Source organism: Paracoccus laeviglucosivorans, assembly GCF_900182695.1.
GTDB classification, from domain to species: Bacteria; Pseudomonadota; Alphaproteobacteria; order Rhodobacterales; family Rhodobacteraceae; genus Paracoccus; species Paracoccus laeviglucosivorans.
Window position 1 is genome coordinate 56,888 of the sequence record NZ_FXTK01000015.1, and the last position, 45,414, is coordinate 102,301.

Below are 45,414 nucleotides of genomic sequence, written 5' to 3' on the forward strand. Positions count from 1 at the left end.
TTGGCAGCTTTACCGCCGCCGAATGACCCCAGCCAGCAAGTCAGGGATTAAGAATATGAGCAACTGGATTGACGCCTGCGCGCCCGACGACATCGAACCCGAAGATCTGATCCGCTTTGATCATGCGGGCCGCAGCTTTGCCATCTATCGCAGCCCCGAGGGGGAGTTTTTCTGCACGGACGGTTTTTGCACCCATGAATCGGTGCATCTGGCGGATGGGCTGGTGATGGATCATGTCATCGAATGCCCCAAGCATAACGGCCAGTTCGACTACCGGACCGGAGAGGCGGTGCGTCCGCCAGCCTGCAAGAACCTGCGCATCTACGCGACGCGCGTCGAAGGCGACCGGGTGCAGATCGAGCTGAGCTGACGCCCGCGCGACCCATCCCTGCCATTCAGCTTTGACAAAAGGAAGCCGGCTTGCCTGCCGACGCACTGCGCGAGTCATTGCCGAAGCTGCCCGATCGTTCAAGACAACGATCGGGCAGCGCGCATCTTGACGGTCTCGACGCAACCTGACGGAGACCACATGGCCGACAGCATCCCCGCCATCGCGCAACGGTTCACAAGCCGCCACGACATCCGCCGGACGCATGCGGATATATCGCTGGCGCGTGGCGTCAGAATGGGACCGCGCGCATTCCCGCCGGGCAGCCCGATGCCAAGCCAGCCCGCAGCACCGGGCAATCCTCCGCCACCGCCGGTCAAGATGCCTGCCGTCTATCGCCACGCTCAACGTTAAGGCGCGTGCCGTCGCGGTGCCTGGTTGTGATCTGCGTTCGGTCTGGTAAGCCTGTCTTGTTCAGATCAAATGGCGCAAATTCCGGCCGCGATGTCTTTGCATTCGATTATAGACACACAGAAAGCCCTTTTGAAAAAGCGGGATTCGCTGGGATGCAGTCTGGGCACTTTAGCGCATAACGACTGCATGACGGCGGGCGGGCTGACGCTGATGCGCAAGGCCGCGCATGGCGCGGTTCAGACCCGCGTACAGACCGATGCGCAGGACCGGGGCATGATCATCGGCCTGTCCTTGCTACGCGGCCATCGCCGCCAGATCCGCGAAGGATCGCGACGGTTGGATCGCGTGTTTGATCGCGACTCGCTCTATATCCGCGATTTCGATGCCGATTATTCCGCGCTGATCGAAGGCGCTTTCGACTTTTTCCTGATCGAGCTGCCGCAGGGCGTGCAACTGCGTCCGACCGACAGCGCCAACGATCCGGTTTTGGGCAATATGGCGCGGGCGGTGCTGGGACAGATGGCCGGACCAAAGCCGACGCTGCTTGAGACGCAGGAAACCGGCCAACGGATCATGGACCATATCCTGCAGGCGCATGGGCTGGCCCGCCGCTTGCGGCGCCCGCAACGCCTTTCGCCGCAGGAGCTTGCCATCGCCAAGGACATGCTGCTTTCCGATCAGATCCAGCATCAGCAACTGGACCGTATCGCTGCCGCGCTGAATATGTCGCGCGGGCGGTTTTTCCGCGGTTATCGCGCGGCAGCGGGTCTTTCGCCCATGCAATGGCTGCTGGAGCAGCGTATTGAACATGCCCGGATCTTGATGCGTGTGACGGCTTGGCCTTTGGCCGACATCGCGCTGGCTTGCGGATTTGCCGATCAAAGCCATTTCACCCGCATGTTCCAGCGCTGCAATGGGATCAGTCCCGGTCGCTGGCGGCGCGATATGATCTGACGACCGGGCGCGTCCGATGCTGCCAATCGCGCGCGGCGTGCGCTAATCCGGCAGGGCTGTCAGCCTGCCCACGATCTCGCGCACCTGACTGCGGGGGATCAGGTTTTCGCTGCTGGTGTTGTGGATCGTCACGCCTTCCAGAAATGCGTCAAGGATACGTGCGGTCTCGGGGGGAAAGTGCTGTTGCATCGCAGCGCGGCTTTGCGCCATCCAATCGACCAGCACCTCGCGCAGGCGCGGGTTGCGCGCGGCATAGGCGTAAAGTTCGAAGCTTAGCATCATGTTGCGCTGCGTGGCCCATAGGCCGCCGCTGATCAGATCGACCACCGCTTCGCGCGCCTCGGGCAGCGTCGTGGCCTGGGCCATCCGTTCGGAATAACGCGCGGCGGCCTGATGCGAAAAACGCCGGAACGCCTCGACCAGCAGATCGTCGATGCCCGCAAAGTGATATGTCGTCGAACCCAGCGGCACATCCGCCCTCTCGGCCACGCGACGATGCGTCATGCCCGCGATGCCATGTTCGGCAATCACGTCCAGCGCCGCATCTATAATGCGGTCACGGCGGTCCGGGTCATATCGGCGCTTGGTTTTGGTCATCTGTCGAAGTTGACTTTTCGCAGGGTTATGGACATATGTCCACATGACGTTATGGACGTTTGTCCATAAGTAGGCTTTGAACGTGCGGGGCGTCAATGGATCGGAATGTGCAGCGCCGGACAAGGGCGCTTTTCGTCTACTTCTTCGTGCCCGGTCTTACGCTGGCATCCTGGGTCACACGCACGCCCGAAATCCGCGATGCCATCGGCGCATCTGTCGCACAGATGGGGCTGGTGCTGTTCGGTCTGTCGCTGGGATCCATGGCGGGCATCCTGATGGCCGGGCGGATCGTCGCGGCGCGGGGCACGCGCTTTACCGCGCTGCTGGGCCTGTCGATGGTCCTTGCCTCGTTGGTCACGGTCGCCGCCGGAGTGTTGCTTGGTTCGCAATTCGTGGCGGGCTGCGGGCTGGCCTTTTTCGGTCTTGGCATGGGCAAGACCGAAATCGCGATCAATCTGGAAGGTGCGCAGGTCGAGGAAATCCTGAAACGTCCCATCCTGCACAAGCTGCACGGCTGTTTCAGCCTTGGCACGCTATCGGGCGCGCTTGTCGGCTTGGCGCTGGTATCCTTGCACGTGCCTGTGGCAGTGCATATGGCTGCGGTGGCCGTGCTGGTCGCCGGGCTGATCATTGCGTTCCGCCACGATATTCCCGCCAAGAACGGCATCCAGACTGCCCACGATCGCGCCGTGCAGACCGCGCCCAAAGCGTCGGTCTGGCAGGATTCGCGCGTGCTGCTGATCGGCGTGATCGTCTTTGCGATGGCTTTGGCCGAAGGCGCCGCGAACGACTGGCTGCCCATCGTCATGGTGGATGAGCATGGTTTTTCTGCGGCATCGGGATCGCTGATCTTTCTGGCATTCACCGCAGCCATGACCCTTGGCCGCTTTGGCGGTGGCGTGTTTCTGGCACGCTATGGTGCGGCGCGGGTGATGCGGGCCTGCGCCATACTGGGCGGAGCAGGGATCGCCTATATCATCTTTGGCAACAATCCCTGGCTTGCAGGGATCGCGGTCATCATGTGGGGCTTGGGCACATCGCTTGGTTTCCCTGTCGCGCTTTCGTCAGCGGGCTCGGGCGGAGGGGATTCGACCGCGCGGGTCAAGGCCGTCGCCACGGTCGGCTATCTCGCGATGCTGGTCGGCCCGCCGGGTCTGGGGTTCGTCGGTGAGCATCACGGGCTGCGCAGTGCCCTGATGATCGTCGTTCTGCTGATCGCGGTCGCAGCGCTGACGGCGCGTGCGGTGTCACCGCGCACGGCCTGACCAACAAGCCAGGACCGGGTATCAGGCACCGCAAACTTCCTGAAGATTCAGCCGGGGACTCTTGCTGCCGGGCAGGTCACTCCCCCCACCCGGCCCGCAAACAGAGCACTCGTGAACTGCGGTGCTTATCGCAGTTGACCCTACGAAAGTAAACTTGACCGTTTGGTTAAGGTTCTACCTTTTTCGATTTTTCTTCTGTTCCGCATAGTTATTCGGCACGACCCAAGGCGGATTTGCGCATATGATATTCGCTATGCGGTTCTATGGGCCCAGATTAACAATCTATGCGATAGTCATGCCTGCGAATCCGTCAGCCGGACACAACAGGCCAAGAATCGAAAGGCTTCGATTGCTGTAAAGTCGGGAATCCTGTAAGTCGAAACTTGACTATCCAATACAACTTTCAAACGAGATTCGTTTAGATGCCAATGTTGTTTCTTGGCTGCGTCGTCGGTGCGCTTTGCGCGATGTTTGCCTATTACATGGATGCCAGTTACGCCCGGATCGCCGCAACATATGTGGTGTGCGGGACCATCGGCACATTTGCCAACGCCGCCATGCTGGTATGCTTTTCGCCGGACATCACCCGTATCTGACAGGCGGTGCAGCGGGCGCGGTTAAACATCCGCATCTTCGCGCAATGTCCGGGCCTTGGCGACGAATGCTGCTAGTGGCGCCTCCAACGCGCCGCGCCTGACGGCCACCGCAATGCTCACGCGATCTTGCTGCCCGGTCAGGGCTTTATACACGACACCCTCCAGCAGCAGCTTTTGCATCGAAGCGGGCACGAGCGAAAATCCCAGATCCGCTGAAATCAGCGACAGGATCGACGCGATCTGCGGCGCAAGCTGGCCCAGCTTGGGTTCAAAGCCCGCACGGCGACAAGCATCCAGCGCCGCGTCATGCAGGCTCATGCCGATAGCGCGCGGAGTAAGGATCAACGGCAAAGCGGCTATATCCGCCAATGAGATCGCGGCATCGGACGGCGCGGGATCGCTGGTGGCAGAGATTGCGGCGACCAACGGCTCACTTGCCAGATGGTGCGTCACGATTTCACTGGGATCGGTCGCATTGGGGCGCAGAATGGCGACATCCAGCCGTCCGGCACTTAACGCTTCGCGCAGGTTGACGGAATTTGCCTCGGACAGGTGCAGCGCAACGCCGGGACGTTCGCGCCGGAACTCTCGGATCAGACGCGGCACGATCGGGTGAAGTGCCGCCGTGCCGGTGATGCCCAGCCGCAGTTCACCCAATTCGCCACGGGCTGCGCGTCTGGCGGCGTCTGCCGCCGCGGCGACAAGCCCCGGCAGTGCCGATACCTTGTCGCGAAAAACCAACCCTGCCCCGGTCAATTCGGCCCCGTGCGGGACGCGATGAAACAGTTGCGCGCCAATTTCACGCTCCAGATCGCGAATTTGCTGGCTCAACGGCGGCTGGCCGATGCCAAGCAGATGCGCGGCGCGGGTGAAATTGCGCTCCTCGGCCACGGCAAGGAAATATCGGATGTGACGCAACTCCATCGGTATCTGTTTTCCATATGACAAACGCCTGCGCCATATATTGGACGAATTTCAGGCGAAGGTCTATGTCGATGGCTGGAAAGGGACCAACCATGAGCCTCTCTGAGCCCACTGTGGCATTCGCATCGCAAGACCTGCGCGCCGACACCTATATCCGTCAGGGCACACCGCTGTTTTCGCGGGTGCGGCTGGCGTTGTTCGTCGCCGGTTTTTCAAGTTTCGCACTGATCTATTGTGTCCAGCCCTTGCTGCCGGAATTCGCCCGCAGCTTTGGCCTGACGCCCGCCAGCAGTTCGATGGCGCTGTCGCTGACGACCGGCTGTCTGGCGGTGTCCATCATGGTCATGGCGGGGTGGTCGCAACGTCTTGGACGCAAGGGGGTCATGGTCGGGTCCATGCTAGTCGCCGCCATGCTGAACCTTGCGGGGGCCATGCTGCCGGGCTGGAACAGCCTGCTGATCGCCCGCGCATTGGAAGGGCTTGCGTTAGGCGGCGTGCCCGCTGTCGCCATGGCCTATCTGGCCGAAGAAATCGCGCCCGAGGATCTGGGCAAGGCGATGGGGCTTTACATCGGCGGCACGGCATTCGGCGCAATGGCCGGACGGGTCGGCATGGGCATTCTGGCCGAATTCGGCAGCTGGCGTCTGGCCATGGGCGGTCTGGGCGTGCTTTGCCTGCTGGCGGCGCTGGCATTTGCCTATCTGCTGCCACCATCGCGGAATTTCCAACCCCAGCAGGGCAATGGCATCGGGTTTCATCTGCGCGCATGGCGCGCGCATATGCGCAATCCGGCGCTGCAGCGGCTTTATTTTCTTGGTTTTTGCCTGACCAGCATCTTTGTCACCGTTTTCAATTATACGACGTTCCGGTTGTCCGACGCGCCTTTCGGGCTGGGTCAGACGGCGGTCAGCATGATCTTTCTGGCCTTTGCTTTCGGCGTCGTGTCGTCATCGGTCGCGGGTGGGCTGGTCAGCCGGATCGGGCGCAGGCCGCTGCTGGTGCTGGCCTTTTCGACCGTGTTGGCTGGCGTGGTCGTCAGTCTTGCGGGATCGGTCGGCATGATCTTCCTTGCGGTGGCCCTGATAGCCACGGGTTTTTTCATCGGCCATTCCGTTGCAAGCAGTGCGGTTGGTGCTGCGGCGCAGGGCGCCAAGGGCCACGCGGCATCGCTGTATCTGCTGTTCTACTACGCCGGCTCCAGCATCACCGGAGTGATCGGCGGCTGGTTCTGGCAGGATGGCGGCTGGTCTGCGGTCGCAGCACTGACAGCGGCCATCGCCGTGCTGGGCATCCTTGTCAGCGCATTCGGCCCGCGCACCGATGCCGTCAGACCTCAGCACGACTAGCAGCGGCTAACGGTTGAATCGGCCAGCGCCGATTCTCGGAATCGACTAAATTCTTGAAAAACGCGATTTGTTTAGTCGTGTAATAATTTGCCGAATTTGCTATGATGGTTTTGTGGCGCGATAGTCGCGCTTCCCGTTTGGGAGGAACCGAGATGACCAGCAGACCAAGCAAAAGCGAAGTAAAGCAGGCCATGTTCGACGAACGCCAAAAGCTCAAGGGCACGGCCGATATCTTTGACGACAGCAGCGCGGTCGAGACCGCCCTGAGCACCGGCACAAGACCGGGCAGCCAAAGTTGGGAACGACTTTACGACGCCCTCGGCAGATAGGCCGGATTTGCCCGCTGCTTGCGGCGGGCAAGTTCCATCCCGGCTTTTTGGGAACATTCGCCATCATTCCCGGTTACGGGCATTGCCGACCGCCCAACGAGAGCCCTGATGACCATCATTCGAACCATCATAGCCCATCTGGCCCGCACCAGACGGTTCGACAAGCCGACAATCGAATGGTTCAGGCATGTCGTTACTGAACGCATGGTGTTTGGCAACGACGATGTGATCATGCCCTCCAGCGGTCGTTCGGATTTCGTGGGTCTGGTCCTGAGGGGCATGGCTGTTAGGCTGCAGGATGTGGGCAAAAAACAGACCATCACGGCACTTTATTCCCCCGGCCAGATATTCAATGCTGACGCGATTCTGCCGCAGGCGCCGCGGACCGGCTTGCGCTCCAAGGGGATAAGCTGGATCGAATTCCTGGAAGGCGAGCTTTTGCGTCGTGTCATGGATCGGCATCCAGACGTCGAGCGCCTGCTATGGAGCAGCACCGCCGGCGAGTTGCGGGTTCTGCGCGGCTGGCTGATCGCGACGAATTCGCTGCGCGCCTCGGAACGTCTAGCGCATTTCCTGTGCGAAATCGCGCTGCGATCCACGCGGGGCGACATCACCGAACGCCTGCAGATCGACATGCCACTGCGGCAACGCGAGATTGCGGACCTACTTGGTTACACCGCGATTCACGTGAACCGGGCTGCCCGCGAACTGCGCGACCGGGGCCTGATCCACTGGGAAAAGGATCGAATGACGATCTTCAGCATGAGCGGTCTGGTCCGCCTTGCCCGGTTCGAGCCGGACTACCTGCAAGGTGCCCTGTCTGACGCGCAGCCGGATGGGCCGCGCGTCATTCCAGTTCTTGCCGCGCAATAGGTCAACGCGGCATCGTCTCAAGCTGCTTCATCACGACGTCCATCGCCGCGAATGTGGTGGGATAGACCTGAAAACGCCGCATCGACACAAAACGGCCCGCCCGAACCGCAGGAATCACATTGCGATAGCCGGGCGCGACCTGATCCATCTGCTCCATCACCGTCTCGGGGGTTTCCCCCCGAGCATCGAAATGGGTGGTAAAGATGTAGTCGGCATCCAGCAGGCCGATCATCTCGGCACTAAATGCGGCTTCCTGGCTGGTTTCGGGAACCTGATCCGTGATCTCGGCGCGGCGGAAGCCAAGATCGTCAAGCACGGTCGTCTGCGCGCCATAAGTGCGGAAAATACGCAGCCTGCCGTTTTCGGGATTGGGCGACATCGCGACATAACTGGGCGCCGGGCCGTCCCCGATCAGACTTTTACGCAATGCGACGATGCGCGCGTCATATTCCGCCTTTTTCGCCTCGAATGCCGCGCTGCGACCGATCCAGCCCGCCAGATCGCGATAGTTCTGCATGGGCGGCTGACCGTTCATCGGATCGAACATCACCGTCGGCGCAATCTGGGCAAGCTGGTCGCGATATGCCAGCGTATCGCCGGAATTGCCGATGATCAGATCCGGCTCCAGCATGGCGATGCGTTCCAGATCGACCTTGCCATGCGCAGAGGCCATCTGCACATCGCCGAACTCCAACCCGTAAAGCTCGCGCCCGCTGCGGATGTAATATTTGCCGTCGCGGTCAAGCCGGCCCGAGGAACCGATCAGATTGCCCCCCAGCTCATGAACCATGACCGTCGCAGTCCAGTCATGCAGCGACACGATCCGCTGCGGATCGACGGGCAGTTCGACCTGCTGCCCGCTGTGATCGGTGATCTGGTGCATCTGCTGCGCCAGCAAGGGCTGCGCCGTCAGGAACGCAGCCGCGATGACCCCAAGTAAGCCTTTCATACCCATCAGAATGCCCAGCCCAGTTGCACACGCAGATTGCGCGGGGCACCCGCGACGATTTCGCGGTCGCTTGCCGTCGAAACGACATAATCTTCGTCCGTCAGATTATTGACAGCCAATGACAATTCGGCGCCACTTTCGAATTCATAGCGGGCCATGGCATCAAGTCGCGTATACCCGTCAACTTCGAAGCTGTTTTCCAGATCGCCTTTGCGCGCGCCGACATGGGTCAGGCCGCCGCCGATCGTCAGATCCTGCGCCGGTCCCTGCTGGAAACGGTATGTGGTCCAAAGCCGCGCATTCACATGGGGCACACCGGCAAGCTCGTTGCCTTCGGGGATTTCGTTATCCGCCGTCACTTCGGCGTCAAGATAGCCAAGACCCGCGTGGATGTTCCAGCCCGGCATGACCTCTCCCGCAATCTCGGCCTCGAAGCCGCGCGAACGCTGCTCACCGGTCAGGCGGCTGTAATCCTCGCCATCGACCGAGGTGGCGACCTGCGATTTGGTGATCTGAAAGACCGACACCGTGCTGCTGAGATGCGGGGTCACATCCCATTTCGCACCGATCTCGAACTGCTCGCCTTCCTCGGGGTCAAGCGGGTCGCCGTTAATATCCTCGCCACTTTGCGGGCGGAAGCTTTGCGCCCAGCTTGCGTAAAGCGACAGATCGTTGCGCCGCTGCCAGACGACGCCAAGGCGGCCGGTCAGGGCCTCATCCTCGCGTTCGGTCTTGATCTGATCGAAATGGTCGTCGTTCTGGGTCTGCGCATGATCCCAACGCAGCCCGGCCAGCATCTTCCACTGTTCCGAAAAGCTGATCTGGTCCTGCAGATAGACCGAGCGGGTGCGGACCACTTCGTCATATGAGGCGTTCGGCTCGGCTGTCGGCATGGGCGCGACGTGGACCGGGTCATGGATGTTGATCGGATCAATCCCTGCCCGCGCGCTGTCGAACTCCATATGCGAACGGTTATACTGCACGCCGGCAAGGACTTCGTGATGGATTGCGCCGCTATCCAGTTTCCACAGCGCCTCAAGCCGCAGGTCGCGGGTCGCGGTATCTTCCGTGCGTTCGGTATAGCGCCGGATCAGCGTGCCATCCGCCTCGACGTTCTGATGATCAATCCCGGTGTCATAGGAATGGCCGAAGTCGAAGCCAAGGCTGCCGCGCAGCAAAAGGTTTTCCGAAATATCATGTTCAGCCCTGAGCAGGCCGCGGGTCTTTTCCGCATCGACCATCGACCAGTCTTCACCCAGCCAGCTGTCATATGGCTCAAGCACGTCGTCGGTGGTGGGGTCCAGCACCAGCCCGCGATCAAAGGGCTGCTTCGTCGCGGTATGTTCCAGCGCAAATGACAGACGCGAGCGATCGCTCGGCGCCCATTCCAGCACGCCCCCCAGATATTGACGGTCCGAGCCGGGCCGATCCTTGACCCAGCCTTCCTCGTCCTGAGCGGCTGCCGTGATCCGCCCGGTCAGCGTGCCACTGGCATTCAGTGCGCCCGTCGCCGTCGCTTCGACCCGCTTGAAACCAAAGCTGCCATAGCCCAGCTTGACCTGCCCGCCCGGCGTGGCATCGGGACGGCGCGACACCATATTGATGACCCCGCCCGGATCGCCCATGCCGTAAAGGACCGATGCCGGACCTTTCAGCACCTCGACCCGTTCGATCCCGGCCATGTCCATCATCAACTCGGGACGATCGGAACTTGCATTCAGCATCATGCCGTCCAGCGCATAGCCCCGCGTCTCGAAGCCGCGCAGAATGAATGTCTCGCTGCGATTTGCCGATGTTCCGTGATTTGCGATGTTCGGCACCGCCTCCAGCGCCGCGGTAAGCGTGGTGACCTGACGTTCGTCCAGCTCCTCACGCCCGACGACGTTCACCGATTGGGGAATGTCGCGCAGGGGCGTGTCGGTCCGTGTCGCCGTCTGGGCGTCTTCGGCGCGGTATCCCTGCACTTCGCCCGCCTGCGTGGCCCGCAGCGTGACCGGATCCAGCACGACGGACGCGGTCTGCTGCGCATGAACGGTGCCGGAAAGGCCAAGGGAAATCGCCGTGCACAGAAGCAGCCGGCGGCGGTGGCGCAAGGTGTTTTGGATCATGGGAGAGGCTTCCTTTGCGTGGATATGTCCGGCGGCGCTAAGATCGCGTCCGGCCGCCCGCTCGGGCGGAAAGAATGAAGACCAGTGCGCCGACGACCGAGACCATGATCCCGGCCGAGACGACGACCGGCGCGAAAAGCACGCGGCCCAGCGTATCGGCCCAAAGCAGAATCCCCGCCCCGGCCAGCATCGCGGTCAGCAGCACCTCGGTCGGGCGCTCGCCGACCAATCCGCGTGCAATCCAGGCCGACATCAGCCCGACAAAGGCGATGGGACCGCAGGCGGCGATGACAGGTGCGGCAAAGGCAGTCGCCAGCAGCACCAGCAAAATGGCGGCGCCACGGGCGGGAACCCCCAGTGCAAGCGCGGCCTCTTCGCCCAGCAGCATGGGCTGCAAGACGCGACTGCACAGCAGCGCGACCGGCAAAAGCAAAGCGAACCATTGCGTGATCAACTGCAGATCCGCGGTATCAACCGATCCAAGCGTGCCGCGCGACCATGCCATCAGCTGCGCGAAATCGGTGGCCGTTCCTGCGGCAAGGATCACCTCGACCACCGAGCCCAGCAGGATGTTGATGGCAAGCCCCACAAGGATGATGCCGCCCCCGGTCAGAAGCCGCCGCCCCAGCCCCAGCACCAGCAGCGCCGTGGCAAGCGCCCCGCCCAGCGAGATCAGCGAAAGCTGCTGCACCGGGATCGGGCCCAGAAGAAAACCCGTCATGATCACGGCGACCGTTGCCCCGTCCGACAGGCCCAACAGCCCCGGATCGGCCAGCCCATTGCGTGACACCACCTGCAGCAGATAGCCCGATGCGGCCATCATCGCCCCACCCATCAGGGCAACACCCACGCGCGGCAGCCGGAACTGCGCGACCAGCCGCGCATCTCTGTCCAGACTGTCCAGCGGCAGAAACAGGGCGCGGAACACATCGCCGGGGGCGGTGCGCAGCGCCCCCATATTCATCGCGGCATGGGCGCTGATCAGCAGCGCTATCAGCAAAAGCGGCGCGGCAATGGCAAAGCGGCGGCTGACGGGAACGCTGATATGCGGGCCAAGGCGCAGGACGAATTCGTGTGCGTTCATATGCGCCCCCTTTTGGCGGCGACCATGATCAGGCCGATAAAGACCAGTCCGCCAGAAAGGCCCATGACCGTGCCCACGTTCAGGACGCGTGGCGCCAGCAGCAGCCGCGCCAGAATATCGGCACCGACCAGCAGCGATGCGCCCCCAGCAACGCAGATCCAAAGCGGCATCGGTCCGGTTTCGCCCACCAGCAACCGCGCGATATGCGGCATCACCAGCCCGACAAATCCGATCGGCCCCACGACCGTCACGGCGCTGACCGTCAGCATCACGGCAATCAGAAGCGTGCCGACATAGACCAGCCGCACATTGACCCCCAGAACCGCCGCCTGTTCAGAGCCAAGCGCAAGAATGTCCACGGCTCGCGACAGCAAGATCGCGCCCATCAGCGCCACAAGACCGATCGGGGCCATCGGGGCCAGCGCCCGATAGTCGAAATTCCCGATGTCACCGATCAGCCAGCCCAGCAGATTGCCGAAAGCTTCTGGATCAAGCGAGATGACGAAAGTGGTCAGCGCCGAAAACAGCGTGCCCACCATCGACCCCGCCAGAACAAGGTTCAACCGCCCGTCACCCTGCCCCGCCAGCACCCCGGTCACCGCGAATGTCAGAAGAATCGCGACCATGCCTCCGGCCAGCGCAGGCAGAAACAATGCCGCGCCCCCAAGGCCAAGGAATTGGACGGCCAGCACGACAAACGTCGTGGCACCGGCATTGATGCCCAGCGTCGAGGGAGAGACGAGACCGTTTTGCATGATCTTTTGCAGCAGCAGCCCCGCAAGACCCAGCGCTGCTCCGGCATAAAGCGCGACGACCAGCCGCGTCAGCCGCTGGAACACCACGACGACATGCGCGTAATTCGTTGCATCATAGGCGAAAAAGGCGCGGATGATCTCGGCCGGGCCGATGCGGGCAGCGCCCAGCCCCAAATGCAGCAGACTGATCCCCAGCAGCAGGGACGCGGGCAGAATGCAGGCCCACAAACCTTTGGACATCATTTCAGCGCGCCATCAGGGATGTGGAATACCGCGCCATGGGCAACGACCGCACGGGTGCGCACGTCAAAGACCTTTTCGACCAATTCCTCGGTCAGGACATCGGCGGGCGGGCCAAGCCTTGCCAGCCGACCATCATCCATCACCGCCACCCGGTCGGCATAAAGCGAGGCGTGGGTAAAATCATGCAACACGGCGACGACCGTGCGGCCAGCCCGCGCCTCGGCCCGCGCCGCTTCCAGAATGCCGAACTGATACCGCAGGTCCAGATAGGTGGTCGGCTCATCCAGAAGCAGGATCGGCGCATCCTGTGCCAGCGCCATGGCCATGCGGCAGCGTTGCAGTTGGCCACCGGACAATTCGCCGATACGGCGGTCGCGCAGTTCCTCGACCTCCATCCGCTGCATGGCCCGCGCGATTTGCGCCGCATCGACGGCGGTGCGGCGACCCAACAGGGTCTGATGCGCAAAGCGACCCATGGCAACCAGATCGCCCACGGTCATGTTGGGCGGGGCAAGGCTGGCCTGGGTCAGCAGCGCGACCTGCCGGGACAGCGCCTTGCGGCCGATACCGTGCAAATCCGCGCCGTCGATCAGGATCCGCCCAGCAACAGGTTGATGCAAACCCGCCATCAGTTTCAGCGTGGTGCTTTTGCCGCAGCCATTCGGGCCGACAATCGCCAGAAATTCACCCGGATACGCCTGAAAGCTAAGGCCGTGCAGCACAGCCCTGTCGCGAAAACCGAAATCCACCGCTTCGAATATGATGCTGGCCGTCATCACGCATTGCCTTCGCCCGGTTGCTTTGCCGGGTCGGCAAGAAAATTTCAGACGCACCCGATTTCGTAGCGTTTGCTACCACAGCTTATTTCCGACGACAATAGTCAGGTTACAGATCAGCCGAGCCGGTCGATATTCGTGCGGTAGCGTTCAAGTTTCGCCAGCCCGGCATCCGTGCGAGCAGGTGCGCGGACCGACAAACCGACCAGCAATGCCTCAAGAAAGGCAAAGCTCGCGCCGTTCAACGCCATGCCTCGCGCGCCTCCGCGTGGCAGCGCGATCGCCTCATCGACCTTACGGATCAATGGGTTATCCTGACTGTTGGTAATCAGAAGGATCGGGATGGAATGCATCAGCGCTTCGTCGACCACAGCCCATGCCTCGCCATTGGGCACGCTATACGAGAGCATCAAAAGCACATCCCCCGGCGCCAATTGCAGCATACGGTCCGCGAGATCGCGGCCAGTCGCATCCAGAAGCAGTGCGGCGCGGCCCTGACGCCGCAATTGATGTGCGCCGTATTGAACGACATGGGCGCTGGGGCCCAGCCCGAAAAGCGCGATGCGTTGCCCGCTGTCCAGCCGGCAGATCATCCGCTCAAGCACTTGCGCCGAAGCCCCGCTGGCAAGACCGTGCAAAATTTCATTCGTGGATTTAATGCTTTGCAGCCCTGCCCGCAAAGCATCCGCATCCGAAATCTGCAGGGTGCGTTGGAAATTATCGACCGGTGTGCCCTGCGAAAGCTCGCGCGTCAGGCTGCGCTTCAGTTCCGAAAGACCCGAGTAGCCCAGAGCTTTCGCCGTGCGCACGATCGTCGCATCCGACGTGCCAAGCGCCTCGGCCAGTTCCGCCGCAGACAGCGCCACCACCTCTACAGGGTTGCGGTCCATGAATTGCGCCACCCGCCGCATGGTGGGGGGCAGTTCGCCGATCACCCGTCGGATGCGCTCCGTCAGCTCTCCGTGCTGCATTGATCGCCCCCTCCTCCGACGCGAATGTCATATTTGCTACATGACCCATCGAATCAGGGCAAGTAGGCCAGAATCAGCAATGGCCATGCGGGCCCAGATCAGCAAAACGGCATGGAACCGAATTTTCCAAAGCTGCGTTCCCCCAAGGCCCGAATGCAGCGGGCCATCATGTCCAAAGCGGCAACCTGACCTGAAAACCAGCTTTTCAGGGGAATAAAAGCAAACTGCAAACGACGGAGACAGTAATTTGCAGACACCTCAGCTCAAGGGGATAGCCCCGCTTTCCTTCTTCGGCTCGGCGATCGTGTCATTGGGACTAATCATCTATGCCAGCCTGAATCCCGATCAGGCCGCCGCGCTGTTCAAGACCGCGAATAGCTGGATCGTCCAGGAACTGGGCTGGTTCTACATGCTGGCGGTCGGCGGGTTCGTCATCTTCCTTTTGTGCCTTGCGATCAGCCCCTTGGGCAAAGTCAGGCTGGGACCGGACGATTCCACGCCCGATTACAGCTATGGCACATGGATTGCGATGCTGTTCAGCGCGGGCATGGGCATCGGCATCGTCTTTTACGGCGTGGCCGAGCCGATCATGCATTTTCAAAGCCCGCCCGACGCCACCGCACGCACCCCCGATGCCGCCCGTGATGCCATGAGCATCACTTTCTTTCATTGGGGCGTCCATGCATGGGCGATCTATGCGGTGGTTGGCCTTGCGCTGGCCTATTTCGGCTTTCGCCGGGGCGAGCCGCTGGTCATCCGCTCGGCCTTTCGGCCCATTCTTGGCGACCGTGTAAACGGGCCTATGGGCGACATCATCGACATTTTCGCGGTGGTCGGCACGCTTGCGGGTCTGTCCACCTCGCTTGGTCTGGGCGTGGCGCAACTGAACGCCACGGGCACCTATCTGTTTGGCCTGCCGCAGACCGAAAACATACAGCTGATCCTGATTGCCATCGTGACGCTGCTGGCGACGCTGACCGTGGCGACGGGGCTGGATAACGGCATCCGCAGGCTTAGCGAATTCATCCTGATCCTGTCTTTCGTGCTGATGGGCCTGATCCTGATCCTTGGCCCCACGCGTTTCCTGCTGCAAAGCTTCGTCGAGAATATCGGCCTTTACATCAACAGCTTCGTGTCGCGCACTTTCCATATCTACGCCTATGAAGATCAGCCTTCGGATTGGGTCGGGACATGGACGCTGTTTTACTGGGCATGGTGGATTTCGTGGTCGCCCTTTGTCGGTCTGTTTATTGCCCGCATCTCGCGCGGGCGGACGATCCGGCAATTCCTGTTGGGCGTGCTGTTTGCGCCTGCGGGCTTCAGCTGCATCTGGTTCACCATCTTCGGCGATCTGGCGATCTGGCTGGACCTGAACCCGGCGCAGGGGGCCATCTCCTCGACCGTGGCGGAAAACATGCCGATCGCGCTGTTCACGGTCTTCGAATACCTGCCATTCTCGACTTTGCTGGCATGGCTGGCGGGGCTGCTGGTCGCGATCTACTTCATCACCGCGTCAGATGCTGGCGCGCTGGTGATCGCGATGATCACCTCCAAGGGCGACGAGGAGCCGGTGCTATGGCTGCGCGTCTTCTGGGCGTTGGTCTGCGGCGGTGTGGCAGGCTGTCTGCTGTTGGCGGGGGGGCTGGATGCCGTAGAAATGGCGGCGGTCATCGCGGCGGCGCCATTGTCCATCGTCATGGTCTTCATGTGTTACGGCATATGGAAAGGACTATCGGACGAGGTGGCGCTTTCCGCCAGCGCCGTGCTGCCTGCAGCACCCATGCCGGCGCATGAAGGTGCGATGTGGCGCCTCCGTCTGGGCGCCATTGTCAGCCATCCGCGCAAATCGCAGATCGACGATTTCATCACCGGCACCGCGACCGAGGCGCTGAAGGCCGTGCAGTCGGAACTGACCCAGCGCGCCCACGCCGCCGAGGTGGTGAATGGCGACGGCGCGGTCGCGTTGCGGGTGAATCTGGGCGAGAACCTCAGCGATTTCGTCTATCGCGTGCAGCCTGTCAGCCGTCCGATGCCCGCCTATGCCCTGACCGACACGGCGCGGGGCGAAGGCGGTCGCAACCGCTATTATCGGGCCGAGGTGTTCCTGGCCCAAGGCGGGCGGGGTTACGACATCTATGGCTATGACCGGCGCGAGGTGATTGCCGATGTGGTCGCGCATTACGACCGTTATCTGCATTACGTCGCATTGCGTAGCTAAGGCCATGCTGAGAAAAACAAATATCCCGGCGTTTGTGCCGGGATATTTCGTTTTTGCGCAGGGATCAGCGCGCGGGTTCTGCCATTGCTTCGACCACGGCCAGATCGGCCAGCGCCAAGACGGCTTCGCGGGTGGCAGCTGCGGCGATGAAACGCCCGTTGTGACAGAAACGCGCGCCGGGAACGCCGCTTGCGGCCTCCAGCGCCTCGCCGGTCAGGCCGGCCCATGCGGCGGGCAAGTCGGCGCGCAGCTCGAACCCTTCGTCATTGCGGCGGATGCCGGTCAGGCACCAATCGCCACCTTCGCGCGGGTGAACCACGAACAGCAGATGATCCGCGCCCGCCTTCTGGATCGCGGGGCGGAAGGGCATCCCTATCGGCAGCTCCAGAACGCGACCCGCACCGGCGGCGGCGATGGCTGCCATCACCTGCGCCTCGGCCCTGCGCTTGGCAGCCTGACGCGCGATCCGCGCCTCGACAAAGGCGCGGGCGATCTCCAGCGCGCGATGGAATGCGCGGGTCTCGGCCTCGGGGTCCTTGTCGTCGAAAACCGGCTTAAGCGTCTCAAGCAGGCTGGGCAGGGCCAGACTGCCCAGCACGCCTGCCGCATCCGGGTCCAGCGCGCCATTGTCCACCAGATCGATCAGCAGCACGAAACCCGCGTCGAACGAGGCATGGATTTCCGCGATATCCGCTTCCGGCACGTCCAGCGCAGCCAGATAACGCGCACCGTAATGCTTCCAGATCAGCCCGAACGAGCTATAGGGCTGACCGTCATCGCGCAAAGGCGCACCGCGCTGATGGTGGTCAAAGATCGTCGCATCGGGATCATAGGCCCCGCCCACATCATAAATGATGCGGTCGCCTGCGGGCGTGATCCAATCGGGCGAACGGCTGCGCACGATCTGCGCCTGCGGAAACAGCCGCGTCAGCACCACGCTGGACAGCAGCTCATCGGCATGGAACCCACCGGAATGGGTAACGAGATATTCGGGAATCATGGCCGTGCCTTCGCGCTGATGCTTGATGCGGCGTGATACCTTGGCAGCGGCTCCTGCTCAACCAGCGCTTAGAAATCCTGCGCGCTGCGGCGGATTGGGGTCATGCGCTGGCCAGTCCATGTCAGGAAATATTCGCCCTCGCTGACCTTGGTGACGTGATAGCCGTGATCGGTCCGAAAGCTTTCCTGGGCAGGGCCGCCAGCCATGGCAGGCGCCGCGTTGACGAAATTCAACACGTTGAAAATATCACCGTCATCGGTAAGGCACGCGATAATCTGCCTGAGCGTTTTGGGCATCATGGTCGGTCCTCCTTGTCGGTCGTTATCTGGCGCCGCGAAAATGCGCGGATGCCGTTGTCCGTGGACGCAAGCCAAACCCCCAGACGCCTCGGTCGTTCCCTTCAAAAAATATGTTAATTGCGCGGCGCGGCCCGGTTTTGTGGCGGCACGATCGCGCGCGGGCTGCGAATGCCTTGCCCGCGCTTGGGAAAAAACGGCCGATGCCCGCAAATGCGGCGTCAGAAGAACGCTTGCAGCCCGGTGATCGCCCGACCCAGAATCAGCGCATGAACGTCATGCGTGCCTTCGTAGGTGTTCACCGTCTCAAGGTTCGCGGCATGGCGCATGATCTGGTAATCTTCCTGAATGCCGTTGCCGCCATGCATGTCGCGGGCGATGCGCGCGACATCCAGCGCCTTGCCGCAATTGTTGCGCTTGATGACAGAGATCATCTCGGGCGCGGCCTGCGCGTCATCCATCAGGCGACCGACGCGCAGGCTGGCCTGCAGGCCCAGCGAAATCTCGGTCAGCATATTGGCCAGTTTCAACTGGAAAAGCTGGGTATTGGCCAAGGGCCGCCCGAATTGCTGGCGGTCCAGACCGTATTGCCGCGCGGCGTGGAAGCAGAATTCCGCAGCCCCCATCACGCCCCAACTGATGCCATAGCGGGCGCGGTTCAGACAGCCGAACGGCCCCTTGAGCCCCTCGACATTGGGCAGCAGCGCATCCTCGGGGACTTCGACCGCATCCATCACGATCTCGCCCGTGATCGAGGCGCGCAAGGACAGCTTGCCACCGATCTTGGGGGCCGACAGCCCCTTGATCCCCTTGTCCAGCACAAAGCCGCGGATCTTGCCGCCATGCGCCTCGGACTTCGCCCAGACGACAAAGACATCGGCGATCGGCGCGTTCGAAATCCACATCTTGGACCCCGAGATGACATAGCCCGAGGCGGCCTTTTTCGCGACCGTCTTCATCCCCGCCGGATCAGAGCCGGCATCGGGCTCGGTCAGCCCGAAACAGCCGATCCATTCGCCCGAGGCAAGTCTGGGCAGGTATTTCTGCCGCTGCGCCTCGGACCCATAGGCATAGATCGGATACATCACCAGGGACGACTGCACCGACATCATGCTGCGGTAGCCGCTATCGACCCGCTCGACCTCGCGGGCGACAAGGCCGTAGGCGACATATGACGCGCCAAGCCCACCATATTCTTCGGGAATGGTGACGCCCAGCAGACCCATCCCGCCCATCTCGCGGAAAATGTTCGGGTCGGTCACCTCGTCGCGATAGGCGGCGATGACGCGGGGCTGCAGCTTGTCCTGCGCATAGGCGCGGGCGGCATCGGCCAGCATCCGTTCCTCTTCGGTCAGCTGCTCGGCCAGACGGAAAGGGTCTTGCCAGTCGAACCGGCCCAGATCGGGGGAATTCTTGGGTTTCAACGTCATATCAATGCCTTTTAATCTGGTTTCGAGAATGACCAGACGCCCCCGCCCAAAGGCGGCGCGGCGCGGTGGGTGGTCAATGGGCTGCGCGAAAACACCAATGGCGTGCGCAGGCCCGCAATGCCTTCGGGCGCGATCTGCATCCCGCGCGCGGCGACCTGCGGATCGGCCAGCGCCTCGGCCACGCCGTTGATCGGACCGGCGGGGACTCCCGCCCCCTCGAACGCGGCAATCAGATCGGCACGGGTCCGGGCCCCGGTGCGGTCCGCGATCAGGCTGGTCAGCGTGTCACGGTTCGCCACCCTTGCTGCATTGGTCGCATACTCGGCGCTGTCCGCCAGCCCGCCCAGGCCCAGCACCCGACACAGCGCGGCGAACTGGCGATCATTGCCACAGGCGATGATCATATAGCCGTCCAGCGTCGGAAACACCTGATAGGGCACGATATTGGGATGCGCGTTCCCCAGCCGCCCCGGTGCAACGCCGCCCAAAAGCAGGTTCGCTGCCTGATTGGCCAGCACCGCGACCCCGGTATCCAGCAGCGACAAGTCGATGCGCTGCCCCCGCCCGGAACGTTCGCGTTCCGCCAACGCCGCCTGCACGCCGATCACGCCGTATAGCCCGGTGAAAATGTCGATCCACGCCACACCGACCTTTTGCGGCTCTCGGCCCGGTTCGCCCGTAAGGTCCATGATGCCGGACATGCCCTGGATCATGAAATCATAGCCCGGTTGTGCCGCGCGCGGCCCGCTTTGTCCGAACCCCGTGACCGAGGCATAGACCAGCCGCGGATTGCTGGCCGCAAGGCTGTCGTAATCCAGCCCGAATTTCGCCAATCCCCCCAGCTTGAAATTCTCGATCACCACATCCGCATCGGCGATCAGCGTCTTGAGCCGCGCCAGATCGTCTGGGTTCGCGAAATCGCAGATGACCGAGGTTTTGCCGCGATTGGCGGCGTGGAAATAGGCGGCCACCGTCTCGGTCCCGCCATCCGGCCGCGGGCGCTGGATGAAGGGTGGACCCCAGCGGCGGGTATCATCGCCTTCGGGCGCTTCGATCTTGATCACCTCGGCACCCAGATCGGCCAAGGTCTGACCGATCCACGGCCCCGCCAGAATCCGGGCCAGTTCGACGACCTTCAGCCCCTGCAATGGTGATCCCGTCATGCCTGCCCCCGTGCGCTGAATCATGTATGACATGATTGAACTGTGGACAGGAAACGCTATTCTTCCCTAACTTGATGCATTGGATGAATGATATGCGGCCAAGGCGGTTTCTGCCCTCGATCAGCCAGCTTCTTGCATTCGAGGCAGTCTTGCGCACTGGATCGACCACGCTCGCGGCGCGGGAACTGGATCTGACGCAAAGCACGGTCAGCAGGCTGTTGCAGACACTGGAAAGCCAGCTGGGCCAACCCCTGTTTCGCCGCCACCGCCAACGCCTGACCCCGCTGGATGCGGCGCGCGATTATGGCCGCGACGTGACGCGGGCGCTGAACCTGATCCAGCATGCGGGCATGTCGCTGGTGGTGAACCCCGCGGGCGGAACGCTGTCGCTGGCGGTGCTGCCGACATTCGCGGCGCGCTGGCTTGCGCCACGGATCAACGGCTTTCTGGGCCAGCATCCGGGCGTCGCGCTGAACTTCGCGACCCGCGTGCCGCGCTTCAGCTTTGAAGCGGAACCCTTTGATGCGGTGATATTCTATGGCCAGCCCGACTGGCCCGGCGCGCATCACCAAAAGTTGTTCGATGAGGCGATGACCGCCTGCGCCGCGCCGGATTTTCTGGCCCGCCACCGGATCACCACACCCGCCGACCTGTCGGGCATAACCTTGCTGCATCTGGAAAATCGCCCTGATGCATGGGCCGGCTGGTTCGCCGCGCAAGGGGCGCGCGACCCGCGTGGACCGGGGATGATGATGGATCAGTTTTCGCTGATGATGCAGGCCGCCATCCAAGGCGTCGGGATCGCGTTGCTGCCCGATTATCTGGCGCAGGGCGAAATTGCCGAAGGGCGGCTGGCCGCGCTGCCCTTCCCTTCGGTTCCGGGCGGAGCCTATTGGTTGGCATGGCCCGAGGCGAAGGATCGCCACGGGCCACTTGTGCGGTTCCGGCAATGGATCGGCGATCAGGCCGCGCCTTAGCCGCGCGCGTCGAAACGGTCGGCGTTCATCACCTTGGACCACGCGGCAACGAAGTCGCGCACGAATTTCGCGCCCGCATCGTCCTGCGCGTAGACCTCGGCGATGGCCCGCAATTGCGAGTTCGAGCCAAAGACCAGATCGTTGCGCGTGGCGGTGTAACGCGGCGCGCCCGTCTTGCGGTCCGTGCCGTCGAACAGGTCTGCCGCGTCCGACTGCGCTTTCCAGACCGTGTCCATACGCAACAGGTTGACGAAAAAGTCGTTCGTCAACACGCCCGGACGGTCGGTAAAGACGCCATGCGCGCTGTGGTCATAGTTGGCGTCCAGCACCCGCAGTCCGCCCAGCAGAACCGTCATTTCCGGTGCTGTCAGCGTCAGAAGCTGGGCGCGGTCGATCAGCAATTCCTCGGCTGGCACGGCGAATTGCTGGCGCTGATAGTTGCGGAAACCGTCGGCCAGCGGCTCCATCACGTCAAAGCTTTCCACGTCGGTCTGGTCCTGCGTGGCATCGCCCCGGCCCGAAAGGAACGGGATGCTGACCGGATGGCCCGCGGCCTTGGCCGCAGCCTCGATCGCCGCATCGCCGCCCAGCACGATCAGGTCCGCGATGGACACCGGCTTGCCAAAGCCCGCCTGCACCTGTTCCAGCGTGGCCAGCACGCGGGCAAGCTGTTCGGGCTGGTTCGCCTCCCAGTCCTTTTGCGGGGCCAGACGGATGCGCGCGCCATTCGCGCCGCCACGGAAATCCGAACCCCGGAAGGTCGAGGCCGAAGCCCATGCCGTCGCAATCAGTTCGCGCGCCGGGACCGCTGCCAGCAGCGTGGCCTTGAGCGCGGCCACGTCGCCGGCGTCAAGCTGCGGGCCAGCCGGGACCGGGTCTTGCCAGATCAGATCCTCGGCCGGAACCTCGGGGCCCAGATACAGCACCTTTGGCCCCATATCGCGGTGGGTCAGTTTGAACCACGCGCGTGCAAATGCATCGGCGAACTGGTCCGGGTTTTCATAGAACCGGCGCGAGATCGCCTCATATGCCGGGTCCATTCGCAAGGACAGGTCGGTCGTCAGCATCGAGGGCGCAATGCGCTTGCCGGGAATATGCGCATCGGGGACCGAGCCTTCGCCCGCGCCGTCCTTGGGTTTCCACTGCCACGCACCGGCGGGAGATTTCGTAAGTTCCCATTCAAACTCGAACAGGTTGCGGAAGAAATTGTTGCTCCATTGCGTCGGCGTCTGGGTCCAGACCACCTCCAGCCCGCTTGAAATCGCATCCGCGCCAAGGCCGCTGCCATGCGTGCTGGCCCAGCCAAAGCCCTGAGCCTCGATCAGCCCGCCCTCGGGGTCCGAGCCGACCAGCCCGGCATCACCCGCACCATGGGTCTTGCCGAAAGTATGGCCGCCTGCGATCAGCGCCACGGTTTCTTCGTCATTCATCGCCATGCGACCGAAGGTGTCGCGGATGTCATGGGCGGCAGCAACGGGATCGGGTTTGCCGTCCGGCCCTTCGGGGTTGACGTAGATCAGGCCCATCTGCACGGCGGCCAGCGGGCTTTCCAGCTCACGCTCGCCGGAATAGCGGCTTTGCGGCCCGCCCGACAGCGCCAGCCATTCGGTTTCCGAACCCCAATAGATGTCCTCCAGCGGCTCCCATACATCGGGGCGACCGCCGCCAAAGCCGAAGGTCTTGAAGCCCATGGATTCCAGCGCCACGTTGCCGGTCAGGATCAGCAGGTCGGCCCAGGACAGGTTGTTGCCGTATTTCTGCTTGATCGGCCACAGCAGGCGCCGCGCCTTATCCAGGTTCACGTTGTCGGGCCAGCTATTGAGCGGCGCGAAACGCTGCGCCCCCGCCCGTGCGCCGCCGCGCCCGTCGGCGGTGCGATACGTCCCGGCGCTGTGCCATGCCATGCGGATGAACAGCGGGCCGTAATGGCCCCAGTCGGCGGGCCACCAGTCCTGACTGTCGGTCATCAGCGCATGAAGGTCGGCCTTGACCGCTGCCAGATCCAGTTTCTGGAACGCCTGCGCATAGTCGAAATCCGCGCCCAGCGGATCGGGCTGGCCCCCATGCTGATGCAGGATTTTCAGGTTCAACTGGTTCGGCCACCAGTCACGGTTCGCGCGCGCGTCGGTGCGCACATTGCGGTTCGTCCCGTGGCCAAAGGGGCAGCCGCCGCCTGCTTTCAGATTGTCGCCGTCCATGAGTGTGTTCCTTTCGACTACTTGCGGCCATTGGCGCACCCTATGGGTGGCCGCCGGTGACTCGCGCCTTCAAGAAATGCTATCCCGAGCGTTTGGATAATTAGAAATTGTGTTTGCGTATCGCGTCGATAACCTCCTCTTATCTTGCGATGCCGTGGAAAGACCTAGCCGAAGGTCTTTTTGAACCAGTCGCGCAGCAACAGCTTTTCGTGGATCAGCGGTTCGCTGTCATTCATCGCGCGGGGGTCGGACAGATAGTTCATATCGCCAAGCCGCGCCTCTCCGCTTTGGATGGGTTGGCCGTTCTGGGTCAGTGCATAGCGGATGCGGATTTTCGGAGGGGTCACGTCGCGCATGATGCGGACATCCTGCATCCCCGAGCGCCACGGCTCAAAATCTCCGGCCAGATCCAGTTCGACAATATCGATGCGCAAATCCTGACCGGGTTGCAGATAGCGCTGCCCAAGTTCCTGAATGCTGCGATCAAGCTGTGCCACGACGATCCGCCGGTCGCGGTCGCTGCGCAGCCCCGGATCGCGCGAACCCGCCAGCCCCGCATAATCCACGACCACATCGGCCATCGCGGGCGTAGCAAGCATGGCACAAAGCAGGCTTGCGCAGGTGGCTTGGCAGACGGTTCGGAACATGGCTTTCCCCGTTCGACATGCGATGGGGTCAATATGGGGCATCGGGTCCGACGCGCCAAGGGCGAAGCGGCGACCTAGCCCCGCCCCGCGCGGCAGATCGCAAGGAAGCTTTCGACGCGGCGGCGCAGATAGGCTTCGGTCTCGGCCTCGGGCCAAGGTGGCATCATCAGCAGCGCACGGCGCTGCAACCCGGCAAAGACCAGATCGACGAATTGCGCCGCAGCGGCATCGCAATCGCCCACCGCCAGATCGCCCCGCGTTTCGCGCAAACGCAGGTATTCGCCCAAGGTGCGGACGGAACGCGCTGGCCCGGCCTCGTATATCTTATGCGCCAGATCGGGGAATTTCTCGCCCGCGCCGATCATCATGCGCATGGCGGCCAGCACCTCGGGCTGCAAAAGCGTGGTGACCATCTGGCGGGCGATGGCGAAAAGCTCATCCTCGACCGCGCCGTCGCCTGAACCGATGCGGCGCATCGTGTCCTGCAAGCGGCCGCATTCGCGCAGGACCAGCGCTTCGAACATGGCTTCCTTGCTGTCGAAATAGACGTAAAGCGTGCCTTTCGACACGCCCGCCGCCTTGGCCACATCCTGCATCGAGGTGCCTTCGAAGCCCTTGCTTAGAAACATCTGCCGCGCACCCACCAGTATCTGACGGCGCTTGGGATTGTCGTCCTGACCGTCAGGGGCGGCAATCTGGGGCTGGTCGGTCATCTGATTGGCTTTCCCTTTTCGAGCATCTGCTATCGCGGCTGCGCATGGACAAATACATTGACCGAACGGTTCGGTCAATGTATTGGACGAGCTGTTTCATGCAAAAGAGAGTCGGCCATGGCGTCGCAAGAAGATCAGGCAGCTCCGCGTTCCAAGGGCGGCAAGGCCAAGCGCGTTCTGTTCGTGCTGGGTGCGCTGGTAATTGCCGTCGCAGGCTATGAAGGCTGGCATTGGTATAGCTATGGCCGTTTCCACGAAGAAACGGACGATGCCTATCTGCAGGCCGATCTGATCACGCTTCAGGCCAAGGATACTGGCTATATCGCCGAGATTCTGGTCGGACCGAATGCCGCGGTCAAGCGCGACCAGATCATCGCGCGGATCGACCCGCAGGATTATCAGCTTGCGCTGGAAAAGGCGCAGAACAGCCTTGCCTCGGCCCAAAGCGCCGAGGCGCAGATCGGTGCGCAGATCGCATCGGGCCATGCCGCGATCGAACAGGCCAGCGCCGCGATTTCGGCGGCCTCGGCCACCAATGACGGTGCGCAGAAATCCTATCGCCGGGCGCAGGAACTGCGCGCCACCACCGCAGGCACGCAGGCCGCGCTGGATCAGGCCGAAGCCACCGCGAAATCCGCCGCAGCCCAGGTGAAAAGCGCCGAGGCGGCGCTGACGCAGGCGCAAGCCGAACTGACCGTGCTTGACGCGAAACGCGACAGCGCCAAGCTGGACGTGCGCGCCGCCGAAACCGGCGTGAAGCTGGCCGAACGCGACCTGACCTTCACCGAAATCCGCGCGCCCTTCGACGGCATCCTGACCGAGCGCCAGATCGAGGTCGGCTCGTTCGTGACCACCGGCAGCCGCATCGGCACGATGGTCCCCATCGCCGATGTCTATGTCGAAGCGAATTTCAAGGAAACGCAGATCGCCGACATCCGCCCCGGCGCAAGGGTCTCGATCAAGGTCGATGCCTGGCCGGATCAGGAATTGCACGGCACGGTTGAAAGCCTGACCGCCGGCACGGGGCAGGTCTTCAGCCTGCTGCCCGCGTCGAATGCGACGGGGAATTTCACCAAGGTCGTGCAGCGCGTGCCCGTGCGCATCGTCATCGACGACGCCGACCGCGCCCGCCTGCCCCTGCGCCCCGGCATGTCGGTCGTGACCGAAATCGACCTGCGCACCGGCAAGGATCAGCCCCTGCCCGCCGCGCCGCAGCACCGGCCGGCGGATGACACCCCCCTGACCAGTTCGCGCGAAACCGGCGCGGCCACGTCGCAGCTGGCGCAGGGCGAGGGTTGATCCCATGGCCGCCGACATCGCGGCAGCCCCGGCCCCGGCAGATGACCGGATCGACCCGCGCCGCCTGATCACCTTTCTGCTGATGGTGCTGGGCATGTTCATGGCGATTCTGGACATCCAGATCGTCTCGGCCTCGCTGTCCGAAATTCAGGCCGGGCTTGCCGCCTCGGGCGATGAGATCCCGTGGATCCAGACCTCATACCTGATCGCCGAGGTCATCATGATCCCGCTGTCGGGCTATCTTTCACGGATGCTCTCGACACGCTGGGTCTTTACCATATCGGCGGGCGGCTTCACGTTGATGAGCCTGCTTTGCGGGCTGTCGAATTCCATCGGGGAAATGATCCTGTGGCGCGCGTTGCAGGGCTTCATCGGGGGCGCGATGATCCCCACGGTGTTCGCCTGCGCGTTCACCATCTTTCCGCGTTCGAAGATGCACATCGTCTCGCCCATGATCGGGCTGGTCGCCACGCTGGCGCCGACGATCGGGCCGACGCTGGGCGGCTATCTGACGGAATATCTAAGCTGGCACTGGCTGTTCTTCATCAACGTCATTCCGGGCATCATCGTCACGACCGCGGCGTTTTTCCTGATCGACTTTGACAAGCCGGACCTGAGCCTGTTCGACCGCTTCGACTGGTGGGGCTTTCTGGGCCTTGGCCTGTTCCTTGGCGCGATGGAATATGTGCTGGAGGAAGGCGCGAAGGACGACTGGTTCGCCGATCACGTCATCGTCCTGATGACCGCCGTGATGCTGTTCGGGGGGTTCCTGTTCTTTTGGCGGGCCTTTACCGCCGAGGAACCGATCGTGCGGCTGGATGCCTTTGCCGACCGCAACTTTGCCATGGGCTCGATCTTTTCCTTTGGGCTGGGCATCGGGCTTTACGGGCTGATCTATATCTTCCCGGTCTATCTGTCGGGGGTGCGCGGCTATAACTCGCTGCAGATCGGCGAGGCGATGATGGTCTCGGGGATTTCCATGTTCCTGACCGCGCCCATCGCCGGGCGATTGTCGCAAAAGGTCGATCCGCGCATGATGATGGGCGTGGGGTTCCTGCTGTTTGCGGCAAGCTGCTGGCTGATGACCGGCCTGACCGAGGATTGGGATTACTGGGAGATCTTCATCCCCCAGATCATGCGCGGCGTATCGCTGATGCTGTGCATGGTGCCGGTGTCGAACATCGCCCTTGGGATGCTGCCGCCGGAAAAGGTCAAGAACGCCTCGGGGCTGTTCAACCTGACGCGCAACCTTGGGGGCGCGGTCGGGCTGGCGCTGATCAACACCATCCTGTCCAACCGCGAGGGGGTGCATTACGCCCGCATCGCCGAAAGCGTGACGGCCAACAGCGATCCCGCGATGCAGGCCACGTCAATGCTGGAACAGGCCTATTCCAGCCTTGGGGATGCGGCCCATACGGCGGCGCTGTCCACGATCACCAGCATGGCGCGGCTGCAATCGGTGGTCATGTCGCTGGCGGATATTTTCGTGATCCTGTCGGGGCTGTTCGCCGCACTGGCCTTGTTGCTTGTCTTTGTCAACAAGCCTGCGGCAGCGGGCGGCGGCGGTGGCGGCGGGCATTAACGCCCGGCGGGTGGCCACATCCGCTGCCACACCCCATCGCGCCGGATCAACGCATGTTGCAGCGCGGCTGCGACATGCACCACAAGTACCGCGATCAACAGCATCGCTGCGGCATAATGCAGCCCCTCGGCCGTGCGGGCGAGGGGTTCGGATTTCGCAAGCCACGGCCCCGCGCCAAGACTGTCCAGCAACTCGATCGGAAAGCCCCCTGCCCGGACGCGGACAAAGCCGCTTAGCGGCATCACCACCAGCAGCACGTAAAGCGCCAGATGCGAGACACCTGCCGCCCTGCGCTGCCATTCGGGAACCGAGGGCGGCAGCGGTGGCGCGGGATGCAGCCAGCGATACAGGATGCGCAGCGCGATCAGGGGGATCAGCAGCGTGCCCATATTCTTGTGAAAAAGGAACAGCCCATCCCCCAGCCCTTTGGGCAGACCTTCGCGCGTCATGATCAGCCCCGCCGGGATCATCAGCAGCACGGCCGCGGCGATGATCCAGTGCAGCAGGCGGGCGGGCGTTCGGTAACCGGCAGGATCGGTCATCGGGCTTGCTCCTTTGCCTTGGCATCATAGCCTTGATGGATCAATTCTCAAAGCGTCGCGGTGAAGACGCTTGACGCATCGCAGGGCTGGCCTAGCATCTTTGCCATGCACAGACCCGATCATGGCCCGTTTGCGCGGGCACCGTCCCGTCCGGTGGCGGGGATTCCGGCGCAGGTCGCGGCCAGCGCATTCGTCGGACTGCTGTCCATGCAGGCGCTGCGCCTTGGCGGCATGGGCGGAACGCAGGCGGCGTGGTTCGGGGTCAGTCTGCTTTACGCCGCCAGCGCCGCGCTGATCGCGCGGCAGATGCTGCGGACCTATCCCCATCCCCGCATCGGGGGCTGCAATGCCGTGACGCTGCTGCGCGCCGCGATCACCTGCGCCCTGCTGGCACCTCTGGCGGGCGGCATGGCCGCGGGATGGACGGTCGCCGTGGTCGCCAGCGCGGCGTTGATGCTGGACGGCGTGGACGGCTGGCTGGCGCGCCGCGCAAGGCTTGTCTCGGGCTTTGGCGCGCGTTTCGACATGGAGGTGGACGCCGCATTCGCCCTGACGCTGGCGCTGCACGCATGGCTGGGGTCCGGCATCGGCGCGGGCGTCCTGCTGCTGGGTCTGGTGCGCTATGTCTTTGTCGCGGCCAGTTTGGTCATGCCGTGGCTGCGCGGTGCATTGCCGCATAGTTTCCGCCGCAAGCTGATCTGTGTGATCCAGCTTGCGGCGCTGATCGTGCTGCAATTGCCGCCGCTGCCGCCCGAAGCTGCGGTCTTGCTGGCATGGAGCGCGACGGGCGTCGTCATCCTGTCCTTTGCCATCGACATCCGCTGGCTGTGGCGGCACCCTGCATGATGCGCGCGCTGCTGTTGCCGGTCCTTGCCGCCGTGCCGATCCAGCTTGCCCTGACCATGCCCGCAGCACTGCTGCGCCCGTCGTTAGAACTGTTACCGGTGCTGCTGGCGCTGATGCTGGGCGGGCGTGTGATGCGACCGCTGGTGACCGCGCTGCTGGTAACGCTGGCGGTGCAAAAGCTGGCCGATCTGGGCATGGGCGCGACGCTGGCGCGGCCCTTCAACATCGCAGCCGACCTGCCCCTGCTGGATGCGGCGGTGCGGTTGATCGCAGGAAGCTTTGGCACCCTTGCAGCGGTGGGCGCTGTGCTGGGGGCGCTGTTGGCCCTGGCCGGAACCGTTGCCGCGCTGTGGTGGGCCACGGGGCGCTGGTCGCGGCCCATGGGCCGGGGATGGGCGGCGCTGGGGGTGGTTGCGCTGCTATGCCTGCCCTTTGCCACGCCCCGTCCCGCAAACCTCCGCTACGCGACCGAGCGGGGCGAGATGCTGGCCCAGACCCTTGTCGCCTTGCGCGAATTTCGCGCCGCAGCCGACGCGGACCCGATGCGCGATGCGCAGGGGCTGCTGGCCGGGATCGACCGCGATGTGCTGGTCATCTTTGTCGAAAGCTACGGCCGCGCCAGTTTTCAGACGCCGTTCTATTCGGAGGTCCATCTGCCAACGCTGCGAAAGGCGCAGGATGCGCTGAGCCGCGCGGGGCTGGCCACGCGCTCGGGGTTTCTGGCGGCGCCGACGCAGGGCGGACAAAGCTGGCTGTCGCACGCCACATTCGCGGACGGGCTATGGATCAGCGATCAGGCGCTTTACCGCGCCGCGCTGGCCAGCGGGCGACAAAGCCTGTTCCATTACGCCCGGCAGGCTGGTTTCCGCACCGCCGCCGTCATGCCCGCGATCACCCGGCCCTGGCCCGAGGCCGCGCAGATGGGCTTTGACCGCGTGCTGGCCGCAGCCGATCTGGGCTATCGCGGGCCAGCCTTCAACTGGGTGACGATGCCTGATCAATACACCCTTGCCGCCGCCGACCGGCTGCTGGCGCAGGACGGCGGGCCGCCGCTATTTGCGCAGATCGTGCTGATCTCCTCGCACGCGCCATGGGTGCCGGTGCCGCAACTGATCGGCTGGGATCAGGTCGGAGACGGCTCGGCCTTTGCCAGCATGGCCTTGGCCGCCGAAACGCCCGAGCAGGTATGGCGCGACCGCGACAACGTGCGCCGCCATTACCGCGATGCGCTGGATTACACGCTGCAAACCGTCACCGCCTATGCGCTGCGCCATGCCGCAGACGCCCCGCTGATGATCGTTCTGGGCGACCATCAGGCGGCGCAGGGCATCGCACTGGACGGCGGGCGCGACGTGCCGATCCATGTCATCGGCCCGCCCGATCTGGTGGCGCGGGCGGCGGATTGGGGTCTTGCCCCCGGACTTGTCCCGCCCGATGGTCAGGCAGCGGTCGCCATGGACCGGATGCGCGACGTGATCCTGCACAGCTATGCCGCCCCCAAGTGATGTTTTTTAGCCCAAGGGAACGGCAGCCCGCGCAATATCGTTTCACGAAAGCGTCTTGTCACCCGTTCCCAGAATTGGAGTTGCCGCCATGCCCCCTTTTCCGCTGACACGGCGAAGAATGCTGCAGATGGGGGCCGCTGGCCTTGCGCTGTCGCAGGTGGGGTTGCGGCCAGACCCGGCCCATGCCGCCGAAACCGTGGCGCTGCAATTGTCCTGGCTGCATTCGGTGCAATTCGCGGGCAGCTATATCGCACAGAGGAATGGATGGTGGCGGGACGCGGGGCTTGACGTGTCGTTGCTGCAGGGCGGGCCCAATGCCCCGGTCGAGCCTCCGGTCGTGGCGGGAAATGCCTTGGTCGGGATTTCCGCCGCCGACTATACCGCCGCAGCCGTGGCGCAGGGCGCGCCCTTCAAGATCATCGGCGTGGCGATGCAGAAAAACCCTTTCGTGATCGCATCGCTGCCGGAAAACGCGGTCAGGCAGCCTGCCGATCTGGCAGGCAAGCGCATCGGTATGGCAATCGCGAATACCCCGGTCCTGCAAGCCCTGTGCCAGTTGAACGATGTGGATTTCAACGCGGTCCAGATCGTGCCGACGCAATATTCCGCCCAACCTCTGATCAGCGAAGACGTGGATTGCCTGCTGTGCTGGGAAACCGACCTGCCCGTCGCCATGGCCATGCAGGGGATCAAGGCGGTGACCATGCTGATGGCCGATCACGGCTATGCCGTGCATTCACAGACCTATATCGCGACCGAGGAAAGCCTTGCAGACCGCCGCGATGCGCTGGTCGCGCTGATGTCGGGCGAGGTGCGCGGCTGGAACGCCTACCGCGCCGATACCGATGCGGCGGCGGCGCTGACGGTCGAAATGTTCCCCGATGCCGGTCTGGACCTGCCTACGCAAAAGCTGCAAGCCCAGCGACAGGTGCCGTTGATGTTTTCCGCCCAGACCGACCAACACGGCTTCGGCTGGTGGAGCGACGAGGCGGTCGAGGACAATATCCGCACGCTGGCGCTGCTGGGCAGCAAGGTGACGCCCGACCTGTGGGACCGCTCAATCCTGGACGCCGTTCATGGCGGCTGAGGCGGGCATCGCCTGCGCGGGTCTGCACAAGGCGTTCGGCGAAGTCGAGGCGGTGCGGGATTTTTCGGCCCATTTCGCATCCGCGCAGACCACCGCGCTTGTCGGCCCTTCGGGTTGCGGGAAATCGACGCTTTTGCGGCTGATCGCGGGGCTGGATATGCCAGATCGCGGCACGGTCGCGATCGACGGACAGCCGCCTGAGCGATTGCGGGAACGGGGCGCGATCTCGGTCGCGTTTCAGGATCCGTCGCTGCTGCCTTGGCTGACTGCGGCGCGCAACGTGGCGCTGGCCCGCAAGCTGGCTCGCCAGCCTGCCGATCCGGCGCTGGTCGCGCGGCTGTTGCAGATGGTCGGGCTGGGGCAATTTGCGCAAAGCAGGCCCGCCACGTTGTCAGGCGGGATGCGCCAACGGGCGGCCATCGCGCGGGCGCTGGTGACAGGGCCGGGCGTCTTGTTGCTGGACGAACCCTTTGGCGCGGTTGACGAACTGACGCGCCGCCAGCTTGCGCAGGATTTGCCACCGCTGTGGCACGAAATGGGGGCCACGACGCTGCTTGTCACGCATTCCGTCTCCGAGGCGGTGCTGCTGTCGGACCGTGTGCTGGTTCTGTCGCCCCGTCCCGCGCAGATCGTGGCGGATATCGACGTGCCCTTGCCGCATCCGCGTTCGCCCGCCCTGCCCGACACCCCCGCCTTTCACCGCATCGAGGCGCAGATCCGGGCCGCCCTGTCCCACGCGCTGGATGCGGCATGATCCAAGGCGGACGCTTGGCCGATGCCGTCATCGGCACGCTGATCCTGCTGGCGCTGTGGCAGGGTCTGGCATTCGCACTTCAAGACCGCTTTCTGATCGCGGGACCGGCTCAGGTTTTGGGTTGGAGCATCGCCAATGCCGGACTGATCGGGCGGGCGCTGGTCGTGACCGGCAGCAATGCGGCGCTGGGGTTTCTGGCCGGAAACCTTGCCGCCATCGGGCTGGCCGCGCTGGCATTGGTGGTTCCGCGCCTGATCCCGATGATCTCGGGTCTGGCTTTGGTGGTGTTCTGCCTGCCTATGGTCGCGACCGGTCCGATCCTTCGGGTGATGATGGGACCGGGCAACGGGCCGCAGATCGTGTTGGCGGCGCTGGCGGTCTATTACACCACGCTGATCCCGCTGCTGGCGGGGCTGCGCGCCGCGCCCGCAAGCTGGCTGGACCTGATCCACGTCTATGGCCGGGGCCGTTGGGCCGAGCTGCGCCATATCCGCCTGCGTGCTGCGCTGCCCTATCTTGCGGCGGGGTTGCAGATCGCGGCACCTGCCGCATTCCTTGGCGCGATGGTCGGCGAATTCACCGGGGCGGAACGCGGCATGGGCGTTCTGACCATCCGGTTCACCCGCGCACTGGACATCCCCGCGATCTGGAGCCTTGCGGCCATAGCCGCACTTGTGGCCATCGCAGCCTATGCCCTGATCGGAGGCATCGCGCGGCGCATCCTGCATGAGCCACCCCCGGTCATTCTGGCCCCTCCGCCCGGCGGGCCAACGCAGCGCGGCTGGATGCAGGCGCTGGCCGTGCTGATCGCCGTGTTGGCGCTGTGGTGGGCAGGGATGCGGCTGGCAGGGCTTAGCCCGTTCTTTGCCAAGCGTCCGTCCGATGTGCTGGCGGCGCTGGCATGGGCCCCCGATGCCGCCCAAACGCGGGGGACGCTGGCGACGGCATTGGCGCAAACGGCGCGGCATGTCCTGCCGGGCTACTGCGCCGGGCTGGCGCTGGGGGCGGGACTGGCGGTGCTGCTGGGCTTGGTGCCGCGCCTGTCGGCTGTGCTGACGCCCTTGGCCGTGGCGCTGCGGTCCATCCCCATTGTCACGACCGCCCCGCTGATCGTGCTGCTGGCCGGGCGCGGCGCGGCGGGCACGGTCCTGCTGGTCGCGGTCATGGTGTTCTTTCCGACCTTTGTCGCCTGCCAGCACGGTTTGCGCCAAGCGCCGGGGCGAATCCTTGACGTGTTCGACAGCTATGCCGCAAGCCGGCTGCGCAAGCTGATCCATGTGGGCATTCCCGCAATGCTTCCCGCGCTGTTTGCAGCGGCTCGGATCAGCGTGCCCGCCGCGGTTCTGGCTGTGACGGTGGTGGAATGGCTGGCGACCGGCGGCGGGATCGGCGGACTCATGTCGCTTTCGGCTTCCGTTTCGGATTACGACATGCTGTGGTCCGCCGTGGTGCTGGTCACACTGATGTCGTGGCTGGGCCATGCCGTCATCTCTGCCGCCGAACGCCGCGTGCTTGCAACCCATGCCCCCGAACAGGTCCGCCCATGATCCCCTGCGCCTTTGCGATCCCCGGTGACATCAACACGCTGACCGGCGGTTTCATCTATGAACGCCGCCTGCTGCTGGGCCTGCGCGAGATGGGGCACGACATGCGCCACTTGCAGTTGCCCGCAGGCTTTCCCGACCCCTCGCCCGCCGAAATGGCCAAGGCCATCGACATCATGACGGCCGAGGAACGCCCGCTGATCGTCGATGGGCTGGTCTTTGGCAGCATCGACACCTCCGGTCTGGCGCGTTGCCGGGCACCGCTGATCGCGATGATCCACCATCCGCTGGCGATGGAAAGCGGCCTGCCCCCCGCCCGGCGCGACCATCTGTTCGCGACCGAGTGTGACAACCTGCGGCTGGCCCGCCACATCCTTGTGCCCAGCCCGCACACGCGCGACATGCTGGTCCAGCGATATGAGGTCGCCCCAGAACGCATCACCATCGCCCGACCGGGAACAAAACGCGCCCGACTGGCCCACGCGCCCGACCTGCCGCCGCTGATCCTTGCCGTGGGTATCCTGCATCCGCGCAAGGGGCATGACATCCTGATTTCCGCACTGGGCGATCTGGCCGATCTGGACTGGCAGGCCATGATCGTCGGGCGGTCCTGGGACGCGGATTACGTCCGCGACATCAGCGCGCAAATCGCCGCCAGCCCCGTGGGTCAACGCATAAATCTGGCCGGAGAGATCAAGCCGGAGCGGCTGGAGGAGGTCTATGCCAAAGCCTCGGTCTTTGCGCTGGCGACCCGCTACGAAGGGCATGGCATCGTCTTTGACGAAGCCTTGGCGCATGGTTTGCCGATCGTCAGTTGCCGCACCGGGGCTGTGCCCGATACGGTCCCCGCACAGGCCGGGTTACTTGTCCCGCCCGATGACGCCCCGGCTTTTGGCGCTGCTTTGCGGCGGATGCTAAGCGATGCGCAATTGCGCACCAGTCTTCAGGACGGCGCCCGGCAGGCAGGGGCGGACCTGCCCGGCTGGGACAGGACCGCCGCCATTGCCAGCGGGGTCCTGCAGGGACTGGCCCCTTAGGCGGCCAGCAGCTGGTCGGGGGTGATCGCGACCAGCCCCAGCGCCTCACCCACCGGGGGCGAGGTCAGGCGACCCTGATGCACGGCAAGGCCCGCGCGCAGATGCGGGTTATCCTCGACCGCGCGACGCCAGCCCTTGTCGGCCAGTTGCAGCACGAATGGCATGGTCGCATTACCAAGCGCCTGCGTCGAGGTGCGCGCAACCGCACCGGGCATGTTCGCCACGCAGTAATGGATAATCCCGTCCACCTCATAGATGGGATCGTGATGGGTTGTGGCATGCGAGGTTTCAAAGCAGCCGCCCTGATCAATGGCCACATCGACCAGCACCGCACCCGGCGGCATTGTCGCAAGCTGCGCCCGCGTGACCAGCTTTGGCGCGGCAGCCCCCGGCACCAGCACAGCGCCGATCACCATATCTGCAGTCTGGATCAGTTCTGCGGTCGCGGCGGCGCTGGCATATTGCGTGGTCAGCCTGCCCATGAACACATCGTCCAGATAGGACAGCCGGGGCACAGACCGGTCCATGACGGTCACATTCGCCCCCATGCCGACCGCGACCCGCGCGGCGGCAGCACCCACGACCCCGCCGCCGATGATGACGACATTCGCGGGCCGCACGCCGGGCACGCCACCCATCAGCACGCCGCGTCCGCCATTGGCCTTTTGCAGCGCCCATGACCCGACCTGAGGCGCAAGCCGCCCCGCCACCTCGGACATGGGGGCCAGCAGCGGCAGGCCGCCCCGCGCATCCGTCACCGTCTCATAGGCGATGGCGGTCACGCCGCTGTCGATCAGGTCGCGCGTCTGCGCCGGATCGGGTGCCAGATGCAGATAGGTGAACAAAAGCTGGCCCTGACGCAGCCGCGCGCGTTCCTGCGCCTGCGGTTCCTTGACCTTCACGATCATGTCGGCATGGGCGAATACCGTTTCCGCATCCGGCGCGATCACCGCGCCAGCGGCGATATAGTCGTCATCCTTGAATCCCGCGCCAAGCCCCGCGCCCGCCTGCACCAGAACCTCGTGGCCATGCTGATGCGCCTCGGCGGCAGCGGCCGGGGTCAGCCCGACGCGGAATTCCTGCGGCTTGATCTCGGTCGGGCAACCAATCTTCGTCATGCGCTCCTCCCCTTTCGCATTTGGGATAAGTGTCGCACCCCAGCACCCGAAGATGCTGCGAAGATCCCCCGCAATCCGGCGCGCGGGCCGCAGGTTCCTGCGCCTATGCCGCGCCTGGCGCCGCATTTCTTGCGCGAAAGCGCGACTCGGGCGGGAAAGCTATTTCGTTTCGGCCAGCTTCAGGATGTCGTCGAAAAGTCTGGACCATTGCGGCTGATCCAGCCCGATCAACCCGAACGCCTTGAGCAGAAATGCCCCCTCGCCCGCCAGAAACGCCAAGGCGATGCGGCGGTCGGCTGTGTCATCAAGGTTCAGCCCGGCAAGGCGCTGGTTATACCAGTCGCGGCTTGCGACCACCTGATCGGGGCTTTGCAGCAGTGCCGTCATCATCACCGCAGCGCGCGAATGATCGGTTTCCTTGGCATCGCGCGTGGCCTGCAGATGGCCGCGTATCACATCCTGCGGCGACGGCGCTGGCCCGACGCGATCCGCCACATCCTGATCGAAGGCATTGCACCAGCGGTCGATCATCGCGTCGATCAGCTGCTGCTTGGTGCCAAAGCAATATTGCACGCCGCCCTTGGTGATGCCCGCCGCGCGCGCCACCGCGTCAAAGGTCAGCCCCGCCGCGCCCGTCTGGGCCACGATCGTCTCGGCCGCGTCCAGCACCTTGTCGCGGTCGATGCTGCGAGGTCGTCCCGACATTTCCATCCTTCCATTTCAATACAAGCGTATTTATATTCCGCCAAGAGTTCCGACGAAGCATCATATAAGGATCATTCCGATGTCCCCCCGCAAGCGCTGGCTTGTTCTGGCCACCGTATCCACCGCGCTTTTCCTGATCGTGATCGACATGACGGTGCTTTACACGGCACTGCCGCGCCTGACGCATGACCTTCATGCGACGGCCACTGAAAAGCTGTGGATCGTGAACGCCTATCCGCTTGTCGTGGCGGGGCTGCTGCCGGGCTTGGGCACGCTGGGCGACCGTCTGAGGCATCGGCGCATGTTCATGGCGGGACTGGTCGTCTTTGGCGCAGCGTCGCTTGCAGCGGCGTTTTCGCCGACACCGGGCGCGCTGATCGCGACCCGCGTGCTGCTGGCGGTCGGGGCGGCGATGATGATGCCCGCCACGCTGTCGCTGATCCGGCTGACATTCACCGACGAACGTGAACGCGCATTCGCCATCGGCATCTGGGCCGCCGTCGCATCGGGCGGGGCTGCGATGGGTCCGGTGATCGGCGGGCTGCTGCTGGAATATTTCTGGTGGGGCTCGGTGTTTCTGATCAACGTCCCGGTCGTGCTGGGGGCCCTGTTGGCCAGTGCCCTGCTGCTGCCGCATCGGCCTGGAAACCGCGCCCATCCTTGGGATCTGCTGGGTTCGGTGCAGGTCATGGTGGGGCTGGTCGGGCTGATCTATGCCATCAAGGAACTAAGCAAGCGCAGCCCGTCATGGGATATTGCCGCCTTCACCGCCGTGCTGGGGGCGGTTGCGATGTGGCTGTTCGTGCGCCGTCAATTGCGCAGCCCGACGCCGCTGATCGACTTTGCGCTATTCGCCAATCGCCGCTTTTCGGCGGGGGTCGCGACGGCGCTGGTGGCTTCGGCCGCGCTGATCGGGGTCGAGCTGGTCTTTAGCCAGCGCCTGCAACTGGTGCTGGGTTTCAGCCCGCTTGAGGCAGGGCTGCTGATCCTGCCGATCCCGGTCGCGGCGTTCTTCGCAGGCCCGCTGACCGGCATGGCGCTGCCGCGTCTTGGGGCCGAACGGGTGCTGTGGTCGGCGCTTCTGCTGACAGGGCTTGCACTGGCGGCGTTCCTTGTGCTGCATCGCGGCCCCACCGGGCCATGGCTGGCGGCGCTGGCGGTCATGGGCTTTGGCGTCGGCGCGGCGATGACCGCCGCCTCGACCGCGATCATGCTGTCCGCACCGGAAGAACGCGCGGGCATGGCCGCCTCGGTCGAGGAGGTGTCCTATGAACTTGGCGGCGCGCTTGGGATCGCCCTTCTGGGCAGCCTGATGTCGGCACTTTACACCCGTGCCATGATCCCGCCCGACGACATCGCGCTGGCACCGCAGGCCCGCGACAGTCTGGACGAGGCGCTGATCCTTGCCGAACACCTCGACCCGGAAATGGCGGCGCAGGTTACGGCGCTGGCCCGCGCGGCGTTCGAACAGGCGTTCGTCGGCGTGATCGCCAGTGCGGTGGTCCTGCTGCTGGTCGTGGCGTTTGCGGTGCGCGGCCATGCGCTGCATCGCGGTGCGGCGATATCGCAGGGCCATTGACCGTTCGACAGGCACGGGCGACTATCTGGTTGCGGCTTATGCAAAGGAAAACTGATGATCGGATCGCGTCTGGCTGCCCTTACCCTTGCTGCGCTGTCGGCCCTGCCGCTGACCGCCATGGCCGCACCGCAGACGATCAGCGGCACGGTCACATACAGGGAACGCATGGCCCTGCCTGCGGGCACCGAAACCGAGGTGCGCCTGCTGGACGTATCGCTGGCCGATGCCCCGGCGCGCACCATTGCCGTCCAGACGATCACCGGGGCGGTCGCAAGCCCGATCGCCTATCGGCTGGAATATGATGACACCGGCATCGTGCCGCGCCACAGCTATGCGCTGCGGGCCGAGATCACATTGGATGACGCACTGCTGTTCACCACGACCACGCATATCCCGGCATTCGGCGGCGCAACCGACATCCCGGTCGAGCGGGTGACGCCCAGCCCCGTGCCTCAATCCTTGCCCATCGGCGAATGGCTGGCCGAGGATATCCAGGGTGGGGGCGTCATCGACAACCTGCAGTCCAGCCTGAATATCGCCTCGGACGGCGCTGTATCCGGCAATGCCGGCTGCAATCGGTTCTTCGGGCAGGCTGAAATTCAGGGCGACGGCCTGACGATGCAGGGGCTTGGCAGCACGCGGATGCTTTGCGCGCCCGCCGTGATGGATCAGGAAAGCAAGTTCATGCAGGCGCTGGGTGCCACGCATGGCTTTCGGCTGATGCCCGAACAGGGCAAGCTGCTTTTGCTGGACGAAAACGGTCGCACGATCCTGCTGCTGGCGCGGTCGGGCTAGGATCCGCACAGTTTTCATTTGCCAGATTTTGGTGCGTTCGTCGGCGCTTTGCGGGCTCGGTCGCCCGATTTTCATGCAGCATTCGGCAGCTGCGTGATAGTTGTAAAAGTCCATCAATTTTGATTGCGTTCATCCATTAGCTGACACATCGTCATCCATGGTGTGACCCTTACCTCATCGGGCATCACGACGATGCGGCATGGAAACCACGACGACAGTCAGTTACGAACAAATACATGAAAGCTGTCCCCACCCATGGCATCGATCTTGACGTGCTGGAAAACACGCTGAGTTTTTACATCCGCGTTATGGACTCGCAGGTGTCGCGCAATCTGGATCAACGGCTGGACCGGTTGGAGGTCGCGCGGGGCAAGGGGAAAATCACTGCGCTGTTCCTGATCGACGGCAATCCCGGCATCCGTCCTTCGGTGCTTGCCGAACTTATCCTTAAGGATCGTTCGGCCACTGGACGGATTCTGGACAGTTTCGAAGCGCATGGGTTGATCGAACGCCGCGATTCCGCCAAGGACAATCGCGCGTTGGAATGTTTCATCACCCCAAAAGGCGCGGCATTGGCGGCCAAGGTGCGTGCCATCGTTGTCGATCAATCCACCGCGTTTTTCGACCGCATCATTCCCCGCGACGAACAAACCGTGCTGATGGGCATCCTGAAACGCGCCTATCACCGTCTGCGCGAGGTCGAGGCATGAGCCGCGTCGCCCTGATCGCTGGGGCAAGCCGTCGTATCGGTGCGACCATCGCGCAAAAGTTGGCAGGCGATGGCTGGCAGGTGTCGCTGGGGATGTGTGGCCCGACTGGGTTGGCGATCACGTCCATCTGCACGCCTATGACGCCACAGCCGGAAACTAGGCCGGGTGGGTCGCAGCCGCACTGGAACGTTTCGGGCGGATCAATGCCATCGTGGATAATGCCGCGATCATGATTCCAAAAACGGTGATCGTGGCCACGGATGACCACATCCGCGCCATGATCCTTGACCTGCCGAACAAGGCGAGCGTCGCCGAATTCGCCGTGAACTACCAACTTGAGGAGAGCTTTTGATGCCCGGCCCCTATGTCGTCCCCGTCCACGGCGATGCCGAACTGCCGACCGAAGTCGATGTCGTCGTCATAGGCGGCGGTATCATCGGCAGCTCGACCGCGCTGGAACTGGTGGAATCCGGGCTGCGGGTGGCCCTGTGCGAAAAGGGTGGCATTGGGCATGAACAGTCCAGCCGCAACTGGGGCTGGGTCCGCATCTCGCGCCGCGATCCGCGCGAGGTGCCCCTGATGGCCGAGGCGCTGCGCATCTGGAAGGATCTGGACACGCGCACGGGCCGCGACACCGGCTATCGGCGCGCGGGGATCGTCTTCACCTGCGTCGATGACGAATCCTATGCCCAACATGAGGCGTGGAACCGCAATCTTGACGGCTATCAGCTGGAAAGCCGCATGATCTCGGCCCGTGAATTTCACGACAAGTATCCCGGCAACAAGATGGACCTGAAAGGCGCGCTTTACACCGCCGCCGATGGTCGGGCCGAACCGCAACGCGCCGCCCCCGCCGTGGCCGAGGCAGCACGGGATCGTGGCGCGCATATCCTGACCGAATGCGCGGTGCGCGGGATCGAAACCTCGGGCGGGCGCGTCAGTGGCGTCGTGACCGAACGCGGCGCGATCCGTTGCAGCGCGGTGGTGCTGGCGGGCGGCGCATGGTCGGGCCTGTTTGCCGGGAACATGGGCATCGACTTTCCCCAGCTTAAGGTGCTGAATTCGGTCATCCGCACCAAGCCACTTGAGGGCGGCCCCGAGGAGGCGATCTGGCACAAGGACTTTGCGATCCGCAAGCGCAAGGATGGCGGCTATACCATCGCGTCGGGGCACGAAAACGTGGTCAATATCGTGCCCAGCACCTTCCGCTATGGCCGCCAGTTCCTGCCCGCACTGCGCCATGAATGGCGGTCGCTGAACCTGCGCTTGGGTATGCGTTTTCTGGATGAGGCGCGTATCCCCCGCCGCTGGTCGCTAAGCGAGCCCAGCCCCTTTGAATACAACCGCGTGCTGGACCCGGTGCCGCATAAAGGCATTCAGGACCGCGCCTTCGTCGCCGCCAAACGAGCTTTCCCGGTGCTGGAAAAGGCGGAAATCGAACAGCGCTGGGGCGGCTATATCGACGTGACGCCCGATGCGGTCCCGGTGATTTCCGCGATCGACAAAGTGCCGGGCTTCTTCCTCGCCTCGGGGTTTTCAGGCCACGGCTTCGGCATCGGGCCTGCGGCGGGGCGGCTGATGGCCAATCTGGTCACGGGACGCACGCCGATCGTCGATCCCACGGCTTTCCGTTTCAACCGCTTTTCGGACGGGTCAAGGATCGAACTCATCAGCGGTTTCTAAGATTTCACCCGGATTGAAGGCGGCAAAGCCCCCCGGTCCATTTCGACCTCCACAGGGAATGACACGATGACAAGGACAAGCGCGTCTTTACCCCTACCCGTCGGCAGAATTTGATGCTGTTGGGCGCGACCGGAGTTGCAACCATGGCGCCGGGCCTGATCGCGCCCACGCCATTACAGAATGACGCGCCTGCACCCGGTCGGCGCGGCCCCCGCGCACAGGTCGCGCCCCCAAAGGGGGGACCTTGTATGATCCGCTGGTGCTTTTGTTTCTGGTCTCTCAGATCGGGTTCATGGCGCTGAATCGGGCCCGCGGCGGACCGTTGTCGCAATACGCGCTGACACCTGGCATGACCACAGAGGCGCAGGACCGCATCGCCGAACAGATGGGGCTGAACCGCCCACTGCCGATCCAATATGCAGACTGGCTGTGCAATCTGGTGCAGAGCGACTGGGGCAAAAGCTATCGCGATGGCCGCCCGGTCCTTGAAATCATCGCCTGCCATCTGCCTACCACGCTGCAGCTGATGGGCACGTCCACGCTGATCTTGTTTGTGCTGGGGACGTGGATAGGCATTGCCCGTGCGGTCAAGCAGGGCTTGGCTTTCGGCAATATTGCGACGGTCGCGGACATGCTGGCGCAGCCGCACCGTCCGGCGCTTTTTCCGCAACCGACTGGCCGTGGTGGGGCTGTTCCTGATCTTTGGCCTGACCTTCGCCTGCATGGCGGGGCCATGGATGCTGCCCTTTGATGAATTTTACATCGACCTGCGTGCCCGCTTTGTGCCGCCCGGGGCGCATATCCTCGGGACCGACCACTTGGGCCGCGACATTGCCGCGCGGCTGTTTCAGGCTGGGCGGATTGCGCTGCTGGCGGGCTGTTCGGTGATGATCCACGCGCACGGTCCCGCGCCTTTACGGCCTTGCCCCCGGCGTCGTGGCCGATAGCCGACCCGGTGATCGTCCTGGGAAAAGGGCTGCTGGTGGAACAGGGGCCGGCCCAGCAGGTGCTGACCGCACCCGAACATCCCCATACCAAACGCCTGATCGCCGCGTCCCGCACTTGCGCGAGGCGGATAAGGCCCCCGAAGCCGAAGCCCCGGTGCTGTTGCAGGTCGAGGGGCCTGTCCAAGACCTATCGAACATCGTCCGGTCTGCTGGGACGCAAGCGCGAAGTCATGCCGTGCGCGATCTTGGCCTGACGCGTCGGCGTGGCCAAACCGTGGGCGTGATGGGCGAAAGCGGGTCGGGCAGATCCTCGATGGGCAAGGTCTTGATGAAGTTGACCGATGCCGACGGGGGCCGCATCCTGCTGGACAGCATCGACATCCTGCCGATGCCCGAGGCCGAGTTTCGTCCGCTGCGCCCGCGCATCCAGATGGTGTTCCAAGACCCCTATGCCTCGGTTAACTCGCGCCAGACAGTCGGCGCGTCGCTGGCCGTGGGGCCGGTCACGCAGGCATGAAACCCGCCAAGGCGCGGGAAAAGACGCATGACATCCTGCGGCAGGTCGGGTCGGACCCCTCGGCCTATCAGCGTTTCCCGCATGAGTTTTCGGGCGGCCAGCGCCAGCGTATCGCCATTGCCCGCGCGCTGATGTTCGACCCGGAAGTCATCATCGCGGATAAGGCGGTTTCGGCTCTGAACGTGTCGATTCAGGCGCAGTTCCTTGAAAGGTTCGCCCGTATCCAGCGCTAACGGCATCTGGCGATGATCTTCGTAGCGCATGACCTGCGCGTGGCCAGCCAGATTTTCGACCATGTGCTGGTGATGCATCGCGGTCAGGTCGTGGAAAGCGGCCCGCCTGCGCGCAGCTTCCGCGTGACGTGAAAAGACCGGCCAGAGAAGCCCCCGGCCGGTCCGTTTTCTGCGATCAGAACTCGGCGGTCAGGCCCAGCCAAAGGCGGCGACCCTCTTTCACCGTGTTGAACTCGGTTTCGTTGATCTCTTCGTTCAGCAGGTTGTAGACGGCAGCGTTCAGACGGGCGCGGTCGTTGATCTGGTAATTCGCACCCAGATCGACGGTGGTGTAGGCACCATATTTACGCCCCTCGACCCCGTTGATCGTGACCGGGCTGCCGTTCGTGCCGATCCGCAACCCCGAGGCGATTTCTGTGCCATGGTAATTGGCCGAAATCCACGTATCCAGACCCGTCACCGGCGTCATCCAGTCAAAGCGCAGGCTTGCCATGTGTTCCGGCGTGCGTGCCAAGGGGAAGCCCTTGAAGTCGCCCGTCTTCTGCTTCGACTTGGTATAGGTATAGCTTGCACGCATGGTCAGATCGGACGTGATCGACCAGTCGCCCGCCAGTTCCACCCCGGAAATGGTGGCTTCATCGACGTTGAAGTTCTGATAGACGATGTAATCGTGCAAAAGCCCGTCATCGCCGCGATATTGCGGGCCGTCCCACGTGTCGGGATTGCCATCACCATCGCTGTCCAGAATGCGCTGCTGCAGCTTGTTCTTGAACTTGGTGTGGAAGGCGGTGGCGCTTAGCGTATAGCCGTCGTCTTCATAGATCGCGCCAAGCTCGAAGTTGGTGGTTTCTTCCGGCTCAAGATCGTCGTTGCCAAGGATCACACCGCAGGAATTGCGCGCGCGGCAGCTGCCGCCGCCCGTGGTATAGGCGTAATCGGGCACGATCGAACGCACATCCGGCGCGCGAAACCCGGTCGATATGCCGCCTTTGACCGTCAGCTTGTCATTGGCATCCCAGACGCCATAGATGCGCGGGGTGATATGGCCGCCGTAGATTTCGTGATCGGAATAGCGCAGGCCCAGCGTCAGCGCGAAATCGTCACGCACCCGCCATTCATCCTCGACGAACAACGCCCATTGCCAGTTCGAAAAGGTCTGGTCATAGCGGTCCGCCGGGTCCAGTTCAGCCTGCTGGCCGGGGTTCTGGTCGCGGATCGCGGCCTTGGTGTATTGCAGGCCATAGGTGAACCGATGCGCGCCGTTCCAATCCAGCGGCGTCGTCGCCTTGGCGTCGATCGTGGTGTTCGTGACCTTGGGTGAGCGCGGATCCTCGACGATGGCGCCGGTGTCATCATCGGGGCCAAAGCTGGTGCGTTCACCGACCTCCTGGTAAATCTGCACCTCGGTTTCGGTTTCGCCATAGCTGCCCTTGTGCGACAGTGACCAGTGATCGCGGTCGTAATCGCGCCAGCTATCGCCCCCAAGCTCATTGGCTTTCAGACGGGTGCGGCCTGCTTCGAACTGGAACTGGTTCTGGTCGTCCAGCGCCCATGTCAGGCGTCCGGTCAGATCGAAATCGTCCGAACCCGCCGGGCCTTCCTCAAGCGAGGACGGGTCTTGATCGAACTTGCGGCCCCACAGTTGCAGGCCCAACTGATCGCGGATGACCGGACCCGAGGCAAGAGGTGGTCCGGGAATTTGGACCGGTTTGCCGCTCAGCTAAGCTTCAGCATGGGTTTCATGTCAGGCGGCGGCTTTCAGGTACTGGTCGGAGGT

Annotated in this window: 47 protein-coding genes (1 of these 47 running past the window's edge); 28 read left to right on the forward strand and 19 right to left on the reverse strand. The window is 63.6% G+C overall.

Annotated elements, in window-relative coordinates; translation table 11 throughout:
• From FN835_RS14850 to FN835_RS14865, 4 genes are all read left to right on the forward strand, one after another.
• A protein-coding gene (locus FN835_RS14850) for a fatty acid desaturase family protein (RefSeq protein ID WP_142664016.1) crosses the window boundary here: on the forward strand, positions 1-26 show its final stretch. 1,066 nt of this gene lie to the left of the window's left edge; the window shows 26 of its 1,092 coding nt (coding positions 1,067-1,092); the start codon falls outside the window, past its left edge; the stop codon is at positions 24-26.
• Between the two features lie 29 nt (positions 27-55).
• Positions 56-370, forward strand: coding sequence for a MocE family 2Fe-2S type ferredoxin (locus FN835_RS14855; RefSeq protein ID WP_142664017.1), 315 nt, complete (start codon positions 56-58; stop codon positions 368-370).
• 159 nt (positions 371-529) lie between these two features.
• Positions 530-742, forward strand: a complete 213-nt coding sequence (locus FN835_RS14860) for a hypothetical protein (RefSeq protein ID WP_142664018.1) — start codon at positions 530-532, stop codon at positions 740-742.
• A gap of 129 nt (positions 743-871) precedes the next feature.
• Positions 872-1,696: a helix-turn-helix transcriptional regulator gene (locus FN835_RS14865; RefSeq protein WP_185958703.1), complete on the forward strand. Its 825-nt coding sequence runs from the start codon at positions 872-874 to the stop codon at positions 1,694-1,696.
• Between the two features lie 42 nt (positions 1,697-1,738).
• Here the strand turns inward: FN835_RS14865 and FN835_RS14870 are convergent, their stop codons facing one another.
• Positions 1,739-2,293, reverse strand: coding sequence for a TetR/AcrR family transcriptional regulator (locus tag FN835_RS14870; RefSeq protein ID WP_142664020.1), 555 nt, complete (start codon positions 2,291-2,293; stop codon positions 1,739-1,741).
• A gap of 95 nt (positions 2,294-2,388) precedes the next feature.
• Here FN835_RS14870 and FN835_RS14875 point away from each other — a divergent pair, with 95 nt between their 5' ends.
• Complete coding sequence (locus FN835_RS14875) at positions 2,389-3,558, forward strand: MFS transporter (RefSeq protein WP_142664021.1); 1,170 nt, start codon at positions 2,389-2,391, stop codon at positions 3,556-3,558.
• Between the two features lie 422 nt (positions 3,559-3,980).
• Complete coding sequence (locus FN835_RS21305) at positions 3,981-4,154, forward strand: hypothetical protein (RefSeq protein WP_185958704.1); 174 nt, start codon at positions 3,981-3,983, stop codon at positions 4,152-4,154.
• 21 nt (positions 4,155-4,175) lie between these two features.
• Here the strand turns inward: FN835_RS21305 and FN835_RS14880 are convergent, their stop codons facing one another.
• A complete protein-coding gene (locus FN835_RS14880) occupies positions 4,176-5,078 on the reverse strand; it encodes a LysR family transcriptional regulator (RefSeq protein ID WP_142664022.1) in 903 nt (300 codons plus the stop codon).
• 92 nt (positions 5,079-5,170) lie between these two features.
• Here FN835_RS14880 and FN835_RS14885 point away from each other — a divergent pair, with 92 nt between their 5' ends.
• The 3 genes from FN835_RS14885 (at position 5,171) to FN835_RS14890 (ending at position 7,626) form a co-directional block, all read left to right on the forward strand.
• Complete coding sequence (locus tag FN835_RS14885) at positions 5,171-6,424, forward strand: MFS transporter (protein ID WP_221930442.1); 1,254 nt, start codon at positions 5,171-5,173, stop codon at positions 6,422-6,424.
• Between the two features lie 152 nt (positions 6,425-6,576).
• Positions 6,577-6,753 carry a hypothetical protein gene (locus FN835_RS21310; RefSeq protein ID WP_185958706.1) on the forward strand — a complete coding sequence of 59 codons (177 nt, stop codon included), beginning with the start codon at positions 6,577-6,579 and terminating at the stop codon, positions 6,751-6,753.
• A 108-nt stretch (positions 6,754-6,861) separates the two neighbouring features.
• Positions 6,862-7,626, forward strand: a complete 765-nt coding sequence (locus FN835_RS14890) for a Crp/Fnr family transcriptional regulator (protein WP_142664024.1) — start codon at positions 6,862-6,864, stop codon at positions 7,624-7,626.
• Between the two features lies 1 nt (position 7,627).
• On the opposite strand, the gene FN835_RS14895 is transcribed toward FN835_RS14890, so the two are convergent.
• The 6 genes from FN835_RS14895 to FN835_RS14920 all read right to left on the reverse strand — a co-directional run bounded on the left by FN835_RS14895 (position 7,628) and on the right by FN835_RS14920 (position 14,512).
• Entirely contained in the window at positions 7,628-8,581 is a 954-nt protein-coding gene (locus FN835_RS14895) for an ABC transporter substrate-binding protein (RefSeq protein ID WP_142664025.1), read from the reverse strand.
• On the reverse strand, positions 8,581-10,683 hold the full coding sequence (locus tag FN835_RS14900; RefSeq protein WP_142664026.1) for a TonB-dependent siderophore receptor: 2,103 nt from the start codon (positions 10,681-10,683) through the stop codon (positions 8,581-8,583). The genes FN835_RS14895 and FN835_RS14900 overlap by 1 nt, the downstream gene beginning before the upstream one ends.
• A gap of 37 nt (positions 10,684-10,720) precedes the next feature.
• Positions 10,721-11,767: a FecCD family ABC transporter permease gene (locus FN835_RS14905; RefSeq protein WP_142664027.1), complete on the reverse strand. Its 1,047-nt coding sequence runs from the start codon at positions 11,765-11,767 to the stop codon at positions 10,721-10,723.
• Positions 11,764-12,762 carry a FecCD family ABC transporter permease gene (locus FN835_RS14910; protein ID WP_185958707.1) on the reverse strand — a complete coding sequence of 333 codons (999 nt, stop codon included), beginning with the start codon at positions 12,760-12,762 and terminating at the stop codon, positions 11,764-11,766. Before FN835_RS14910 ends, FN835_RS14905 begins: the two co-directional genes overlap by 4 nt.
• Positions 12,762-13,541 carry an ABC transporter ATP-binding protein gene (locus FN835_RS14915; protein ID WP_142664029.1) on the reverse strand — a complete coding sequence of 260 codons (780 nt, stop codon included), beginning with the start codon at positions 13,539-13,541 and terminating at the stop codon, positions 12,762-12,764. The genes FN835_RS14910 and FN835_RS14915 overlap by 1 nt, the downstream gene beginning before the upstream one ends.
• A 116-nt stretch (positions 13,542-13,657) precedes the next feature.
• Positions 13,658-14,512: a MurR/RpiR family transcriptional regulator gene (locus FN835_RS14920; RefSeq protein ID WP_142664030.1), complete on the reverse strand. Its 855-nt coding sequence runs from the start codon at positions 14,510-14,512 to the stop codon at positions 13,658-13,660.
• Positions 14,513-14,759: 247 nt separating this feature from the next.
• Between FN835_RS14920 and FN835_RS14925 the strand changes: the two genes are divergently transcribed.
• The gene (locus FN835_RS14925; protein ID WP_221930443.1) at positions 14,760-16,730 is read left to right on the forward strand and encodes a BCCT family transporter; all 1,971 of its coding nucleotides are present in this window, start codon (positions 14,760-14,762) and stop codon (positions 16,728-16,730) included.
• 64 nt (positions 16,731-16,794) lie between these two features.
• On the opposite strand, the gene FN835_RS14930 is transcribed toward FN835_RS14925, so the two are convergent.
• The 4 genes from FN835_RS14930 to FN835_RS14945 form a co-directional block, all read right to left on the reverse strand.
• Positions 16,795-17,730 (reverse strand): MYG1 family protein, encoded by a 936-nt coding sequence (locus FN835_RS14930; RefSeq protein ID WP_142664031.1) that lies wholly within the window; start codon positions 17,728-17,730, stop codon positions 16,795-16,797.
• 68 nt (positions 17,731-17,798) lie between these two features.
• Complete coding sequence (locus tag FN835_RS14935) at positions 17,799-18,029, reverse strand: hypothetical protein (protein ID WP_142664032.1); 231 nt, start codon at positions 18,027-18,029, stop codon at positions 17,799-17,801.
• A 218-nt stretch (positions 18,030-18,247) separates the two neighbouring features.
• Entirely contained in the window at positions 18,248-19,456 is a 1,209-nt protein-coding gene (locus FN835_RS14940; protein ID WP_142664033.1) for an acyl-CoA dehydrogenase, read from the reverse strand.
• Between the two features lie 11 nt (positions 19,457-19,467).
• Positions 19,468-20,619, reverse strand: a complete 1,152-nt coding sequence (locus FN835_RS14945; RefSeq protein ID WP_142664034.1) for a CaiB/BaiF CoA transferase family protein — start codon at positions 20,617-20,619, stop codon at positions 19,468-19,470.
• Positions 20,620-20,711: 92 nt separating this feature from the next.
• Between FN835_RS14945 and FN835_RS14950 the strand changes: the two genes are divergently transcribed.
• Positions 20,712-21,596, forward strand: coding sequence for a LysR family transcriptional regulator (locus FN835_RS14950; protein ID WP_142664035.1), 885 nt, complete (start codon positions 20,712-20,714; stop codon positions 21,594-21,596).
• Here FN835_RS14950 and katG read toward each other — a convergent pair.
• The 3 genes from katG to FN835_RS14965 all read right to left on the reverse strand — a co-directional run bounded on the left by katG (position 21,593) and on the right by FN835_RS14965 (position 25,154).
• Positions 21,593-23,794: a catalase/peroxidase HPI gene (katG, locus tag FN835_RS14955; RefSeq protein ID WP_142664036.1), complete on the reverse strand. Its 2,202-nt coding sequence runs from the start codon at positions 23,792-23,794 to the stop codon at positions 21,593-21,595. The two genes, FN835_RS14950 and katG, sit on opposite strands and share 4 nt — an antisense overlap.
• Before the next feature lie 164 nt (positions 23,795-23,958).
• The gene (locus tag FN835_RS14960) at positions 23,959-24,441 is read right to left on the reverse strand and encodes a DUF3016 domain-containing protein (protein WP_185958708.1); all 483 of its coding nucleotides are present in this window, start codon (positions 24,439-24,441) and stop codon (positions 23,959-23,961) included.
• 74 nt (positions 24,442-24,515) lie between these two features.
• Positions 24,516-25,154, reverse strand: a complete 639-nt coding sequence (locus FN835_RS14965) for a TetR/AcrR family transcriptional regulator (protein WP_142664038.1) — start codon at positions 25,152-25,154, stop codon at positions 24,516-24,518.
• 117 nt (positions 25,155-25,271) lie between these two features.
• Between FN835_RS14965 and FN835_RS14970 the strand changes: the two genes are divergently transcribed.
• Positions 25,272-26,453 carry an HlyD family secretion protein gene (locus FN835_RS14970; RefSeq protein ID WP_142664039.1) on the forward strand — a complete coding sequence of 394 codons (1,182 nt, stop codon included), beginning with the start codon at positions 25,272-25,274 and terminating at the stop codon, positions 26,451-26,453.
• 4 nt (positions 26,454-26,457) lie between these two features.
• Positions 26,458-28,035, forward strand: coding sequence for a DHA2 family efflux MFS transporter permease subunit (locus FN835_RS14975; protein WP_142664040.1), 1,578 nt, complete (start codon positions 26,458-26,460; stop codon positions 28,033-28,035).
• Here FN835_RS14975 and FN835_RS14980 read toward each other — a convergent pair.
• Complete coding sequence (locus FN835_RS14980) at positions 28,032-28,577, reverse strand: cytochrome b (protein ID WP_142664041.1); 546 nt, start codon at positions 28,575-28,577, stop codon at positions 28,032-28,034. The two genes, FN835_RS14975 and FN835_RS14980, sit on opposite strands and share 4 nt — an antisense overlap.
• Before the next feature lie 105 nt (positions 28,578-28,682).
• Between FN835_RS14980 and FN835_RS14985 the strand changes: the two genes are divergently transcribed.
• The 6 genes from FN835_RS14985 to FN835_RS15010 all read left to right on the forward strand — a co-directional run bounded on the left by FN835_RS14985 (position 28,683) and on the right by FN835_RS15010 (position 35,350).
• Complete coding sequence (locus tag FN835_RS14985; RefSeq protein ID WP_142664042.1) at positions 28,683-29,423, forward strand: CDP-alcohol phosphatidyltransferase family protein; 741 nt, start codon at positions 28,683-28,685, stop codon at positions 29,421-29,423.
• Positions 29,420-30,928 (forward strand): sulfatase-like hydrolase/transferase, encoded by a 1,509-nt coding sequence (locus FN835_RS14990; RefSeq protein ID WP_246098758.1) that lies wholly within the window; start codon positions 29,420-29,422, stop codon positions 30,926-30,928. The genes FN835_RS14985 and FN835_RS14990 overlap by 4 nt, the downstream gene beginning before the upstream one ends.
• Before the next feature lie 127 nt (positions 30,929-31,055).
• A complete protein-coding gene (locus FN835_RS14995) occupies positions 31,056-32,015 on the forward strand; it encodes an ABC transporter substrate-binding protein (protein WP_425467476.1) in 960 nt (319 codons plus the stop codon).
• Positions 32,005-32,769 carry an ABC transporter ATP-binding protein gene (locus FN835_RS15000; RefSeq protein WP_142664043.1) on the forward strand — a complete coding sequence of 255 codons (765 nt, stop codon included), beginning with the start codon at positions 32,005-32,007 and terminating at the stop codon, positions 32,767-32,769. The genes FN835_RS14995 and FN835_RS15000 overlap by 11 nt, the downstream gene beginning before the upstream one ends.
• Positions 32,766-34,316 (forward strand): ABC transporter permease, encoded by a 1,551-nt coding sequence (locus FN835_RS15005; RefSeq protein ID WP_142664044.1) that lies wholly within the window; start codon positions 32,766-32,768, stop codon positions 34,314-34,316. The genes FN835_RS15000 and FN835_RS15005 overlap by 4 nt, the downstream gene beginning before the upstream one ends.
• Positions 34,313-35,350 carry a glycosyltransferase family 4 protein gene (locus FN835_RS15010; RefSeq protein ID WP_185958710.1) on the forward strand — a complete coding sequence of 346 codons (1,038 nt, stop codon included), beginning with the start codon at positions 34,313-34,315 and terminating at the stop codon, positions 35,348-35,350. The genes FN835_RS15005 and FN835_RS15010 overlap by 4 nt, the downstream gene beginning before the upstream one ends.
• Here FN835_RS15010 and ald read toward each other — a convergent pair.
• A complete protein-coding gene (gene ald, locus FN835_RS15015) occupies positions 35,347-36,468 on the reverse strand; it encodes an alanine dehydrogenase (RefSeq protein ID WP_142664045.1) in 1,122 nt (373 codons plus the stop codon). The two genes, FN835_RS15010 and ald, sit on opposite strands and share 4 nt — an antisense overlap.
• A 159-nt stretch (positions 36,469-36,627) precedes the next feature.
• Positions 36,628-37,173: a TetR/AcrR family transcriptional regulator gene (locus tag FN835_RS15020; RefSeq protein WP_142664046.1), complete on the reverse strand. Its 546-nt coding sequence runs from the start codon at positions 37,171-37,173 to the stop codon at positions 36,628-36,630.
• A 79-nt stretch (positions 37,174-37,252) separates the two neighbouring features.
• Here FN835_RS15020 and FN835_RS15025 point away from each other — a divergent pair, with 79 nt between their 5' ends.
• The 9 genes from FN835_RS15025 to FN835_RS21790 all read left to right on the forward strand — a co-directional run bounded on the left by FN835_RS15025 (position 37,253) and on the right by FN835_RS21790 (position 43,637).
• Positions 37,253-38,752, forward strand: coding sequence for an MFS transporter (locus FN835_RS15025; RefSeq protein ID WP_142664047.1), 1,500 nt, complete (start codon positions 37,253-37,255; stop codon positions 38,750-38,752).
• A 54-nt stretch (positions 38,753-38,806) separates the two neighbouring features.
• Complete coding sequence (locus tag FN835_RS15030; protein ID WP_142664048.1) at positions 38,807-39,547, forward strand: META domain-containing protein; 741 nt, start codon at positions 38,807-38,809, stop codon at positions 39,545-39,547.
• 236 nt (positions 39,548-39,783) lie between these two features.
• The gene (locus tag FN835_RS15035; protein WP_142664049.1) at positions 39,784-40,257 is read left to right on the forward strand and encodes a MarR family winged helix-turn-helix transcriptional regulator; all 474 of its coding nucleotides are present in this window, start codon (positions 39,784-39,786) and stop codon (positions 40,255-40,257) included.
• A gap of 229 nt (positions 40,258-40,486) precedes the next feature.
• Positions 40,487-40,609 carry a hypothetical protein gene (locus FN835_RS21780; RefSeq protein ID WP_281285415.1) on the forward strand — a complete coding sequence of 41 codons (123 nt, stop codon included), beginning with the start codon at positions 40,487-40,489 and terminating at the stop codon, positions 40,607-40,609.
• Positions 40,609-41,940, forward strand: coding sequence for an NAD(P)/FAD-dependent oxidoreductase (locus tag FN835_RS15045; protein WP_142664050.1), 1,332 nt, complete (start codon positions 40,609-40,611; stop codon positions 41,938-41,940). The genes FN835_RS21780 and FN835_RS15045 overlap by 1 nt, the downstream gene beginning before the upstream one ends.
• Before the next feature lie 244 nt (positions 41,941-42,184).
• Positions 42,185-42,691 carry an ABC transporter permease family protein gene (locus tag FN835_RS21635; RefSeq protein ID WP_246098760.1) on the forward strand — a complete coding sequence of 169 codons (507 nt, stop codon included), beginning with the start codon at positions 42,185-42,187 and terminating at the stop codon, positions 42,689-42,691.
• The gene (locus FN835_RS15050; protein ID WP_246098763.1) at positions 42,624-42,887 is read left to right on the forward strand and encodes a hypothetical protein; all 264 of its coding nucleotides are present in this window, start codon (positions 42,624-42,626) and stop codon (positions 42,885-42,887) included. Before FN835_RS21635 ends, FN835_RS15050 begins: the two co-directional genes overlap by 68 nt.
• Positions 42,888-43,002: 115 nt before the next feature.
• A complete protein-coding gene (locus FN835_RS21785) occupies positions 43,003-43,404 on the forward strand; it encodes an ATP-binding cassette domain-containing protein (protein ID WP_221930445.1) in 402 nt (133 codons plus the stop codon).
• Positions 43,401-43,637 carry an ATP-binding cassette domain-containing protein gene (locus tag FN835_RS21790; RefSeq protein WP_221930446.1) on the forward strand — a complete coding sequence of 79 codons (237 nt, stop codon included), beginning with the start codon at positions 43,401-43,403 and terminating at the stop codon, positions 43,635-43,637. The genes FN835_RS21785 and FN835_RS21790 overlap by 4 nt, the downstream gene beginning before the upstream one ends.
• Positions 43,638-43,812: 175 nt before the next feature.
• Here the strand turns inward: FN835_RS21790 and FN835_RS15060 are convergent, their stop codons facing one another.
• Complete coding sequence (locus FN835_RS15060; RefSeq protein ID WP_246098761.1) at positions 43,813-45,291, reverse strand: TonB-dependent receptor domain-containing protein; 1,479 nt, start codon at positions 45,289-45,291, stop codon at positions 43,813-43,815.
• Positions 45,292-45,414 lie beyond the last annotated feature (123 nt).

What these genes read in the sequence shown, in the direction of transcription:
- FN835_RS15045 (WP_142664050.1), top strand. Translation starts at nt 40,609, where the DNA reads ATGCCCGGCCCCTATGTCGTCCCCGTCCACGGCGATGCCGAACTGCCG.
- FN835_RS14855 (WP_142664017.1), top strand. Translation starts at nt 56, where the DNA reads ATGAGCAACTGGATTGACGCCTGCGCGCCCGACGACATCGAACCCGAA.
- FN835_RS15000 (WP_142664043.1), top strand. Translation starts at nt 32,005, where the DNA reads ATGGCGGCTGAGGCGGGCATCGCCTGCGCGGGTCTGCACAAGGCGTTC.
- FN835_RS15025 (WP_142664047.1), top strand. Translation starts at nt 37,253, where the DNA reads ATGTCCCCCCGCAAGCGCTGGCTTGTTCTGGCCACCGTATCCACCGCG.
- FN835_RS15020 (WP_142664046.1), bottom strand. Translation starts at nt 37,173, where the DNA reads ATGTCGGGACGACCTCGCAGCATCGACCGCGACAAGGTGCTGGACGCG.
- FN835_RS15035 (WP_142664049.1), top strand. Translation starts at nt 39,784, where the DNA reads ATGAAAGCTGTCCCCACCCATGGCATCGATCTTGACGTGCTGGAAAAC.
- FN835_RS14945 (WP_142664034.1), bottom strand. Translation starts at nt 20,619, where the DNA reads ATGACGGGATCACCATTGCAGGGGCTGAAGGTCGTCGAACTGGCCCGG.
- FN835_RS14885 (WP_221930442.1), top strand. Translation starts at nt 5,171, where the DNA reads ATGAGCCTCTCTGAGCCCACTGTGGCATTCGCATCGCAAGACCTGCGC.
- FN835_RS14965 (WP_142664038.1), bottom strand. Translation starts at nt 25,154, where the DNA reads ATGACCGACCAGCCCCAGATTGCCGCCCCTGACGGTCAGGACGACAAT.
- FN835_RS14950 (WP_142664035.1), top strand. Translation starts at nt 20,712, where the DNA reads ATGCGGCCAAGGCGGTTTCTGCCCTCGATCAGCCAGCTTCTTGCATTC.
- FN835_RS14870 (WP_142664020.1), bottom strand. Translation starts at nt 2,293, where the DNA reads ATGACCAAAACCAAGCGCCGATATGACCCGGACCGCCGTGACCGCATT.
- FN835_RS14920 (WP_142664030.1), bottom strand. Translation starts at nt 14,512, where the DNA reads ATGCAGCACGGAGAGCTGACGGAGCGCATCCGACGGGTGATCGGCGAA.
- FN835_RS21790 (WP_221930446.1), top strand. Translation starts at nt 43,401, where the DNA reads ATGAAACCCGCCAAGGCGCGGGAAAAGACGCATGACATCCTGCGGCAG.
- FN835_RS21305 (WP_185958704.1), top strand. Translation starts at nt 3,981, where the DNA reads ATGCCAATGTTGTTTCTTGGCTGCGTCGTCGGTGCGCTTTGCGCGATG.
- FN835_RS21310 (WP_185958706.1), top strand. Translation starts at nt 6,577, where the DNA reads ATGACCAGCAGACCAAGCAAAAGCGAAGTAAAGCAGGCCATGTTCGAC.
- FN835_RS15030 (WP_142664048.1), top strand. Translation starts at nt 38,807, where the DNA reads ATGATCGGATCGCGTCTGGCTGCCCTTACCCTTGCTGCGCTGTCGGCC.
- FN835_RS14900 (WP_142664026.1), bottom strand. Translation starts at nt 10,683, where the DNA reads ATGATCCAAAACACCTTGCGCCACCGCCGCCGGCTGCTTCTGTGCACG.
- FN835_RS14930 (WP_142664031.1), bottom strand. Translation starts at nt 17,730, where the DNA reads ATGATTCCCGAATATCTCGTTACCCATTCCGGTGGGTTCCATGCCGAT.
- ald (WP_142664045.1), bottom strand. Translation starts at nt 36,468, where the DNA reads ATGACGAAGATTGGTTGCCCGACCGAGATCAAGCCGCAGGAATTCCGC.
- FN835_RS14990 (WP_246098758.1), top strand. Translation starts at nt 29,420, where the DNA reads ATGATGCGCGCGCTGCTGTTGCCGGTCCTTGCCGCCGTGCCGATCCAG.
- FN835_RS15010 (WP_185958710.1), top strand. Translation starts at nt 34,313, where the DNA reads ATGATCCCCTGCGCCTTTGCGATCCCCGGTGACATCAACACGCTGACC.
- FN835_RS14915 (WP_142664029.1), bottom strand. Translation starts at nt 13,541, where the DNA reads ATGACGGCCAGCATCATATTCGAAGCGGTGGATTTCGGTTTTCGCGAC.
- FN835_RS14995 (WP_425467476.1), top strand. Translation starts at nt 31,056, where the DNA reads ATGGGGGCCGCTGGCCTTGCGCTGTCGCAGGTGGGGTTGCGGCCAGAC.
- FN835_RS14890 (WP_142664024.1), top strand. Translation starts at nt 6,862, where the DNA reads ATGACCATCATTCGAACCATCATAGCCCATCTGGCCCGCACCAGACGG.
- FN835_RS14970 (WP_142664039.1), top strand. Translation starts at nt 25,272, where the DNA reads ATGGCGTCGCAAGAAGATCAGGCAGCTCCGCGTTCCAAGGGCGGCAAG.
- FN835_RS14880 (WP_142664022.1), bottom strand. Translation starts at nt 5,078, where the DNA reads ATGGAGTTGCGTCACATCCGATATTTCCTTGCCGTGGCCGAGGAGCGC.
- katG (WP_142664036.1), bottom strand. Translation starts at nt 23,794, where the DNA reads ATGGACGGCGACAATCTGAAAGCAGGCGGCGGCTGCCCCTTTGGCCAC.
- FN835_RS14940 (WP_142664033.1), bottom strand. Translation starts at nt 19,456, where the DNA reads ATGACGTTGAAACCCAAGAATTCCCCCGATCTGGGCCGGTTCGACTGG.
- FN835_RS14905 (WP_142664027.1), bottom strand. Translation starts at nt 11,767, where the DNA reads ATGAACGCACACGAATTCGTCCTGCGCCTTGGCCCGCATATCAGCGTT.
- FN835_RS15005 (WP_142664044.1), top strand. Translation starts at nt 32,766, where the DNA reads ATGATCCAAGGCGGACGCTTGGCCGATGCCGTCATCGGCACGCTGATC.
- FN835_RS14935 (WP_142664032.1), bottom strand. Translation starts at nt 18,029, where the DNA reads ATGATGCCCAAAACGCTCAGGCAGATTATCGCGTGCCTTACCGATGAC.
- FN835_RS14895 (WP_142664025.1), bottom strand. Translation starts at nt 8,581, where the DNA reads ATGGGTATGAAAGGCTTACTTGGGGTCATCGCGGCTGCGTTCCTGACG.
- FN835_RS14860 (WP_142664018.1), top strand. Translation starts at nt 530, where the DNA reads ATGGCCGACAGCATCCCCGCCATCGCGCAACGGTTCACAAGCCGCCAC.
- FN835_RS14910 (WP_185958707.1), bottom strand. Translation starts at nt 12,762, where the DNA reads ATGTCCAAAGGTTTGTGGGCCTGCATTCTGCCCGCGTCCCTGCTGCTG.
- FN835_RS14875 (WP_142664021.1), top strand. Translation starts at nt 2,389, where the DNA reads ATGGATCGGAATGTGCAGCGCCGGACAAGGGCGCTTTTCGTCTACTTC.
- FN835_RS14975 (WP_142664040.1), top strand. Translation starts at nt 26,458, where the DNA reads ATGGCCGCCGACATCGCGGCAGCCCCGGCCCCGGCAGATGACCGGATC.
- FN835_RS14985 (WP_142664042.1), top strand. Translation starts at nt 28,683, where the DNA reads ATGCACAGACCCGATCATGGCCCGTTTGCGCGGGCACCGTCCCGTCCG.
- FN835_RS14960 (WP_185958708.1), bottom strand. Translation starts at nt 24,441, where the DNA reads ATGTTCCGAACCGTCTGCCAAGCCACCTGCGCAAGCCTGCTTTGTGCC.
- FN835_RS21780 (WP_281285415.1), top strand. Translation starts at nt 40,487, where the DNA reads ATGATTCCAAAAACGGTGATCGTGGCCACGGATGACCACATCCGCGCC.
- FN835_RS14980 (WP_142664041.1), bottom strand. Translation starts at nt 28,577, where the DNA reads ATGACCGATCCTGCCGGTTACCGAACGCCCGCCCGCCTGCTGCACTGG.